Source organism: Nocardioides jiangsuensis (assembly GCF_019679455.1).
Classification (GTDB): domain Bacteria; phylum Actinomycetota; class Actinomycetes; order Propionibacteriales; family Nocardioidaceae; genus Nocardioides_C; species Nocardioides_C jiangsuensis.
On sequence record NZ_JAIEZQ010000001.1, the window covers coordinates 1199641 to 1253727 of the forward strand.

Consider the following 54087-nt stretch of genomic DNA (forward strand, 5'->3'; position numbering starts at 1 on the left):
CCCCGATCCCCGAGCCGTCGTACGGCATCTTCCGGATGTAGCCAGCGGGCGACCGCGAGCCCCGCGGATGCCCGGCACCGTCAGAACCGAGGAATGTCCATGATCTCCACCCTGCTCGTCGCGAACCGCGGGGAGATCGCGCTGCGCGTGATCCGGGCCGCGCACGCGGCCGGCCTGCGCACCGTCGCGGTCTACTCCGACGCCGACCGCACCGCGCCGCACGTGCGGGCCGCCGACACCGCGGTCCGGATCGGACCCACCCCGGCGTCCGAGTCCTACCTGAACATCGAGGCGCTGCTCGAGGCGGCCCGGAAGACCGGCGCGGACGCGGTCCACCCCGGCTACGGGTTCCTCTCCGAGCGGGCCGCGTTCGCCCGCGCCGTCACCGAGGCCGGGCTCACCTTCGTCGGGCCCACCGCCGAGGTGATGGAGCAGATGGGCCGCAAGGACACCGCCCGGGACATCGCGGTCGCGGCCGGCGTGCCCGTCGTCCCCTCCGCCGAGCTGCGCGGCAGTACCGTCGACGCGGACGCGATCGGCTACCCGCTGCTCGTCAAGGCCGCCGCCGGCGGTGGCGGCAAGGGGATGCGGATCGTGCGCGACCCGGCCGACTTCGCCGACGCCCTCGCGGCAGCGCGCCGGGAGGCGGCCTCCGCGTTCGGTGACGACACGATCCTGGTGGAGCGGTACGTCGAGCACGGCCGCCACGTCGAGGTGCAGGTGCTCGCCGACGAGCACGGCAACGTGGTGCACCTCTTCGAGCGCGACTGCTCCGCGCAGCGCCGGCACCAGAAGGTCCTCGAGGAGGCGCCTGCCCCGACGATCAGCGCCGATGTGCGCCGGGTCCTCACCGACTCGGCGGTGGCGCTGTGCCGCGAGGTCGGCTACACGAACGCCGGCACGGTGGAGTTCCTGGTGTCGGGGGAGGAGGTGTTCTTCCTGGAGATGAACACCCGGCTCCAGGTCGAGCACCCGGTCACCGAGCTCGCGGTGTCCGTCGCCGGCAGGCCCCTGGACCTGGTCCGGCTCCAGCTGCTGGTCGCCGCCGGTGAGCCGCTGCCGTTCAAGCAGGACGACGTCGCCCTCACCGGGCACGCGATCGAGGCACGGGTCTACGCCGAGGACGCCTTCAACGGGTTCCTGCCGCAGGCCGGGGTGGCCGAGCACGTCCGCTGGTCGCCGCGCGCCCGCGTGGACGCCGCCCTGGAGTCCGGGCAGGAGGTCAGCACGTCGTACGACCCGATGCTCGGCAAGGTGATCGCGCACGGCGCCACCCGGGAGGCCGCCCGCCGCTCCCTGGTCACCGCGCTCGACGACACCGCGATCCTCGGGCTCACCACCAACCTCGGCTTCCTCCGCGGGCTGGCCTCCTCCGACGCGTTCCGCGACAACACCATCGACACCGCCTGGCTCGACTCGCACCCGGACGCGATCCGGCCCGAGGGGCTCGAGGGTGCCTCGGTGCTCGCGGCCTGGGCCCTGGCCACGTCGCAGCCGGCCGACCTCGCGCACCCGTTCGGTGCCGGCGACGGCTGGCGGCTGTCCGGCCCCGCGGCGCCGACGCCGGTGGAGCTCGTCGTGGACGGTGAGCGCACGCTGTTCCGGGTGGACCCGGCCGGCCGGGTGAGCACGCACGACCGAAGCTGGCGGGTGCACGAGATCGCCGCCGACGCGGGCCTGCTCCGCCTGGAGGTCGACGACCTCGTGCACGAGGCGGCGGTCCGGGTCGGACCGCACCGGGTCGACGTCGCCCACCGCGGCAACACGCACCGCTTCGACCGGCCGGACGCGTTCGGCCCCGGCAGCAGCCACGCGGTCTCCGACGGCACCGTGGTCGCGCCGATGCCCGGCACCGTGCTCGCCGTCCAGGTCACCGCGGGGCAGCAGGTGGAGGAGGGGGCGATACTCGGCGTCATGGAGGCGATGAAGATGGAGCTCTCGCTGAAGGCGCCCGTGACCGGGACGGTGGCCACGGTGGCCGCCGCGGTGGGGCAGCAGGTGGCGCTCGGCGCGACCCTGTTCGTCGTCGACCCGTCGCATCCGGGTGGCCCCGGCGAGCAGGAGGTCTGACCGTGCGCACCCCCCAGGTCGTCCGCGACCCGTCGCTCCCGGAGCGGGTCACCATCTACGAGGTCGGTCCCCGCGACGGCCTCCAGAACGAGAGCGCCGTGGTCCCGCTCGAGACCAAGGCGGCGTTCCTGCGCCGGCTCGTCGAGGCGGGGCTGCCGGTCGTCGAGGCGACCAGCTTCGTGCACCCGAAGTGGGTTCCGCAGCTCGCCGACGCCGCCGACCTGGTCGACGCGATCGCCGAGCGCGGCCTGGACCGGGTCGACGGGCGGACCGTGCCGATGCCGGTGCTCGTGCCCAACGAGCGGGGCCTGGACCGTGCCCTGGAGCGGGGGGTGCGGCACATCGCGATCTTCGGCAGCGCGACCGAGACGTTCGCGCAGCGCAACCTCAACCGCAGCCTCGACGAGCAGTTCACGATGTTCGAGCCGACCGTACGACGGGCCCGCGAGGCGGGGATGGACGTCCGGGCCTACATCTCGATGTGCTTCGGCGACCCGTGGGAGGGCGACGTCCCGGTCGACCAGGTGGTGTCCGTGGGCAAGCGGCTCTTCGACCTCGGCGCCTCCCAGCTCTCGCTCGGCGACACGATCGGGGTCGGCACCCCGGGGCACGTCGCCGCGCTGCTCGCCGCGTTCAACGAGGCCGGGCTGCCGAACACCGACCTCGCGATGCACTTCCACGACACCTACGGCCAGGCGCTGTCGAACACCCAGGCCGCGCTCCGCGCCGGGGTCACCACCTTCGACGCCAGCGCCGGCGGCCTGGGCGGGTGCCCGTACGCGGAGAGCGCCACCGGGAACCTCGCCACCGAGGACCTGGTGTGGATGCTGCACGGCCTGGGCATCGACACCGGGGTCGACCTCGACCGGCTGGTCGCGACCAGCGTGTGGATGGCCGGGCAGCTCGGCCGGCCCAGCCCCTCGCGGGTCGTCAACGCGCTGGCGGGCGGCTGACGGGAGCCCGCCGCGCGTGGGGCAGAATGCGCGCATGAGCCGGACCGTCTACCTCCACATCGGTGCGCCGAAGACGGGCACCTCGTACCTCCAGGACCGGCTGCGGCTGAACAAGGCGGAGCTGCGCCGGCACGGCGTGCACTACCCGCTGGGCCGGCTGAACCTGCACTCCGACCACTTCAGGCCCGCGCTCGACCTGATCGAGAAGGACTGGGGCGGGGCGCTCGCCCAGGCGGAGGGGCAGTGGGACGCCCTGATGCGGCAGGTACGCCGGCTCGACGGCACCGTGATCATCAGCCACGAGATCCTCGCCGCCGCGACCCCGGAGCAGATCGCGCGGGCGATGGCCGACCTCGAGGGCGACGAGGTGCACGTCGTGTACTCCGCGCGCGACCTCGGCCGGCAGATCCCCGCGGAGTGGCAGGAGAGCATCAAGCAGCGCCGCAGGTGGACGTTCAAGAAGTACATCAAGAACGTGCAGACCGCCTCCCAGTCCGCACCGGACCTGTGGTTCTGGCGGGTGCAGGGACTGCCCAACGTGTTGGCCCGCTGGAGCGCGGTGCTGCCGCCGGAGCGTGTCCACCTGGTCACCGTCCCGCCGGCCGGCGCCCCCAAGGACCTGCTGTGGCAGCGGTTCTGCACGGTCTTCGGGATCGACCCGGCCTGGGCGCCGAAGGAGAGCGAGCGGCGCAACGAGTCGATGGGCGTCGAGGAGGCCGCGCTCGTGCGCCGGCTCAACGCCCGTCTCCGCAAGGCCGGGGTGACCGGCGCCGAGCACCGGGCGCTGGTCAAGGAGCTCCTGGTGCACCAGAACCTGGCCCGCCGGCGCCGGAAGACCCCGGTCACCCTGCCCCCGGCGGTCTACCCGTGGGCCGAGGAGGTCACCGAGGAGTGGCTGACCTGGGTCGCGGGCTCGGGCGTCGACGTGGTCGGCGACGTCACGGACCTGCGTCCGGTGGCACCGGCGCCGGGCACGCCGTGGGTCAACCCCGACCGGCCGAAGCAGAAGGTGCTGGCGCGGGCGGCCCTCGAGGGTCTCGCCGTGATGACGGCCGAGGCCGCCCGCCGCTCCGACCCCGAGCAACAGCTCTCCGGCAAGGTCACCCGCGCGGTCAAGCGCATGCGCGACCACTAGGCCGGCAACCCTGCCCGCTCCGGTCGGCGTCGAGAGGTCACTCGTTCGGCGTCGAGAGGTCACTCGTTCGGCGTCGAGAGGTCACTCGTGAGGCCTTGAGGCGTCAGTCGTTCGGCGGTCAGCGCATCGTGCGGCGGAGCAGCTCCCGGTCGGCGTACCGGCCGATCCTCCAGGTGGCGAACGCGTCCGCGCTCGCGCCGAAGAGCCCGCCGACCACCGGAACCCGGCGGCCCACGGTCACGGCCACCCGCTTGCCGGCCACCCGGGTGAGCAGCTCGGAGGTGACCTCGGCGGCCATCACCTGGTCCAGGTGCGGGTCGTGCGTGGGTGCCGTGGCGATCGCCATCGGCGGGGCCGGCAGCTTCTTCTTCCGGACCAGGGTCTGCACGGTCTCCTCGCCGAGCATGCAACCGAGCACCGCGTTGTGCACCCGCGGGTCCGCGAGGTCGTAGCCGCGCAGGTGCGCGATGCCCGCGACCATCCGGCACTGGAGCAGGGCGAGCCCGCTGATGTTCGCGGGGATCGTGATCGCGGCGGTGACCATGCCGCCGAGGTTGGTGGCGAAGCCCTGGGCGCCGGCGTACCGGACGTGGTTCTCGATCACCTCGTGGATCGCCTTCTCCACGTCGCCGTGCTGCTCCGCGAGCTGCTTGTCGGCCGCGCTCGCCGCACCGGGCAGCGGGCCGACGCCGTGGATCGCGCGGCGCAGCGCCTCGTGGACGAAGTTCGTGGTCAGCTCCGGGGCGAGCCGGTGCACGCTGGGGCCGAGGGCCTTGCCGATCGAACCGCCGATGCCCATGTTCTCTCCTGCACTGTCTTCGGGGTGCTGATGTGCACCCTACGTCGCTGTCGGGGGGCCCTGGTGGGACGGTGTTGGATGGGAGCGTGCCGATCGAACCACCCCCGACCGGATGGGTCTTCCCCGACCCGTCCGACGCCGATGACGACGTCGTGGGCATGGGGGCCGACCTCCAGCCGGGAACGCTCCTCGCTGCCTACCGCCACGGGTTGTTCCCCATGCCCGGGGGAGTGCCCGACGAGGAGCCGGACGAAACCGACCTGCCGATGTTGTGGTGGTCACCGGACCCGCGGGGCGTGCTGCCGCTCGACCGGCTCAGGGTGTCCCGGTCGCTGCGGACCTCGACGCGCCGGATGGAGGTACGCGTGGACACCGCCTTCGACCAGGTGGTCGCGGCCTGCGCGGACCCCGCGCGCGACTCGGGCTGGATCGACCACCAGATCGTCGAGGCCTACACCCGGCTGCACCTCCTCGGCTGGGCGCACTCGGTGGAGGCGTGGCAGGACGGCCGGCTGGTCGGCGGACTGTACGGCGTCGCGATCGGCGGCCTGTTCGCGGGGGAGTCGATGTTCCACCGGGTGACCGACGCGTCGAAGGTGGCGCTGGTCGGCCTGGTCGACCTGCTGTGCGACGAGCACGCGGACCAGCGGGTGCTCGACGTGCAGTGGCGCACCGACCACCTCGGGTCGCTGGGCGTGGTCGAGGTTCCGCGGAGGTCGTACCTGCGGATGCTCCGAACGGCGCTGGACCTCCCGCTCCCCGCCCCCTGGCGTTGAGACGTCAGTCGATCGGCGTCGAAACGTCAGTCGATCGGCGTCGAGACGTCAGTCGTACGGCGGTGGGCGGTCACACGACGTGCGGGGTCTGGTCGTTCTCGCTCACCATCGCGCGCCCCGCGGCGAACCAGTCGACCATCCCGCCCTCGAGATTGACCGCGTCGAGCCCGCGCGCCTGGAGGTAGCCGACGGCCTGCGCGGAGCGGCCGCCGATCTTGCAGACCACGAGCACCCGCGACTCCGGGATCTCCCCGAGCCGGCCGGGCAGCTCCATGAGCGGGATGTGCTGTGCGCCCTCGATGTGGCCGTGCTGCCACTCGAGGTCCTCGCGCACGTCGAGCACGTGCAGGGCCTGGGGCAGGGGGTCGGGCACGCCTGCGATGTCGACGGTGGGAATGGCGCCGTACGTCATGTACCGACCATACGCGAGATCGCTATTTCAGGAACTTGCTCGTCCGACGGTCGGCAAGGGGCTTGCCCCCGGTCTGGCAGGTGGGGCAGTACTGCAGGGACGAGTCCGCGAAGGACACCTCCCGGACCGTGTCGCCGCAGACCGGGCAGGGCTGGCCGGCGCGCCCGTGCACGGCGAGGTGGCTCTTCTTCTCGCCCTTGAGGTCGGCCGCGGCGAGCCCCCGGGAGCGCTCGACGGCCTCGCCGAGCACGGTGCGGATCGCGTCGTACAGAACCTGCAGGTCGTCGCCCTCGATGCTGGACGCCGGCTTGAACGGCGACATCCGCGCCGCGTGGAGCAGCTCGTCGGAGTAGGCGTTGCCGATGCCCGCGATCGTCCCCTGGTGTCGCAGCACGCCCTTGATCTGCGCCCGACCGGCGTCGGCGAGGATCTGCCCGAGCACGTCGATCGTGAAGTCCTCGGCGAGCGGGTCGGGCCCGAGCCGCTCGATCCCGGGCACGTCGGAGGGCTTGCGGACCACGTAGATCGCGAGCCGCTTCTGCGTGCCGGCCTCGGTGATGTCGAGCCCGGAGCCGTCGTCGAGCACCACCCGGGCCGCGAGCGGGGACTTGTGGCTCGGCTTCGGCGGCAGCTTTGGCACCTCGTCGCGCCAGCGGACCCACCCGGCGCGGGACAGGTGCGCCACGAGGTGCAGTCCGGAGGCGGTGATGTCGAGGAACTTGCCGTGCCGGGTGACGTCCTCGACCAGCGCGCCGTACAGCGCCGAGAGCGGAGGGTCGAAGGTCTTGAGCGCGCTGAAGGCGGCGATGTCGACGCGCGCGATGGCACGGTCGGTCAGCCGCCCGCGCAGGTCCAGCGCGAGGGCCTCCACCTCGGGTAGCTCCGGCACGCGGGCAAGCATAGGCGTGACCTCGGACACTTCGAAGTGATGACAAGCCCCCCGGCGTGCGCCATTCTGAGCAGATGCAGACGGTTCCTCCGATCCCCGCCGCCGGCGAGGTGTTCCTCGACGCCCGCGGTGGGCCGCGCGCGCTGCGGGTCTCGTGGCACGACGAGTCCGGGGTGGTCGTGCTGTCGATCTGGCGCGAGGGGACCTGCGCGGGGTCGTTCCGGCTCGACGTCGAGGACGTGCCGGCGCTGGTCGACTTCCTGCGCGAGGGCCTCGCTCGCGAGTACGACGCCGCCCGCGCCTCGCTCCTCCCGGGCATGCGTCCCGCGGACGGACTCGCGGTCTGACCCGCCGCGGCCGCGCCACCGGGGACGGAACCCGGCACCCCGGAGCTCCCCAAACTCCGGAGCTCCCGGCCCCCGCGACACTCCGCTAGGGCTCGCTAGCGAAATCTACGGTCTGACCTAGATTCACCGATACAGTCCCATCGTGGATCCCGTGCGCAACCCCTATGCCCCCGGCGCCGGCCAGCGCCCGCCCGAGCTCGCCGGTCGTGACCGCGAGCTGCGCCAGTTCGAGGTGACCCTGGAACGGGTCGCCGCCGGCCGGCCCGAGCGCTCGATGGTGCTCTCCGGTCTCCGCGGCGTCGGCAAGACGGTGCTGCTGAACGCGCTGCGCAGCCTCGCGGTCAAGCGGGCATGGGGGACCGGCAAGATCGAGGCCCGCCCCGACCAGTCGCTGCGCCTGCCGCTCGCGCAGGCGGTGCACGCCGCGGTCCGCGAGGTCTCGCACCGGCACCGGGACCCCGAGCGGGTCGATGCGGTGGCCGGCGTCCTCAAGTCCTTCGCGCTCCGGGCCCGCCTCGAGGACCGCAAGGGCGTCCGTTGGCACCCGCCCACCGACGTACCCGCCACCAAGGGCCGCGCCGACTCCGGCGACCTCGAGCTCGACATGATCGAGCTGTTCACGGACGTCGCCGAGCTCGCCGGGGACCTCGGGGTGGGCATCGGCATCTTCATCGACGAGATGCAGGACATCCCCGCGCCCGAGCTGGCCGCGCTGTGCGGCGCGGTGCACGAGATCAGCCAGCAGGGCGCGCCGCTGGTCGTGGTCGGCGCCGGCCTGCCGCACCTCCCGGTGGCGCTGTCGGCGAGCAAGTCGTACGCCGAGCGGCTGTTCCGGTACGTCGTCGTGGACCGGCTGCCGCGCGACATGGCCGACCGGGCCCTGCTCGTGCCGGCCTCCACCGAGGACGTCGACTACGCCTCGGACGCGCTCGACGAGCTGTACCGGCTCACCGACGGGTACCCGTACTTCGTGCAGGCCTACGGCAAGGTCACCTGGGACGTCGCGGTGGACACCCCGATCTCGGTCAGCGACGTGCACGAGGCCTCGCCGGAGGCGGAGGGGGAGCTCGCGGTCGGCTTCTTCGGCGCCCGCTACGACCGCGCCACCCCCGCCGAGCGCGACTACATGCGCACGATGGCCGAGCTCGGCGCGGACAACAACGACGCCTCGGTCACCACCGCCCAGGTCGCCGACGCGCTGGGCCGCAAGCCGCAGAGCCTCTCCCCGGCGCGTGACGGGCTGATCAAGAAGGGCCTCGTCTACTCCTCCGAACGGGGGACGGTGGCCTTCACAGTGCCGCACTTCGGCAAGTTCCTCCGCGCGCAGAAGGCCTGACGTGACGGTCCACGAGCTCGAGGGCGGCTGGGACAGCCGGGCGCGGATCGTCGACGGCCGCTGGCTCGAGCGCCGCCCCCGCCGGCCGGAGGTCGAGACCCGGCTGGTGCAGGAGACCCGGCTCCTCCCGTGGCTCGCGCCGCAGCTCCCCGCGCGGGTCCCGGTGCCGGTCGTGGTCACCCGCCACCCCCTCGTTGTACGCCACGAGCTGGTCCAGGGTGAGCCCGCCGCCGCGCTGACCGCGGCGCAGGCCGCGGCGTGCGGCCGGTTCCTCGCCGCGCTGCACACGGTCGACGTGGACGGCGCGGTCGCGCACGGTACGACGGACGCCGGCCCGGCGCACGACGAGCACCTCGCCGTCCTGGACCGGTTCCGGGCCGACGTGCTCCCGCGGCTCACCCCCACCGAGCGGACCGCCGGCGCCGCGCTGCTCGACCGGCTCTCGACCCCGCCGCCCGGGCCCGCGCTGGTCCACGCCGACGTCGGACCCGTCCACCTCCTGGTCGACGGTGACGCGCTGAGCGGGGTGATCGACTGGAGCGACGCACACGTGGGGGACCCGGCGAAGGACCTGGCCTGGCTCGTGCACGGTTCCGGCCAGGGCGAGGCGGTGGCCCGGGCGTACGGCGCCGACGCCGCGACGCTCTCGCGCTCCCACGACTGGCACCTGCTCGGCCCCTGGTACGAGGTGACCTACGGGCTCGACACCGACCAGCCGGATCTCGTAGCCAGCGGAATCGCCGGGGTCCGGACACGGCTCAACGCGCCCTAGACGGGCAGGGTGGTGCCACGATTGGCCCATGCAGTGGAACGTCGGCGAGGCGGGCAGGCCGCAGGTGGTCGCCCACCGCGGGGCGAGCGACGTCAACGCCGAGCACACCCTCGGGGCCTACGTCGCCGCGCTCGACGCCGGTGCGGACGCGCTGGAGTGCGACGTACGCCTGACCGCCGACGGGCACCTGGTCTGCGTCCACGACCGCCGGGTCGACCGGACGGCGAACGCGAAGGGCCTGGTCTCCACGATGGACCTCGCGCAGCTCGACGAGCTCGACTTCGCCTCCTGGAAGAACCCGTGGGCCGACCTCGACGAAGAAGCCCCGGACCTCGACCTCGAGACCCGCAAGGTGCTCACCCTCGAGCGCCTGATGCAGGCCGTCGCCGACTACGACCGCCCGGTGGACATCGCGATCGAGACCAAACACCCGACCCGGTACACCGGCCTCGTGGAGCGCCGCCTCGTGGACCTGCTCGACTCGTTCGGGTGGACGGGCAAGGACTCGCCCGCCCGGGTGATGAGCTTCTCGTGGATGGCGCTCAACCGGGTCAAGAAGCTCGCCCCCGAGGTGGAGACCGTGCTGCTCGTGGACCGGGCGTACACCTTCCCGGTGACCCGGAAGCTGGTGGGGGACACGTGGATCGCCGGACCGGACATCGATCTCATCCGGGACAACCCTCGCTTTGTGCGTAAACTGCGCCGCGCCGGACGACGAATCCACGTCTGGACGGTCAACACGAGCGAAGATCTCGACCTGTGCGTCGAGCTCGGCGTCGAGGCCGTGATCACCGACAAACCGGGGGCCGCCCTGGGGCACCTGCGTCGCGGGGTTTGATGCCACGACGCGTTGGGCATCATCGTCGCGGGAAGGTGATGGTTATCAGAGGGGTGAAGGCGTGGTGACACGCTCAGTGCGAGCAGGGCGTGCGCCGGTGACGATGCGCGTCCCCTTTGCCGCGTCCTCGGTGGCCACCGCCCGGCAGCAGCTCAAGAAGTGGATGGTCGAGAACGGCGGGAGCCGTGACCAGGTCGAGGACGGCCGGGTCGTCATCTCCGAGCTCGTGGCCAACTCCATCCGTCACGCAGAGCCCCTCTCCGACGGGACGCTGCTGATCACCTGGGTGTACGAGCGGCGCGGCGTCAGGCTCTCCGTCACCGACGGTGGCAGCCCGACCCGGCCCCGCAAGCTCAACGCCCCCTCCTCCGCGCTGGCCGGCCGTGGCATGGCCATCGTCGAGTCGCTCTGCCTGTCCTGGTGGGCCGAGCAGAACCGGTCGCAGTCGACCGTGCACGCCGTCCTCGCGATGAGCTGACGCCCTGCTTGGGTAGCCTTTCCCGTCATGGGAAAGCGGTCGCGAGTCAAAACCAGGTCCGAAGCCACCACCACCGCCGGTGAGGTCGGCCCCCGGCAGCCCTGCCCGTGCGGCTCCGGCCGCCGGTACAAGGCCTGCCACGGCAGCCCCTCCGGTGCGCCGCAGACCTTCGTCAGCCGCCCCTTCGAGGGACTCGCGGGGGAGTGTGACCTGATCGCGCTGCGCGAGATCGTCCCCGCCGCGACCGCGCCGCTGCCGCTGGCGGACTCGGTGAAGACCGACCGCGACGTGCTGCTCTGCTCGCTGCTGCCGGTGGCCGCCCCCGCGCTCGTCCGCCAGGACGGCACGGTGTGGCTCGCCCTCCAGGTGCAGCACAGCTTCGGCGACCCCAGCCGCGACCTCGCCGCCGTGCTCGAGCGCGCTCTGGAGGCCGCACCCGGTGAGGTCGTCGGGCTCACCGACCCGCCCGGCGAGGGCCCGCGCCTGCAGGACCTCGTGGCCGACAAGCCGCTCGAGGTCACCGTGCACGACGGCTTCGACTTCTGGATCTCCGACCTCGACGACGAGAGCGGTGCGATGGCCGCCTCGCTGGAGCGCGCGAACTCCGCGGCGATGCCCACCGTGCGGCTGACCTCGGTCGAGGCGGCGTACTGGACCGACGTCGGCACCAAGGAGCACCTGCGGTGGGTGATGCCGTACGACGAGGAGCAGCTGCTCTCCGCGCTCGCCCGGCTGCACGTGGCCGGCAAGGACGTCGTGGCCGAGGGCTCGCGCCTGGTCGGGATGTTCCGTGCGCACGGCCTGCTCGTCCCGGTGTGGGACCTGCCCGTCGGGACCGGCGCGGACGTGCTCGAGAAGCCCGCCGCCCAGTTCGCGAAGGACCTCGACGCCGCCCTCGCAGACGGGTCGCCGCTGACCGCGGAGGAGCGGGCGGCCCGCTCCGGGCTGGCGAACCGACAGCTCACGATTCGGTGACCTGACTAGACCGATGGGGTCCAATTGGCGGTGACGTGCCTCATATTCGCCGGATCCAGTTGAACGAGCGCGTCCCGGACCCGTACATTTACCAATGCCCGGTCGTTGTTGTATCCCCCGTCAGCAACGGCCGGGTTTTTTCATGCCCCGACCCAAAGCGGACAGCCACCACGTGCAGTGGCGGTCGCGCGGGGCGGATCCCCGCCGCGGCGACCCGCGGTGACGGCGCCGAGTGCACGTCCGGGTGGTCGGCGGCTAGTCGGGCGTCTGGGTGGACTCGTGGCGGGTCTCCTCCGGGTGCTCGGTGCGCTCGTCGGAGTCCTCCAGGATCACCCGCGCCTGCTCCTCGGGAGCCTCGCTGCCGGCCGCGGCCTCCTCCGGGAGCAGGTCCTCCGCGCGGCGTTCGATCCGGGCTTCATCGGCTGACTCGGTCATGCCTCGACCGTAGCAACCGCGTCCCGCCGGGCAGGGCCGGCCCAGGAGGCGAAGCCCGACCTCAGAGGACCCGGTGCAGCGGCAGCTCGCGCCGGCTGCCGACCGAGAACGCGACGTCGAGCTCGCGGTCCCACGCGACGGCCGCGCGGTGACGATGCGTCAGCCAGGCGGTCCCCAGCGCCGACATCAGGACACACAGAAGTAGGACGAACGACATGACAAACCCCTAGAACCCCTCGACGATCTCGAGCCCTCGCGCCGGTGGTGCGGTGACTCTCCCCGCTGTCGACGGTACGCCGGTGTTGTCCGGAACGAGACCGTTTTACCCAGATGACGGGCCGGCCGGGCAACCACCGCGGGAACGTCGTACGCCGGGGTGCCGGCCGGTCTAGGGTGCCTCCGGTGAGGACCCTCGAGGACATCTGGCCGCTGTTCGGGCTCCGGATCACCGCCGGGCCGCTGCAGCTTCGCCCCGTCGCCGACGCCGACATCCCCGGCCTGGTCGCGCTCGCGGTGGAGGGGATCCACCCCGCCGACCGGATGCCGTTCAGCTACCCGTGGACGAGCGCGCCGCGCGACGAGCTGCCGCGCGACATGGCGGCCTACTACTGGCGCACCCGCGCCGGGATCACGCCCGACCGCTGGACCGTCGACTTCGCGGTCCGGCGTGACGGCGAGCTCGTGGGTGTGCAGGGGTTCGGCACCGACGGCTACCTCGTCACGCACACCGGGGAGACCGGGTCCTGGCTCGGGCAGCGGCACCAGGGACGGGGGACGGGGACGCTGATGCGGCAGACGCTGTGCGCCTTCCTCTTCGACCACCTCGACGCGGAGGAGATCACCTCGGCCGCGTTCCTCGACAACCCGGCGTCCCTGGCGGTCAGCCGCAAGGTCGGCTACCTGCCCAACGGGGACTTCCGGGAGCGGCGTCGGCCCGGGGAGATGGCGCTCAACCGCAAGCTGCGGCTGACCGAGCCCGCGCTGGTCCGGCACGAGCACGAGCTCCGGGTCGAGGGCCTGGCACCGGTACGGCGCCTGCTCGGCCTCGACCGGGCGGACGGGTCCGACCGGACCACCTGAACCGCCATCCCGGTCAGAGCAGCTCGCGCGAGACCGGGCAGGACATGCAGCGCGGCCCGCCGCGGCCCGACCCGAGCTCGGAGCCGCTGATCGCGACGACCTCGATGCCGGCCTCCTCGAGGCGCGCGTTGGTCTCCACGTTCCGCTCGTAGGCCACGGCCACCCGCGGCGCGAGGGCCAGGGTGTTGTTGCCGTCGTCCCACTGCTCGCGCTCGGCGGTGACCGGGTCCAGGCCGGTGTCGATCTGGTGCAGGGTGTCGATGCTCATCGCCTTCGCCGCGGCCACCAGGAACGGCTCCGCCTCCGCGACCTGGAGCACGAGGTCGCGGTCGGAGTCGCCGTTGCGTTCGGTGACCGTGACGGCGTACGCCTGCAGCTTGTCGGCGACGTTGGGGTACATCACGATCTTGTCGACGTCGACCATGGTGCAGACGGTGTCGAGGTGCATCGTGGCGCGCTCCTGCGCGATCGGCACCGCGAGCACGGTGTGCGCGAGGTCCGCGGCGAAGACCTGCCGGGCCAGCCGCTCCGCGCCGGCGGGGGTGGTGCGCTCGCCGACGCCGACCGCGATGACGCCGGGGGCGAGCAGCAGTACGTCGCCGCCCTCGACGTTCTCGTGCTGCCAGCCGTGGATCGTCGGCGTGCCCGCGAACCTTGGGTGCTGGGTGTAGATCAGCTCGGTCAGCTGGGTCTCGCGCGCCCGCGCCGGCATGGTCAGCGAGGTGACTGCCACCCGGTCCTGGATCCACACGCTCGAGTCGCGGGTGAACAGCAGGTTCGGGAGCGGGTCGATGAGGAAGTCGTCGTGGGTGAGCAGGCTCGTGACCAGGCCGAACCCGCCGCGGACCTCGTCGTTGCGGACCCCCGCGGTCAGGAACGCGGCCAGCTCCTCGGGGCTCTGGTCGTGCAGCGCGACGGTCAGGTAGTCGCGCAGCGTGTCGCCGAGGTGCAGGCTCGACATGGCGCCGGCGATCGCCAGCTCGCGCGCCTGCTCGCTCTGCAGCGTCTCGGTGAGCAGCTCGGTCAGGTAGAGCACCTCGACGCCCCGGTCGCGCAGCGCCTGCGCGAACGCGTCGTGCTCGTCCTGGGCGCGGCTGACCCACGGGATGCCGTCGAACAGCAGCTTGTCGTTGTTGCGCGGGGTGAGCCGCTTGAGCTCCGGGCCGGGCCGGTGCAGCATCACCGTGCCGAGCCGTCCGACCTCGCTGTTCACGCCATGCTTCGTCATGGCCGACAGAGTATCTGTCGGATCAGCCCACGAGCTCGTACAGGGTGATCCCGGCGAGGACGACGCAGACCGCGGCGCCGATGTAGTGCAGCAGCGACAGCCGCATGTAGCGCAGCAGCACCCGGCCCGAGAGCACCGCGAGCCCGGACACGGCGAGGAGCGCGCCCCAGGCGCCGGCGAAGACGCTCAGCGGCTCGCCGTACTTCGCGACCAGGCTGATCGTGAGCAGCTGCGAGAGGTCGCCCCACTCGGCGGCGAACAGCACCAGGAACGACGCGACGACGGCCTTGAGGCCGGTGCGCTCCTCGGTGGCCTTCGCGGCGTACTCGTCCTCGGCCTCCTGCTCCTCGGCGTCGGCGCCGGGAGCGGACTTGAACAGCAGGAACGCACCGGCCAGGAAGATCGCCACGGCGACTCCCTTGACCAGGGTCTCCGGCAGCAGGGTGGCGAGCTGTCCGGCGGTGACCGCGATCAGCACCTGGAGGAAGAACGCGAGCCCGACCCCGAGCCAGACCAGCAACGGCCGGTAGCGGGTGGAGAGCACCAGCGCGGCGATGAAGGTCTTGTCCGGCAGCTCCACCACGAAGATGGCGGCGAAGGTCAGGGCGACGACGGCGAGGTCCATGCGGGGCTTTCCGGGTCAGCGGTCCAGGAGCGGGCGTGCGGCGGCGACGGCTTCGGCGAGGACGTCCTTGACCGGACGCCCGGTGGCCGCGGCGACGGCGGCGAGGTCCTCGTACTCCGGCTGAGCGTTGACGACCACGCCGTTGTGCAGTGCAAGTTTCACATGCACGGTGAAGCCGTCCACCGCCACGGTCCGCATGTCCCGGTCGAGCGCGTGCTTGCCGATCGGGATCTCCCGGACGCCGATCGTGGAGGTCTGCCGGAAGATCTCGGTGCGCACCGCCTCTGCCCGGTCCCCGGCGACCAGCACGTGCAGGGTGTGCGCGGGGCGGCCCTTCTTCATCAGGATCGGGGTCAGCCACGCGTCGGAGGCGCCGGCGGCGAGCAGCGACGCGATCACGTTCGGCCACAGCCGCGGGTCGAGGTCGTCGACGTTGGTCTCGACGAGCAGCGGGCTGTTCGTGCCGTGCGGCGCCGCGTCGCCCGTGGGGGACACCGCGTGCCCGACCAGGAGCCGCAGCACGTTCGCGTGCCCCTCGGGGTCCCGGCCGCCGGCGCCCACGCCGACCTCGGCGACGACCATCGCCGGCTGCGGCCCGAAGCCGGTGGCGTTGGCGGTGAGCAGCGCGGCGCCGGTCGGCGTGCACAGCTCCATCGCGGGCGCGGTCGGGGGACCGGCGTACGACGGGGTGCCCCGGAGCAGCTGCGCGACGGCCGGAGGCGGCACCGGCATCGAGCCGTGCGCGCCGCGGACCGTCCCGGAGCCGACCGCGACGGGGGAGACCACGAGGGTGTCGAGGCGCAGGTGCTCGAGCCCGGCGGCCACCCCGACCACGTCGGCGATCGCGTCGAGCGCCCCGACCTCGTGGAAGTGCACCTCGTCGGGGGTGGTGCCGTGCACCGCCGCCTCCGCGACCGCGAGCCGCTCGAAGGTCGCGCGGGCCCGGCGGCGGACCCCCTCGGTGAGCGGCGCGGCGTCGAGCAGCGCGGCCACGTCGTGCCAGGTCCGGTGGGTGACGCTGTCCGCGACCTCCACGTGGCAGCGGGTGGCGGCGAACCCGTTGCGGGTCACGGTCTCGGGGCGCAGGGCGACGTGCTCGGGCGCCACCGCGCGGACCGCGTCCTCGAGCACGTCGACCGGGACGCCCGCGCCGACGAGCGCGCCGAGGAGCATGTCCCCGCTGGCGCCGGAGGAGGCGTCGACCCAGCCGACCGCGCGTGCGGTCACCGGGCCGCCCTCGCGACCCGGGCGGCGAAGACGCCGGCGCCGAAGCCGTTGTCGATGTTGACGACCGTGACCCCCGGCGCGCAGGAGTTGAGCATGCCGAGGAGGGCGGCCACCCCGCCGAACGAGGCGCCGTAGCCGACGCTGGTGGGGACCGCGACGAGCGGGACGCCGGTCAGCCCGCCGACCACGCTGGGCAGCGCACCCTCCATGCCGGCGACGACGATGAGGCAGTTCGCGCTGGCGAGCTCCTCGCGCCGGGCCAGGACCCGGTGCAGGCCGGCCACGCCGACGTCGTTGACCAGGCGCACGCCGGCGCCGTACACCCGGGCGGTGAGGGCGGCCTCGGCGGCGACGGGTGCGTCGGAGGTGCCGGCCGAGACGATGGTGACCGTGCCCTGCGCCGACGGCAGCGGGCCGAGCGTGACCGCGCGGGCCACGTCGTCGACCTCCGCGTCGGGCAGCTCCGTGGTCACGGCCTCGACCGCCTCGGTGGTGAGCCGGGTGGCGAGCACCGCGCGTTCGGGGTGCGCGGCGTGCAGGGTGCGGAGGATCTCGACGACCTGCGCCGGTGACTTGCCGGCGCCGTAGACCACCTCGGGGTCGCCGGTCCTTGCGGCCCGGTCGGTGTCGAGCAGGGCGTACCCGAGGTCGGAGACGGGCTGGTGGTTCATGCGGGCGAATCTATCTCCCCTAGTCTGGGCGGGTGCCGCCACCGCCGCCCCCGCCGCCGGGTGTCCCGCCCGCCCGCTACGCCTACCTCGGCCCCGAGGGGACGTTCACCGAGCAGGCGCTGCGCTCGCTGCCCGCCGCCGCGCGCGCCGAGCTGGTGCCGTGCGCCACGGTCACGCTCGCGCTCGACGCGGTCCGCTCCGGCGAGGCCGACGGCGCCGTGGTGCCGATCGAGAACTCCGTCGAGGGGTCGGTGCCGGTCACCCTCGACGAGCTGGCCACCGGCGAGCCGCTGATGATCACCCGGGAGATGACGGTCCCGATCGCCTTCTCCCTGCTGGCCCGCCCCGGCGTCCGCCCCGAGGACGTCAAGGTCGTGGCGACCCACCCGCACGCCGCCGCGCAGACCCGGCGCTGGGTCGCGCTGAACCTGCCGTACACCGAGGTGGTGCACGCGCCCTCGACCGCCGCCGCGGCCGCCGCCGTCGCCGACCCGGAGTCGACCTGGGACGCCGCGATCGCCGCGCCGTTGGCCGCGGAGCACTACCGGCTGGCCGTGCTCGCGGCCGGGATCGGCGACAACCCCGACGCCGTGACGCGGTTCGTGCTCGTCTCGCGGCCGGGCCTGCCCGCCCCGCGGAGCGGACGCGACAAGACCTCGCTGGTCGCGTTCATGCGCGACGACCACCCCGGCGCGCTGCTGGAGATCCTCGAGCAGCTCACCATGCGCGGGGTGAACATGACCCGGATCGAGTCCCGCCCCACCGGCGCCGCGCTCGGCAACTACTGCTTCTCCATCGACTGCGAGGGGCACGTCGACGACGCCCGGGTCGGCGAGGCGCTGATGGGCCTGCGCCGGGTCTGCGCCGACGTACGCTTCCTCGGCTCCTACGAGCGGCACGACGGGGTCGCCCCCACGGTCCGCCCCGGGACGTCGGACGTGGAGTTCAACGACGCGGCGGCGTGGCTCGCGCGCCTTCGCGCCGGAGACTGACCCCTCCCGTTACGCTCGGCCCCGATGAACATCTCTGTGCTGCTCACGGTGCTGGTGCTGCTCCTGCTGGTGACCTCCGTCGTCGCGATCGCGCTCGCCGTGGTCGCGCTCAAGCGGTCCCAGCCCGGTCACGCCCGGCGTGCGTCGGCGATGAAGGGCGCCGCGAGCCTGCCCACCGACGTGGACGGCCTGCGCGCCGAGGTCCAGGCGCTCCGGGTCGAGGTCGCCGAGGCGCTGCGGCACCTCGCGGTGGTCCGCTACGACGCCTTCGGTGACATGGGCGGCCACCTGTCCTGGTCGATGGCGCTCCTCGACGACGGCGGCAACGGAGTCGTGCTCACCTCCATCCACGGGCGCAGCGAGGCACGCACGTACGCGAAGAACGTCGCCGCGTGGAGCTGTGACCAGGCCCTCTCCCCGGAGGAGGAAGAGGCGATCAAGTTCGCCAAGGCCTCCTGACCCGGAGACCCTCAGCGACCCCGGTCGTCCGTACCAGCGGGCGCTATCGGCCCCGCTCCTGCGGACGACCCGGATCCGCCGGCCCGTCCGAACGCCCCGGGCGCGCGCAGGGCCCGCCCGGCGTGACCGCGAGCCGCTGCCCGGTCGGTGCGGCGGTGTCGAGCGCGACCGTGGCCAGCGTGGCGTGCCACAGCGCCGGGTCCGTGCTCCGGTCCGGGTGCGCGCACACCCCGCCCACCTCGGCGTGGTCGTCCATCGCCGCGACGACCTGCTCCGCCGTCCTGGGCAGCCGCTCCTCGAACGCACCGAGCAGCGTGTCGCGCCGGATCCCGCTGCCGGGCCCGATCGAGGTGGAGAGGCAGCCGTCCCGGCCCTCCTCGGACACGAAGTGGTTGGTCCGCACGAGCAGGCCCCCCTCCGGCTCGAGCACCCCCGCCCCGCCGGGGAACAGCTCCACGGACGCCGTACGCCCGCCGTCGGGGCCGCCCTGCACCACGGTCAGCGAGGAGGAGGCGGAGGTCCGTACCGCGCGGGCCTGCGCCACCGCGTCGTCGAGGTCCTCGGCGGTGTCGAGCAGCTGCCGGCTGAGCAGGTGCACCGGGAAGCCGATCCCGTCGTCCGCGGCGCCCGCGTCGGAGGCGTGATGGAGCATGTTGAACAGCACGCCGACCCCCTCCGAGCTCACGCCGATCTTGCCGAGCAGGCCGTACTCCGTGACGGTCTCGACCACCCGGCCGCCGGGGTGCGGGATGGTCCAGCGCAGCCAGCCGTGGCGCATCGCGTCGTACCAGTCCCAGGTCTGCACGGCCACCGGCGCCCGGCCCGCCGGCAGCGCGACCACCGTCGAGCACTCGTCGACGCCGGTCGGGTTGGCCACCGCGAGCAGCTCGGTCCGGGCGTTCAGCGCGGCGATGTCGCGCACGCGCACGCCCGCGCCGGCCGCGATGCCGTCGATCTCCTCGGCCGCCGCGGGCGCGAGCTCCCGGATCCGCTGCCAGGCGTGGTCGGCCCAGTGGTCGACGTCGAAGGGGCCCAGGGCACGGGTGACGAAGAGCCGGCGGTACGACGCCACGGTGCGGGCGACCTCGGCGGCATGGTGCTCGCCGAACTCCACGCCCCGGTCGTGGGGCCCGAGCACGGACGAGGTGAAGGCGGGCACGCGCGTCATCGGGCCACGGTAGCCCGCGCGGGCCGGGTCAGCGAGGGACGCGCACCAGCAGCCGGCCGTGCACGCACTCGGCGCGCATCTCCTTGCCGGGGCCGATCGGGTCGCCGTCGAGCTGGCGCGGGATCTCGTGCGCGGTGCGCAGGACGACCTTCTTGCCGGTCATCCGGTTCAGCGCGTCGTCGGTGCGCTTGCCCTTGCTCATCACCCGCCACACCAGCGGCAGCCAGCTCAGGAACCGGCGGGGGGAGACCAGCACCACATCGAGCACGCCGTCGTCGATCGCGGCGTCGGGGAGCAGCGGGATGCCCGCGGTCAGGTAGCCGACGTTGCCGATCACGACCGTGCGCGCCCGGTGCCGCGTGAACGGTCCGTCGTCCATGGAGATCTCCACGCGCATCGCGGGGTAGCGCAGATGCTTGAAGCCGGCCACGAAGTAGGCCAGCCAGCCGATCCGCGCCTTGATCTCGTCGTTGGCGCCCTCCATGATCGCGGCGTCGAAGCCCATGCCGGCCATCACCATGAAGTGCTCGTCGGGGCCGAGGCCGTCGCCCTCCACTGCGACCAGGTCGATCGCCCGGTCCTGGCCGTTGAGCGCGACGTCGATCGCGGCCTGGAGGTAGAGCGGGATGCCGAGGTTGCGGGCCAGCAGGTTGCCGGTGCCGGCCGGGACGACCCCGACCGGGACGCCGGTGCCGGCCAGCTCCGCGCAGACCGTGCGCACGGTCCCGTCGCCGCCGCAGACCAGCACCAGGTCCGCGCCGCCGATCGCGGCCTGCTCGGCCATCGAGCGGCCCGGGTCCTCGACGGTGGTCTCGCGCCAGGTGATGTCGGTCCAGCCGGCGTCGGTGGCGACCTGGTTCACGAGGGTCTTGAACGCCTCGACGTTGTCGACCTTGATCGGGTTGAGCACGACGGCCAGCCGCTTCGACGTGGGGACCGGGCTGCTGAACTCCTCGACCACGCGGGAGCGGGGAGCCGGGTCGTAGAAGACCATGGCGCCGAACAGCCACAGGAACCCGACGGCGTACCCGGCGACGACGTCGGAGAAGTTGTGCACCCCGAGGAAGATCCGGTCCAGGCCGACGATGATGAACAGCAGCGTCCACAGGCCGGTCAGCCCGCGGCGCAGCGAGCGGCGGCGCACGAAGATCAGCGTGAGCACGACCGCGACGCCCATCGCCGACGCGATCCCCGAGGCGTGGCCGGACGGGAAGGAGAAGCTGTCGAGCGTGTGTACCGGGTCGTTCCACACCGGCCGGTTCCGCTGGAACCAGGGCTTGAGGAAGTAGATCGTCAGCGACGCCCCGAGCATCACCACGGCCACCCAGACGCCCGCCCGGAGGTGGCGGCGGACCAGCAGCAGCACCACCACGGCGACGCTGACGATCGTCATCGGGACGGTGCCGAAGGCGACCTCGACGGCGTGGAGGACGTCGTACGCGAGGGGGTTCTCCGAGGTCCAGGCATGAGGGGTGCGCCCGAAGTCGCGGTCGAGCGCGAAGAGCGGCCGGTACTTCAGCTTGACCATCACCGCCAGCGTGGAGAGGACGGCCAGGCACAGGAGCGCCCAGCCGAGCAGGCGGGTGCGGGTACGGTCGAGCACGGTTCTCCACGTCGTTCAGGGGGTGCGGGGGCGTCGTCAAGTATGACGGCTTGCCCCGTTGTGCCCGGACACGGCGTGTGCCATTCGTCGCACGTCCTCGATCTCGTCGTGGAAGGCCTCCACGAGGCGTTCCGGGTCGGGCAGAAGCCCGGCGTCGACCTTGAACCCGACCCGCACGGTGCCGGCGTAGGTGAAGATCGAGACGCCCACCGTCTGCCGCCCCGACCCGGGAACCCAGCCGAGCAGGCCGCTGATCGGGGTACCGGCGAGGTACCGCGGCATGGTCGGGCCCGGCACGTTGGTGGTCACGCCGATCGCCTTGTCGGCGAAGAAGTCGACCAGGAAGCGCTCGAGCTCCGGGCCGGTCCGGCCGATCGCCTTGATCAGCCCGAAGGTGAGCACCACCTCGGGGGAGTCCTTGATCACGTCCATCCGGCGTTTGGTCTCGGCGATGCGGGCCAGCGGCTCACGGGTCCCGGTCGGCAGCCGGAACAGCACGAGCGCGAACTGGTTGCCCAGCTCGGCCGGCAGGGGCCGGTCCAGCGGGCGCACGTTGACCGGGACCATCGTGGAGACGTCCACCCGCTCGCCGCCGTGCTCGGCCATGTACGTCGACAGCGCCCCCGCCACCGCCGCGACCAGGACGTCGTTCACGGTCGCGCCGCACGCCCGCCCGACCTCCATCACGTCGTCGAGCGGGAACGGCGCGGACCAGACCACCCGCTTCTCCGGGGAGGGCGCGCCGCTGAACGGGGTGTGCGGCCGCGGCCCGAGCAGCAGCTTGTCTGCGACCGCACCGGTGAGCCTGGCCCGGGTGAACGCGTCGCCGAGCAGGTGCGGGTCGAACAGCCGGGGGACCTCCCGCAGGGCGGCGGCCGCGCCGGCCAGGGCCGTGCCGGTCACGGCGCCCGCGGCGCTCCCGGCGGCGCCGGCCATCCGCAGCGCCCCCTCGAGCACCCCGAACGGCGCCTCGTCCCCCGGTCCGCGGGTAGTCGCGCCCGGTGCGGGGCGGGCGCCGTGGTGGCGGGGTCCCTCGGGCGTGGGGTCGGTCATCGAGAGCAGTACCCGGGTCAGCGCGACCCCGTCGGCGAGGGCGTGGTGCAGCCGGCAGAAGAGCACCGACCCGTCGCCGTAGCCGTCGACGAGGTGCAGCTCCCAGAGCGGGTGGTCCCGGTCCAGCGGGACGGGCACCCGCTCCTCGACGTACCGCTGCAGGTCGGCGTCGTCGCCGCGGTCCAGGGTCACCCGGACCAGGTGTCGCTCGAGGTCGAAGTCAGGGTCGTCCTCCCAGTGCGGCGTCCCGACGTGGGCGAGCGGCATCACCGGGCGCTGCGTGAACACCGGGTACCGGTCCAGCAGCCGCTCGCGGACGACCGCGACCACCCGGTCCCAGTCCGCCGGCCCGGCGAGGAACACCAGCGTGTCGATGACCATCAGGTTGTCGGGCCGGTCCATGTTCAGCCAGATGGTGTCCACCGGCCCGATCGGCCGTCGCGCCATGACGGTCCTCCTCCCACCCTCACCCGCAGGCTCGCACCTCGCGCGGCGTGGCGGCAGGGGCGCAGGTCCCGGGTCGGCCCGCCGTACGGCGCCCGCTCCTCCCGTCGTGGGGCGGCAGCCAGGACGTGAGCCGTTCATGTTCCTCGTCATGGGAAAAGGGTGTGAACCAGACCGATATCCTTGCCGGGTGATCGATCCGCGACTCCTCCGAGACGACCCTGACCGTGTGCGTGCAGGACAGGCCAAGCGCGGCCTCTCCGCGGACGTGGTCGACCACGCCCTGGCTGCCGACGAGCAGCGGCGGTCCTCCATCGCGGAGTACGAGCGGCTCCGGGCGGAGCAGAAGCAGCTCGGCAAGCAGATCCCGCAGGCGCAGGGCGAGGAGAAGCAGGCCCTGCTCGAGCGCACCAAGACCCTCTCCGCCGACGTGAAGAAGGCCGAGGCGGCGCAGGGCGAGGCCGAGCAGACCTACCGCGAGCTGCTGATGGCGATCCCGAACGTGGCCGCCGACGAGGCGCCCGCCGGCGGCGAGGACGATTACGCGGTGCTCGAGGAGGTCGGCACCCCGCGCGACTTCGCCGCGGAGGGCTTCGAGCCAAAGGACCACGTCGAGCTCGGCCGGATCCTCGGCGCGATCGACGTCGAGCGCGGCGCGAAGGTCTCCGGCGCCCGCTTCTACTACCTCACCGGCGTCGGCGCGGACCTGGAGCTCGCGCTGGTCAACATGGCGATGGACCAGGCGCGGGGCGCGGGGTTCACCACGATGATCCCGCCCGCGCTGGTGAAGCCGCGGGCCATGGAGGGCACCGGGTTCCTCGGCCAGGCCGCGGACGACGTGTACCGGATCGAGGGCGACGAGATGTACCTCGTGGGCACCTCGGAGGTCCCGCTGGCGGCGTACCACTCCGACGAGATCCTCGACGGCCGCTCGTTGCCGCTGCGCTACGCCGCGTTCAGCCCCTGCTTCCGCAAGGAGGCAGGCTCCTACGGCAAGGACACACGCGGCATCATCCGGGTGCACTGGTTCGACAAGGTGGAGATGTTCTCCTACACGACCGTCGAGGAGTCCGAGGCCGAGCACCAGCGCCTGCTGGGCTGGGAGAAGGAGTGGCTCGAGAAGCTCGAGCTGGCCTACCGCGTCATCGACACGGCGGCCGGTGACCTAGGCCTGTCGGCGCAGCGCAAGTTCGACTGCGAGGCGTGGATCCCGACCCAGGGCCGCTACCGCGAGCTCACCTCGACCTCGAACTGCACCGACTTCCAGGCCCGCCGGCTCGACATCCGCGGCCGCTTCGAGGACGGCGTGAAGCCGCTGGCCACGCTCAACGGCACGCTCGTGGCGATCCCGCGCACGATCGTGGCGATCCTCGAGACGCACCAGCAGGCGGACGGGTCGGTGCGGGTCCCCGCGGCGCTCCAGCCCTACCTGCAGGGACGCAAGATCCTGGAGCCGGTCGTTGGCTGAGCCGGTGCACTTCTCCGCGGACGGGCACGACCCCGCCTTCTCGCCCCGCCTGGTGGCGCTCGACATCGACGGCACGATCCTGGTCCCCGAGCCGGAGAACGGGTTCAGCGTCGAGGAGACCACCCCGGCCGTCCGGGACGCGATCGACCGGGCCCTCGAGGCCGGCTGCCACGTGGTGCTGGCCAGCGGCCGCGCGCCGCTGAGCATGAGCGTGGTGCTGCGCCACCTCGACATGCCCCGCGACAAGGCCACCAAGGTCCTCGCGGTCGCGTCGAACGGCGCGGTGACCTTCTCCTTCCCGCCGCTGAAGGTGGTCAGCGAGGTCACCTTCGACGCACGGGAGGCGGTGCGCACCGTCCTCGAGCACGTTCCGGAGGCCGCGGTCGCGGTCGAGGAGCACGGCGTCGGCTACCGGGTGAACCGGCACTTCCCCGAGGGCGAGCTCGACGGGGAGATGATCCTGACCCCGATCGAGGAGATGATCGCCAGCGAGGTCAGCCGTGTGATCATCCGCGACCCCGACTCGACGTCGGAGGACTTCGTGACCCTCGCGCACAAGCTCGGGCTCCAGGGCACCAACTACTTCATCGGCTGGACCGCCTGGCTCGACCTCGCGCCGGAGGGCGTCGACAAGGCCAGCGGCCTCGCGGAGGTCGCGGAGCGGCTCGGCGTGGAACCGAAGGACGTGCTCGCGATCGGCGACGGCCGCAACGACATCGAGATGCTGCGGTGGGCCGGCCGCGGCGTGGCGATGGGCCAGGCGCCCGAGGAGGTCAAGGCGATCGCCGACGGGGTCACCGCGACCGTCTGGGACGACGGGGCCGCGCTCGAGATCAGCCGCTGGTTCTGATGGTCAGGCTCGTCGCCACCGACCTCGACGGGACGCTGCTGCACACCGACGGCACGGTCACCGCGCGCACCCGTGAGGTGCTCACCGCGGTCGAGGCGCTCGGGGTCACGGTCGTCTTCGTGACGGGTCGGCCGATCCGCTGGATGGAGGACCTCTGGGAGCACGTCGGCGGGCACGGCCTGGCGATCTGCTCCAACGGCGGGATCGTGTACGACGTCCACGCCCGCGCCGTGCGCACCGCCCGGCCGATCCCCGTCGAGGTCGGCCTGCAGACCGCGGCGATTCTGCGCGACGCCGTCCCCGGGACCACGTTCGCGCTCGAGCGCACCCACGGGTTCGCCAAGGAGCCGGACTTCATGCCGCGGATCCCGCCGCCGGCCGACCTCGCGATCGGGCCGCTGGAGCAGATCCTCGACGACACGGCGGTGAAGTTGCTGGCCCGCCACGAGGACCTGGAGCCGGAGAAGTTCTGGGCCGAGGTGGAGAGCCACGTCGGGCACCTGGTCACCACCACCTGGTCCTCGACCGGGGCGCTGGTCGAGATCAGCGCCGCCGGCGTGAGCAAGGCGAGCACGCTGGAGCTGCTCTGCCTCGAGCGCGGGGTGGACGCCTCGGAGGTGGTGGCGTTCGGGGACATGCCCAACGACCTGCCGATGCTCGCGTGGGTCGGCACGTCGTACGCGATGGCCAACGCCCATCCGACCGTGCAGGAGCTCGCCGACCACGTCGCGCCCTCGAACGAGGAGGACGGCGTCGCCGCGGTCCTCGCCGAGATCTTCGACCTCTGAACCGAGCAGATCCGGGAACCGGAACGGCCCCGGCTGCGTCGGAACCTCATGAGCCTGTCCCGGACCCTCCGGAGCGTCCCAGTGCTCCGGCTCACCACCCCGCTCTGCAGCGGGTCCGGCCCTGCGGAGCCCCAGGACGTCGCACGCGTCGAGAAGCTCGCCGGCGGTCCCGCCCCGTCCGGTGAGAAGCCCGTCGGCGGTCGGCGGGTCGATCCGGGAACCGAGAGCTCGGCATCGGCCCCCACCGCCGGCGGGAACCCCGCGTCGGGCCCCGCGTCGGGCCCCGCGTCGGGCCCTGCGACCCGGCGGGCGTGAAGCCCCGGCGGCGGCCGGTTGGTCCGAGCACCGGGAGCTCGGCGACAGGACCGGCCGCCGGCGGTCACGCGTCCGACAGCCCCGGTTCGCGTGTTCCCCTTCCACAATCGGCCGATCCGCGCCAGACTCGACCATCGGTATGTGATCCACGTCACGGAGGTCATATGTCTTCGCAGGACGCAGTAGGCACGACTCGGGAGGCGCTGACGACGCTCGCCGCGGCGGTGCTCCGGGTCCGCAACGAGTACGGCGACACCCTCGGCGTACGGCGGCTCACGTCGGACGTCGACCGGCTCCAGGCCGACCTCGACGAGCTCGGGACCCCCGCGCCGGGCCACCGGCCCGACGTCGCCCCGCGCGAGCTGCTCGAGATCCCCGACGCCCCCTACGACGAGAGCATGTGGCAGGACGCCCAGTCCGAGGCTCAGCACGCCCCGTGAGGGGCGCACCGCCGATGAGCTCAGGAGTGCGCAGCCCGGGACGGGCCGAGATCCAGGGTCGGACCCTGCGCCAGGACACGTGGTGGCTCCAGCCCCTGGTCACCTTCGTGGTGCTGCTCGCCTTCGTCGTCTACGCGACGTGGCGCGCCTTCGCCGGCGAGCACTACTACGCGTCGCCGTACCTCTCGCCGTTCTACTCGCCGTGCATGGGCGCCCAGTGCGTCGAGGGGTCCGCGGACTTCGGCCGGCCCTTCGACTGGTTCCCGTGGTCGCCGGCGCTGATCATCCTGGTCATCCCGCTCGGGTTCCGGATGACCTGCTACTACTACCGCAAGGCCTACTACCGGGCGTTCTGGCTCTCCCCGCCGGCCTGCGCGGTCGCCGAGCCGCACGGCCGCTACACCGGCGAGCGGCGGTTCCCGCTCATCCTGCAGAACCTGCACCGGTGGTTCCTGATCGTCTCCGCGCTGGTCGCCCTCGTGCTCAGCTACGACGTGGTGCTCGCCTTCCGCGACGCCGACCACGAGTGGGGGCACATGGGCCTCGGCACGCTGGTGCTGCTGGTCAACGTGCTGCTGATCTGGGGCTACACCCTGTCCTGCCACTCCTGCCGCCACCTGATCGGCGGCCGGCTGCGGCACTTCTCCAAGCATCCCGTCCGCTACCGGGCGTGGACCCTGGTCTCGCGGCTCAACGGCCACCACGCGAAGTTCGCCTGGCTGTCGCTGTTCTCGGTCGCGCTCGCCGACCTGTACGTCTACCTGCTCGCCACCGGCGCGATCACCGACCCGAGGTTCTTCTGAGATGACCGGCCCCGACACAGGACCGAGCAGCCGGCACCCCATGACCGGCAACCGGATGGACCCCGGTGACGAGACCGAGCCCTCGTACGGCACCGGCTTCGAGACCCACGCGTACGACGTCGTGGTGATCGGCGCGGGCGGGGCCGGGCTCCGGGCGGCGATCGCCGCCCACGACGCAGGGGCCCGGGTCGCGGTGGTGTGCAAGTCCCTGCTGGGCAAGGCGCACACCGTGATGGCCGAGGGCGGGATCGCCGCCGCGATGGGCAACGTCTACGCCGAGGACGGCTGGCAGGTGCACTTCCGCGACACCATGCGCGGCGGCAAGATGCTCAACAACTGGCGGATGGCCCAGCTGCACGCGCAGGAGGCGCCCGAGCGGGTGATGGAGCTCGAGGAGTGGGGGGCGCTGTTCGACCGGACCCCCGACGGGCTGATCTCCCAACGCGACTTCGGCGGCCACCGCTTCGCCCGGCTCGCCCACGTCGGCGACCGCACCGGCCTGGAGATGATCCGCACCCTGCAGCAGCGGACCGTCGCGCTCGGGATCGACGTGTTCATGGAGTGCACGGTCACCGAGATCTTCACCGACCGCTCCGGGCCGGCCCCGACGGTGACCGGCGCCTTCGGCTACTGGCGCGAGACGGGCCGGTTCGTGGTGTTCGAGGCGCCCTCGGTGGTGCTCGCCACCGGCGGGATCGGGAAGTCCTACCAGGTGACCTCGAACTCCTGGGAGTACACCGGCGACGGGCACGCGCTCGCGCTGCGGGCCGGGGCCAGCCTGATCAACATGGAGTTCGTGCAGTTCCACCCGACCGGGATGGTCTGGCCGCCGTCGGTGCGCGGGATCCTCGTCACCGAGTCGGTGCGCGGCGACGGCGGCGTGCTGCGCAACTCCGAGGGCGAGCGGTTCATGTTCGACTACATCCCGGAGTACTTCAAGGCCGAGACCGCCGACACGGTCGAGGAAGCCGAGGGCTGGTACGCCGACAAGAAGAACAACCGGCGCCCGCCCGAGCTGCTGCCGCGCGACGAGGTGGCGCGCGCCATCAACTCCGAGATCAAGGCCGGCCGCGGGTCACCGCACGGCGGGGTCTTCCTCGACATCGCCTCCCGCCGCGACGCCGACTTCATCCGGCGCCGGCTGCCGTCGATGTACCACCAGTTCAAGGAGCTCGCCGACGTCGACATCACCGCCGAGCCGATGGAGGTCGGCCCGACCTGCCACTACGTGATGGGCGGGGTCGAGGTCGACGCGGACACCGAGCGCAGCAAGGTGGTCGGGCTGTACGCCGCGGGCGAGGTGGCCGGCGGCATGCACGGCTCCAACCGGCTCGGTGGCAACTCGCTGTCGGACCTGCTGGTGTTCGGCCGCCGCGCCGGCCACAACGCCGCCTACCACGCGTACGGCGCCGCGCAGGACCGTCCACGGATACGCGACGAGGAGGTCCGCGCCGCGGCCGACGCCGCCCTGGCGCCGTTCCGGCTCGAGGAGGACGGTGGCGCGGAGAACCCGTACACCGTGCAGAAGGACCTTCAGGACGTGATGCAGCGGCTCGTCGGGATCATCCGCAAGGCCGACGAGCTGACCGAGTCGCTCGCGGAGATCGGCCGGCTCAAGGAACGCGCCCGGCACCTGCTCGTCGAGGGCCACCGGCAGTACAACCCCGGCTGGCACCTCGCGCTCGACCTCGCCAACATGCTGCTGGTGTCCGAGTGCGTGGCGACCGCGGCGCTCGCGCGCGAGGAGTCCCGGGGAGGCCACACGCGCGACGACTTCCCGGGTCCCGACCCGGAGTGGGGCGCCCGGAACCTGGTGCTGACGCTCGAGGGCGACGCCGTACGCCTGGAGCAGCAGCCGCTGCCGGTGATGCCCGACCAGCTCAAGACGCTGTTCGAGGACGCGTGAGCGTGACGGAGCCGGGCGGCCGGCGGGACGGGGATGCGTGATGGGGTACGACCTTCACCTGCGGGTCTGGCGCGGTGACGCGGCCGGAGGGGACCTCGGCGACTACACGGTCCAGGTCGAGGAGGGCGAGGTGGTGCTCGACGCGATCCACCGGCTCCAGGCGACCCAGACCGGCGACCTCGCCGTCCGGTGGAACTGCAAGGCCGGCAAGTGCGGCTCGTGCAGCGCGGAGGTCAACGGCCGGCCGCGGCTGATGTGCATGACGCGGCTCGCGGACTTCGACCCCGCCGAGACGGTCACGGTCACCCCGATGCGCGGCTTCCCGGTGATCCGCGACCTGGTGACCGACGTGTCGTTCAACTACGCGAAGGCGCAGGAGGTGCCGGCGTTCGCGCCGACCCCGCGGGACGCCGACGGCAAGCGCCGGATGATGCAGGAGGACGTCGAGCGCGGCCAGGAGTTCCGCAAGTGCATCGAGTGCTTCCTGTGCCAGGACACCTGCCACGTGGTCCGCGACCACGAGGAGAACAAGGAGGCCTTCGCCGGTCCCCGGTTCTTCCTCAGGTACGCCGAGCTCGACATGCACCCGCTGGACACCCACGACCGCCGGCAGCTCGCCCAGGACGCCGCCGGGCTCGGGATGTGCAACATCACCAAGTGCTGCACCGAGGTGTGCCCCGAGGGCATCAAGATCACCGACAACGCGATCATCCCGATGAAGGAGCGCGTGGTGGACCGCAAGTACGACCCGGTGGTGTGGTTGGGGTCGAAGATCTTCCGCCGCGACCGGCGCGACGAGGTCGAGCGGGGCTAGGGGGTACGGCGCCATGGCAGAGCTGCTCACGCAGGAGGAGATCGACCGCGCGCTCGCGGGGGAGCTGACGCACTGGACCCAGCAGGGCGACACGATCACCCGCTCGGTGAAGGCGCCCACGTTCATGGACGGGATCCACTTCGTGCAGCGGGTGGCGGAGGTCGCCGAGGACCTCGACCACCACCCCGACATCGACATCCGGTGGCGGACGGTCACCTTCACCCTCACGACGCACGCCGCGCACGGGCTGACCGCGCGGGACCTCCGGCTCGCGGGGGACATCGACCGCCTGGTCGACTAGCCCCACCGCGTCCCCGTCAGAGGTACATGCCCCCGCCGCGGCCCTGGTGCTCGTCGGGCCGGCCGGCCTGCGTCTCGGCCGCGCGCTCGGCGGCCTGCTGCGCGGCCTGGACCGCCTCCTCGGGGATCATCCCCGGCGGCAGCGCCCGGCGCATCTGCTCGAGCTGGGCCCGGGCCGCCACCTGCTGGGCGTAGATCGCGGTCTGGATGCCGTGGAAGAGCCCCTCGAGCCACCCCACGAGCTGGGCCTGCGCGATCCGCAGCTCCGCCTCGGACGGCGTCTCGTTCGTGAAGGGGAGCGCGAGCCGCTCCAGCTCCTCGACCAGCTCGGGCGCGAGCCCCTGCTCGAGCTCCTTGATCGAGGACTCGTGGATCTCCTTGAGCCGCTGGCGGCTGGCCTCGTCGAGCGGCGCCGCCTTCACCTCCTCGAGGAGCTGGCGGATCATGCTGCCGATCCGCATCACCTTGGCCGGCTGCTCCACCAGGTCGGTGATGTGGCGCTCGCCGTCCTCGCCCTCCGAGCCGGGCTGGCCGGTCACGGACATCCCGTCGGGGCCGATGATGACGACCTTCGGGTCGTCGTCGTTCCCGTTGGTCTCGGGGCTCTGGTCAGTCATGCCTTCACCTTACGTAGTGAGAACGATCTTGCCGGTGTGCTGTCCGCTCTCCATCAGGCGGTGCGCCTCGGCCGCCTGCTCGAGCGGGAAGGAGGTGTGCACCAGCGTCCGCACGCTGCCGTCCGAGACCAGCGGCCACACGTGCTCGACCACCGACGCGCAGATCGCGGCCTTCTCCTCGACCGGCCGCGAGCGCAGCGACGTGGCGATCACCGCGCCGCGCTTGACGAGCAGCTTGCCGATGTTCAGCTCCGCCTTGGACCCGCCCTGCATGCCGATGATCACCAGGCGGCCCTGGGTGGCCAGCGCCGAGACGTTGCGGTCGAGGTACTTCGCCCCCATGTTGTCGAGGATGACGTCGGCGCCGCGGCCGTCGGTGGCGGCCCGGACCTCCTCGACGAAGTCCTGGTCGCGGTAGCTCACGGCCACGTCGGCGCCGAGCGAGCGGCACAGCTCCAGCTTCTCATCCGACCCCGCGGTGGTGACCACCGTCGAGCCGAGCGCCTTGGCGAGCTGGATCGCGACGCTGCCGATGCCGCCGGCGCCGCCGTGCACGAGCAGGGTCTCGCCGGGCTGGAGCCCGGCCACCATGAACACGTTGGACCACACGGTGCAGGCCACCTCGGGCAGCGCGCCGGCGGTCACCAGGTCGACGCCCTTGGGGACGGGCATCAGCTGCCCGGCCGGTACGGCGACCTTCTCGGCGTACCCGCCTCCGGCGAGCAGCGCGCAGACCTCGTCGCCGACGGCCCAGTCCGTCACGTCGGGGGCCACCGCGCTCACCACGCCGGAGCACTCGAGGCCGAGCACGTCGGAGGCGCCGGGCGGCGGCGGGTAGTGCCCCTGTCGCTGCAGGGTGTCGGCGCGGTTCACCGCGGTCGCGGTCACGTCGAGGACGACCTCGCCGGGCCCCGGCTCGGGGTCGGGCAGGTCGGTGACGGTGAGGACCTCGGGCCCTCCGGGTGCGGAGGCGATGACGGCGCGCATGAGCCCCAGGCTATTGCGCCGCGACAAGCGGGGTCACTCGGTGCCGACGAGGTCGTCCTCGTTGAAGTCGTCGGGGCTCACGTCCTCGCCGCCCCACTTCTCGGCCAGCGCCTGGGCACGGCCGGCCAGCTCCTCGACGTCGGCGACGCTCCCGCCGCGCAGCCCGGCGGCGTAGCCGACCAGGAACGTGGTGATGGGGGCGGCCGGACGCTCGACGGAGTGCGCGGCGTCGCGGGCCAGGTCCAGGATCAGTCCCTCGTCGACCTCGGCGTCCACCTCGAGGGCGTCGCAGAGCTCGTCGATCCAGTCGTGCAGAGTCACGGTTCCCAGAGTTCTACGTGGACCGGGTTCTCGCAACCCCTGGGCGGATTCTCGCCGACTTGGACCGATCCGTCCGACCGACTGGACGGGCGGATCGCCCGAAATGACCAGCCTCCGACCCATCAGCCGCGCAGGTCGCGCAGGTCGTCCCAGGTGTCGACGTCCCGCGCCTCCTCGCCGACGGCGTCCACCGAGGCCAGGCGCAGCGGCAGGAGCAGCCGGCGCATCGGCAGGCCGTGCTCGTCCTCGTGCCGCGGGGGACGGGCGGACGTGAGGCCGTCGTACCGGTAGACCGCGGCGAGGTACTGCCGGTGGCCGTCCGGGTCGACCAGCACCGCCCCGTCCGCGTCCGGCTCGGCGCGTACGGCGTCCACCAGGCGGGCCAGCGTCGCCGGCGTCACGCGGGGCATGTCCACCGCGAGCACGCACACCAGGTCCGCTCGGCGGCCCAGCGCGTCCAGGCCCGCGAGGAGTCCGGCGGCCGGACCACCGCCGACGGGGTCCTCCCGGGTCCACGTGACCGGCCGTGACGTCGGCACCCGCGGGCCCACCACGACGACCTCGTCCGAGGCGATGGTGGCCCGGAGGGCGTGCTCCAGCAGGGTCTCCCCGCCGATCTCGATGCCGGCCTTGTCCGCGCCACCGAGCCGCACTCCGCCGCCGCCGGTGAGGAGGACGCATGCCAGGCGGGGGGAGGAGGGGGACTCGGGGCTGCTCACGCTCGCAGTCTCGCACCTCGGGTGGCAGGCTGGCCGGGTGCGCACCCTCACCGTGACCCTCGTGCAGAAGGCCTCCGGCCTGGACCCGGCCGAGAACCTCGCCGCCCTCGACGACGTCGTGGCCGAGGCCTTCTCCGGGTCCTCGCCGCGTCCCGACCTCGTCGTGCTCCCCGAGGTGTTCATGCGCGACTTCGGCAAGCCCGGGTCGGAGATCGGCGCCTTCGCCGAGGACCTCGACGGCCCGTTCGTGCGGCGGCTGCGGCAGAAGGCCCAGGAGTATGACGTCACGCTCGTCGCCGGGATGTTCGAGCGCAGCGAGGACCCCGCCCGTCCGTACAACACGCTCGTGGTCGTCGACGGGGGCGGCCTCCGGGCGACGTACCGGAAGATCCATCTCTACGACTCCTTCGGCTACAAGGAGTCCGACCGGCTGCTCGCCGGCGCCCTCGAACCGGTCACCGTCGACCTCGACGGGATCCGCCTCGGGCTGATGACCTGCTACGACCTGCGCTTCCCCGAGCTCGCCCGGGCGCTCGTCACCGCGGGCGCCGAGCTGCTCGTCGTGCCCGCCGCGTGGGTGGCCGGGCCCGGCAAGGCCGACCACTGGACCACGCTGGCGCGGGCGCGCGCGATCGAGAACACCGTGTACGTCGCCGCGGCCGGCCAGCCCGGACCGCGCTACACCGGCCACTCGATGGTGGTGTCGCCGCGCGGTGAGGTGCTCACGGCGGCGGGCGAGGAGGAGGCCCTGGTCACCGCGGTGGTGGACGGCGACGAGCTGGAGGCCGCGCGCGCGGAGAACCCGTCGCTGCTCAACCGGCGCCTCTGACGTGGGTCCGGCCGCGTTGGTATCCTCGCGGGGTCAGGTGGGGTCTGACGCCATCGTCGTCGTCGTGAGGGTTTGACCGTGGTGCGTGCTGACCAGAAGCCTGGTCGCCGGCGTGCGGTGCCGGAGCCGAAGCCCCGACGCAGCCGTTCGGACCGGCAGGACCGGACCGGCGTCGACGCCCGGGACCAGCAGGACCCGCAGGAACCTGCCGGCTCCCCGGCCCCCGAGGCCGTTCCCGAGCCGCCGACGCTGATCGCGCCCCAGGTCACCCCCCGCGTCCAGGGCGTCCCTCCCGCGGAGCCGAAGCGGTCCCTGGCCGCCCGGCTCACCGTCAGGGCGATGAAGGGGCTGTGGCTGCTCACCGTCCTCGCCGGTGCCGCGGCGGTCGCCACCCACTGGATACCGGACCTGTCCGTGCCCGACGTCGTCGCGACCGCGGGCGCGGTCACGCTGACCACCGCCTACGCCTTCGGCCTGGCCGCCCGCACCGGTGGCCGGCCGCTGCTCAGCGGCGGGTTGGCCCTCGCACTCGCCCTGGCCGCCGTCCTGTCGCAGGTGCCGATCCTGCTCGCCGGCGCCGCCGTCGGCACCGCCGTGCTCGCCGCCGTGCTCGGCGTGATGTCCACGGTCCCGGCGGCGCGTTTCGTCGGCGTGGTCCGTGAGGTCCTCGTCGCGGTCGCGGTCGCGGTCGTCGGCGGGTTCGCCGCGGAGGCCTACGAGGCCGAGCTGTCTCTCGAGCGCACCGGCTACCTGGTCCTCGGCCTCTCCCTGCTCTGCGCGCTCGGGCTGGTCTACCGGCTCGGCGCCGGTCTGCACGGCCTCGGCAAGCGTGGACTGGTGATGATCGTCGGCGGCGTCGGCCTGCTCACGGTCACCCTCGCCTACACCGAGGCGCTCGGACAGTGGGGCTCCCCGGCGCTGATCGAGGGCATCGAGAGCAGTGTCGACGTGGTCCGCGACACCCTCGGCGCCGTACCGCGGCCGATCGAGGTGCTGCTCGGCTTCCCGGCGCTGGCCTGGGGGATCTCCACCCGCGCCCGTCGGCGCCAGGGCTGGTGGGTCTGCGCGTTCGGTGCGGCCGGCCTCGCCGCGGTGACGGTCTCCATGCTCGACCCCGACGTCTCGGTGCTCGAGTCGGGGCTGACCCTGCTGTACGGCGTCGTGCTGGGGCTGCTCCTCGGGTACGTCGTGATCCGCGCCGACCTGTTCCTCACCGGCCCCCGTGGCCGCCGGGCCCGCCGGCTCGAGGAGGCCCGGGCCCACCGTCCCGAGCCGGGCCGGATGCAGCCCCTGCTGTGAGACGGACGGGCCCGTCCCGCGCGGCCCCGACCGTTCCCCGTCGTACCTGCGGGTAATCGGGCGGCGCGTGTACCGTCCGGCTCATGGCCCGTGACCCGAAGACCGCAGAGATCGTCGCCGAGATGGTGGCCAACGTGATGCGGGTGGTCGTCGCCCCCGGCGACAGGCTCGAGGCCGGCGACACCGTGGTGCTGCTGGAGTCGATGAAGATGGAGATCCCCGTCCTCGTGGAGGCGCCCGGGACCGTCACCGCGGTCAAGGTCGGCGAGGGCGACGTGGTCCAGGAGGGCGACGTCCTGGTCACGCTCGACCTCTGAGCCCGTCCCCTAGACTGCTGCACCGTGCGGGTCCTCGCGGGCTCGTCCAGGAGGGGTGCCGGAGCGGCCGATCGGAACCGCCTTGAAAGCGGTCGCTGGCAGAGATGTCAGCCGCGGGTTCGAATCCCGCCCCCTCTGCCAGGCAGACGCCGGCCCACCGTTCGCGGGAGGGCCGGCGTCACCGCGTTCGCGCGACGGAGCGGGGACGCTTCAGACCCACGGAGGGTCCGGGCGTTCCCCCTGGTCGGCAGTGGGCTACTCCGAGCCGCCGATCTCGAGCGAGACGGTGTCGTAGACCAGGTCGCTGAGCCGCTGCCGGTGGTGCTCGAGGTCGGCGACGAGCCGCTTGAGGTCGCGGCGCACCGGCTCCACGTCCGGCGCCTCGAGCACCGTCGGGCCGAGCACGCCGAGCTTGCGCAGCAGGGCGTCGCGCTCACGGAGCAGGGCGGCCTGGCGTGCGGCGAGCCAGGCGTCCCCGCCACGGCTGTACTCGCGCGCCAGCGCTTCCTTGACGCCTGCCATCCGGTGCCGCACCAGCCATCGCCACATGTGGTGGCGGCGGGGTGAGTCGAGGGCTTGCTGGAGCCCGATGATCGCGTGTTCCAAACCGGTCACGGGAACCACCTCCGGCCACGGGGGAAGATGAGGGGTGGATCTTGAGTGTGACCCCGGCCACAGTCTTGTGACAAGGGCCATGACCCCGCCATTTGGCCGCGGTCGGCGGTATTGGGTCTAATCGACGACGTGGCCTCCGACTATCGATTCTCCCAGCCCCTGATCGCCCGCTTGCTGGGGTTCTTCCTGGCCGGCCTCGGCGTGCTGGTCTTCCTGCTCACCGCCGCGGTCGGGCTGTTCGCGCTGCCCGTGGTCGTGCTGACCGTGGGCGTCGTCCTCGCGGTCGTCGCGGTGTTCGTCGGGGGCGCCCTGCTGACCCGCAACGGCACCGTGGTCCGGCTCGACGACGAGGGCTACCAGGTGCGCTTCGTGCGCGGCGCGGGGGTGAAGCAGGCGCGGTGGAAGGACGTCGAGGACGTGGTCGCCACCACCGTGGCCGACGAGCGGTGCGTGGTGCTCCGGCTGCGCGACGGCCGGACGACGACGATCCCGGTGCGGGCCCTCGCCGGCAGCCCCGACGCCTTCGTCAAGGACCTCCAGGTCCACCTGAACAAGGGGCACGGGTACCGCCGGCTGAACTGAGCCGGGTCCCGATTGGCCCCGGCGAGGCGCGCGCAGGTAGCCTGTGCCTCGCTGTCTGGAGGTGTCGCCTAGTGGCCTATGGCGCCCGCCTGCTAAGCGGGTTGAGGGTTACCCCCTCTCGCGGGTTCAAATCCCGCCACCTCCGCCAGACCCGAACGGCCCCTTACGGAGACTCGTCTCCGGAGGGGTCGTTCGTCGTCTCCGGGCCGGGCAGGGCCTCCGCGGCCTCGTCGCCCAGGTCGAGCTCGGTGTACGGACCCACCACGAAGTCGCCCACGGTGCGCACGGTGACCGGTTGCAGGCCCACCGGCCGTCCCGCCCGGTAGGTCACCAGGGTCACCTGCGCGTCGCGGCGCAGCTTGCTGCCGATGGCCACCGCGTACGCCGCGCCGCCGGTGGTGCCGTTCGTGTAGGTGTAGCCGGCCCTGCCGTTCTCACCGACCACCCGGGTCGGCCCGAGCTGCGCGTGGATGTGCCCGCCGACGACGAGGTCGACGCAGCCGCGCGCGAGGGCGTCGCGGCCGGTGTTCGCGTCGTGCACCAGGAGGGTGGAGACCCGCTCCCCGTCCTCGTCGTACGCGCAGGCATCGTCGGCCACCCGCTCGGCGTGATCGCCGAAGGACAGCCCGACCTCGTCGCGCCAGCTGCCGAGCCCGCTGCTGCGCGGGTCGTCGGAGCCCAGGAGCCGGATGTCGTCGGGACCGTCGACGAGCTCGCCCTCGAACGTGGTGAAGCCGAGGTCGTCGAGGTAGGTGGGCACGAAGTCGCCGTTGTCGTGGTTGCCGGCGACGGCGAAGAGATGGTCGTAGTCACGGAACGCCTGGTGGAGCGAGTCCAGGCTGAACGCCTCCCACGGGCTGCCGGTCGAGGTGTCGTCCCCGGCGTCGAGGAGCATGGTCGCGCCACCCTGGTCGGCGATCGCGCGGGCGACGGCATCCATACCGATGTTGTCGTGCCGGTCGCTGACGAGCAGCGCCACGGTCTCGTCGTCGCCGGGCCGGTGCAGCTGGTCGGCGAGCTCGGGGGTGGCGGCCACGACCTTCTCGTAGAAGGCGACGCTACGGCGGTAGCTGTCGAAGGCGCTCTCGGCGAGCCGCTTGGTGCCGGTGGTCATCAGGCCGCTCTCGATCTCGAGCCGCTCGGCCTCCTCGGGCACGGGCACGTCCGGCAGCTCGTCGGCGACCGAGACCCAGTCCTCGCCCTGCAGCCGGGACTCGTCTCCGCGCCGGCTCCAGGGCTGGAGCACCGCGACGGCGACCACGACGCCGGCCAGGCCGACGTACCCGACCCGGCGGGGGGTGAGGTGGTGGAACAGCTCCTCGCGACGGCGCCGGCCGAGGGCGACCAGGGCGGCGGGGCCGAGGAGGCCGATCAGGGCGCCGGTGACCGCACTGTCCACGGCCATCGCGGAGAGCGCGGAGCGGAGCTTGGCGATCTCGCCCTCGGGCTGGCTGCCGATCACCGCGTAGCGCTGGATCAGTGCCTCGTAGCTGCTGAGGTTGGTCTTTCCGAGCCGGACATCGGCGCCGAGCGCATAGCCGGTGGGGTAGCGCAGGTTCGGCAGGTACGGGCCGAGGTCGAGCGTGGCGTACCCGTCGAACGTGGGGGAGACGACCGCGTCGTGGCTGGCGATGTTGGTCGACTCGGAGCTGTTGGCGAAGGCGAGCAGGCTCACCGGGACCGCGAGAAACGCCCAGGCCAGGCCGAGGATCAGGATCCGTCCGAGTCGTTGCCGCATCCACAGCAGGATAGGTGTTGCAAGTTTGTGCAACCTGGGCGGCTCATGCGGGGTGGCCTGACCGGGTTCCTCATGATCTGTCCCGGCATGGCCTTGTCATCTGCGAAAACCGGGCTGAATGGGTGGTTGCACCGCCGGTTTGGGTGCGTAAGTATGTGGCGTCGGATCAAGCCTCTTTGTCCGCGTCGAGATCGAGTCTCTGGGGCTCGACACCGCTCCCTGCCCTGCCGTGCGGGTGGCTTGCGCTGCAGCTGCGGCATGCGCCGAGACATTGTCCTCCCCCGCACTGGGTTTCGCAGGAAAACGCCGGTTCTGCAGAAAAATGCAGTGCACACTCATGAGGGTTCGTTTGGTGGCCGAAGTGGCGTGCGTGCCTGACACTAGATACAGGCCACAGTCCTCGTGGCTCCGCACCAACTACCCAAGAGGTTGACCGATGAAGAAGACGCGGTTCGCAGCCAGGATCATTGCAGGCGCTCTGGCCTCGGCTGTCATCCTGACCGGATCGCTTGCCGGTCCTGCTCAGGCTAAGAACGACACCGGCTGGCCGACGGGCGCCAAGAGCGGTGACACCTCGGTCCTGAAGGACACGGGCTGGCCGACCGGCTGACCGTGACGTGTAGCGCTCGATCTCGGGCGAGCGGCACAAAGATGCGCCGGCCAAGGCCGTGCGCCACATAGTTTGAGACAGGGACGACGGAGTCATCCCCCCCGACTCCTCGATCCCAGTGCCATCCCCCCGGCCTGTCTCAACCTCGCGAGGGCAGACATGTATTGCACATGATCTGCCCTCGCTTATTTATGCCCTATGTGTCGCTGGACGCATTCTCTTCGGCAGCCTCGGACTCGACGCCTGCCGTCGGGTCTACGGCATCTGCGTCGGTAGCGGCAGCGCCCATGGCGTGCCCGAGCTGGAAGCGTGTCTGCACGCCGTACTCGTCCTTGAGGGCCGCGATGTACCCGGCGTAGGTGCGTGTGCTGACTCCGAGGCGCTTGGCGCTGGCCGGGTCGCTGTGACCCTCGACGAGGAGACGGATGGTCATCGCGCGGACATCCGAGGCGATGCTCCGCTCGTTCTTGGCGTCATGAGCCGTGAATGGGCGTGCCCGCTCCCATGAGCGTTCGAAGATGTCGACCAGGTAGTCGATCAGGGACCGATCGTGGATCGCGATCGCGACGTGGTCGCCGGCTGCCCCAGGGATGATCGCGACGTAGCGGTCGACGACGATGAGCCGGTTGAAGAATTCGTCGAGGGTGCGCACCTCGGCACCGTGCTGGGTGACCTCTCCGACGTACTCACGCGTCGCGGGGCTCTGGCGCGCAGAGTGCTGGTAGAGCGTGCGCATCTTGATACCGCGGTTCAGGGCCTGGATGTCCCGGTTGACCGCCAGAGCCAGCTGCGGAGCCGGACGTCGGCCGTGCGGCTGGGCGGTCAGCAGCTCCTTGCGGCAGTCGCTGACTGCGGCCTGGATGTAGCTGTTGATGTTGGCGAAGCCCCGGACCTCGGTGATGGGCCGAGAGGACAGATGCGGGGACTTTCGGTACGTCTGACCGAGGTTCGTAAAGACGCCTGCCCATCGGGCTGACTCGGTGAGGAGGTCCGCACCCTGCTGTCCGAGGGGGACCACCACCCGTGACTGCACCTCAGCAGGGTCAACGGGGTAATACTGAGTCGCTTCATCGTCGAAGCGAAGCAAGCCGATATCGATCAGAAGCTCGAGGGCCGGACGAAGTTCCGACCCCTCTTGCAGCCTGGGATCTTCGGCGTCGAGGTGCCCGTGAGCCACTGCGTTGGCATAGATACGGCTCGCGTGCGTCTCCAAGAGCTCTCGCTCCTCAGGGCCGTACCGTGCAGCCACGCATCCTCCCTCGTCCTTTACCCGCGCAAGTATGCCTCAGATGAGCCCAGGTCGTGGGTGAGGCGCGAAGAAGGCCCCGTCCACAGGGGACGGGGCCTTCCGTGTCTCCGATGACAGCGTCGCTGTCAGACTCCGAGTCGCGCCTTGAGGCCGTCGAGCTCGGTCCAGAGAACGGCCGGCAGGTTGTCGCCGAACTTCTCGAACCACTCCGTGATCTGCGGGATCTCGGCCTTCCACTCCTCGACGTCGACCTCCAGGGCCTGGGCCAGGTCCGCCTCGGTCATGTCCAGACCGTCGGTGTCGAGCGCCTCCGGGGTCGGCACGTGGCCGATCGGGGTCTCGGTCGCCTCGGCCTGGCCGTCGATGCGCTGGAGGATCCACTTGAGGACCCGGCTGTTCTCTCCGAAGCCGGGCCACAGGAAGCCGCCGTCCTCGTCGCGACGGAACCAGTTGACGTAGAAGATCTTCGGCAGCTTGGCGGCGTCGTTGTCCTTGCCGACGGTGATCCAGTGGTTGAAGTAGTCGCCGGCGTTGTAGCCGATGAACGGCAGCATCGCCATCGGGTCACGGCGGACCACGCCGACCGCGCCGGTGGCGGCGGCCGTCGTCTCGCTGGACAGCGTCGCGCCCATGAAGGTGCCGTGGGTCCAGTCGCGGGCCTCGGTCACGAGCGGGATGGTCGTCTTGCGGCGGCCACCGAAGAGGATGGCGTCGATCGGGACACCGTTGGGGTCGTCGTACTCCGGTGCCAGGATCGGGCACTGCTTGATCGGGGTGCAGTACCGGCTGTTCGGGTGGCTGGAGAGCTCCTCGGAGTCGGGCGTCCAGTCCTGGCCCTTCCAGGAGGTGGCGTGGGCCGGGGTGTTCCCCATGCCCTCCCACCAGACGTCGCCGTCGTCGGTCAGCGCGACGTTGGTGAAGACTGAGTTGCCGCGCTCGATGGTGCGCATGGCGTTGGGGTTGGTCTTCTCGTTGGTGCCCGGCGCGACCCCGAAGAAGCCGAACTCCGGGTTGACCGCGTAGAGCCGGCCGTCCTCGCCGATACGCATCCAGGCGATGTCGTCGCCGAGGGTCTCGACCTTCCAGCCCGGGATGGTCGGTGCCAGCATGGCGAGGTTGGTCTTGCCGCAGGCGCTCGGGAACGCGGCGGCGACGTACTTCACGACGCCCTCGGGGCTGGTCAGCTTGAGGATCAGCATGTGCTCGGCGAGCCAGCCCTCGTCGCGGGCCATGACGGACGCGATGCGCAGGGCGTAGCACTTCTTGCCGAGGAGGGCATTGCCGCCGTACCCGGAGCCGTAGGACCAGATCGCGCGCTCCTCGGGGAACTGCACGATGTACTTGGTGTCGTTGCACGGCCAGGCGACGTCCTGCTGGCCCGGCTCGAGCGGCATGCCGACGGAGTGGAGGGCGGGGACGAACTTGGCGTCGACCTCCTCCATGCGGCGCAGCACGTTGGTGCCCATGCGGGCCATGACGCGCATGGAGGCGACGACGTACGCCGAGTCGGTGATCTCGACGCCGAACATCGGCGACTCGGCCTCGAGGTGGCCCATGACGAAGGGGATGACGTACATCGTCCGGCCCTTCATCGACCCCCGGTAGAGGTCGGTCATGATGGCCTTCATCTCGTTCGGGTCCATCCAGTTGTTGGTGGGCCCGGAGTCCTTCTCGTCGACCGAACAGATGTAGGTGCGGTCCTCGACGCGCGCCACATCCGTCGGGTCGGAGGCGGCCCAGAACGAGTTGGGCTTCTTCTCCGCGTTCAGGCGCACGAAGGTCCCGGTCTCCACGAGGGCGTCGGTCAGCTCGACCCACTCCTCGTCGGACCCGGTGCACCAGTGAACGGTGTCTGGCTGGGTGAGCTCGGCGACCTCGTTGACCCAGTTGAGGATGCCCTCATGGGTCGTGGGCGCACTCTGGTTGTCCTGGCTGCTGATCGACGCAGTGTCGGCGGTCATGGCCTACCGTTCCCTCTCGCGCATCGCGGTGGCGTGTGAAGCGCCGCCCGGCCATCGAGCGTGTCGATGGGGTGTCGTGGAGTTCTTCTCTTGGATCGCCGCTTCGTTGCAGCGATTTTTGGTGCCCTCAACGTACGCCGCAGGTTCCTGCGGCGCAGTAGGAGTGCTAGTGAATGTACTCACAGGCTTTCGGGGCCTGCCATTGGAACGTTCAAGGGTGTGACGGGCGTCTCTCGAACGGGGGGCATTGGCCCTCTGACCTGCACTTTTGTCCAGTGAGTGTGGTGCTTTCGCACCCAAAAGACCTATCCCCGTACGGCACTCGCGGGGGGTGCCGTTCGAGGCGGTCCGTGGTCTCCGCGGCGGGTGTTCGCGACCGCCCGATTTCATCATCGGCGCCCCTTCGCGCTAGAGTTCACACGCCCAATCGGCCGGCGCTCGTAGCTCAACGGATAGAGCATCTGACTACGGATCAGAAGGTTGGGGGTTCGAATCCCTCCGAGCGCGCGCAGCAAGAAGCCCAGGTCTATCCCCCGTGACCTGGGCTTCTTGCTTTCCCAGGGCTGCCCGGCGCGGACTTCGACCACGAGGTGTCGGCTGACACCAACGCGTGACGCCAACGCGCTCATTCCGCCTCCTCCTCGAAGAGGTCCGAGCTTGTCGTCGAGCGACACGTGCGCGTAGACGTTCATCGTCATCTCGATCGTCGAGTGGCCAACGATGTCCATCGTGGTGCGCGGGGGCACCCCGAGGCTCAGCAACACGCTATCCAGGCCACGCTCCTAGCCCGGCTTCCGCTGTCGCCGACCCTGGCCGCGTTGCCTTGCGCAACGGACACCTCGACTAAAGCCTCGAACGGTTCACGACGTCCGGTTCATCCTCGCGGCGCGCGTGCGGCGACCCAGGGGCCCCGGCCGTCGATGGTGGCGTGGAGCAACCCCACCAGCGAGCCCGGCCAGGCGAACCAGTGTCGAGCGAGCCAGTCACCGCTGTTGGGGTCGTACGTCTCCGGGAGCATGCCGTCGGCGCTCACCCTCTGCATGAGACGACTGAAGTTCTCTGCGTCCGCTGTCGGACCGCTGGCCCTGTGCAGTGCGTCGCGAAGGCGTCGGTACTCCTCCACCTCGATCTCGCCACGAGCCAACCGCTCGGCCAGGATCCGCTCGGCCGGTGTCTCGTTCGGGGCGCCCGAACTACCGTGCCGCATCATGCTGGCCATCATCGCCGCGCAGGGCAGCTCTAACGCGGCTGGATTTTCTCCCGCACTACGACAGAGCCCTCGATCCTTGGCGTAACACTTCACTGCGCCGGGTGAACTCTTCCTCGTCGATCTCGCCGCGTGCGTACCGCTCAGCCAGAATCTGGTCGGCGCTAGACCGAGGCGTCGAGCGTGCGGTTTGGCCCGGGTGGAAGTTACCGAGGATCAGCCACACCACGAGCGCAATCGGAACGCCCCAGACGACGAGCATCATCAGGCTCATTCCCAGCCAGCCACCAACCCCCCAGCCACCATCCCAACCCATCATCAGAGTCATCTCCAAACTGGATTGAGGTCTCCAGGGAAGGTCCCTGAAAGGATGACTCAACAGTCGACGTCGAACAGCCCCCTTGGTAGGGCGAGAAGTCACCCAACGCGGGGGACCTTCGCCCCGATCCTGCCCCCCACCGACGTCAGTGAGAGTCGGCCACTCGACGGCGGGCTTTGCCGGCGTCCCCATCCCGAACTTCCCGGTCGACCGGTCGACCCATTCACGTCCTCTCAGCGGAGACCGAGCACCTCACTTCCGTCTCGGCGGTGCTCGCAGGCGCACGGCTCGGCGCCCTGAAGGGGCTGCAGGCGGAGGTGGAGATCGAGGCCTTCGGCCGGCCCGTCAGCGGATAAGAGTCACAGTCCGAGAACCGAGAAGTCGTGCGCAGATGGCTGCTGGATCTCGCCGTTTTTTGGGCGGGCATGGAGCTTCTGTCGGAATCTCCGGGAATTCGCCGAAGTCTGAGACGGCCCGGCGACGCATTAGTGAATGCGAACTAGTCAGCGAAGCGACATAGCGGATGAGTTGCCGGGATTTGTGGTGTTCCTCGCCGGGTTCGGATGATGACATCTGGTCGTTCAGCAACAGTTACCCCCCTTTGTGTGAAGCCGCATCGGCCCTCAATAGAGGCCATGTTTTCGCCCTCGGGTCCGCCTTTACGTTTTGGCGGTCCGCTTGCAGTACGGGTCCACCAGGACCGGCAGCAGCGTGACGCACTGAAGGTCAGAACAGGCGTCTCGGGGGGTGAGAACTTTGGCGCACCGTAATCCAGACCGTATCCACGCTGGTTGTCGCGAGCCGCCTTCGCCGTGACGACCCATGCCGAGCGAAGAACTGGCGCTTCCCAGCTCCGACGCACCCTTTTCAGAGCTCAGGCAACTGCGGTTGTCGAATCCACGCCACAAGCACAGCATTCGATTCCTTCCGACACACGAATCATCATCAACCCAAGAAACGGGGACTCATCTCATGAAGCGATTTCTAGGCATCACCATCGTGGCCCTGGCGGTGGCCCTGGGATTTCCCACGGCCGCGCTTGCGCAAAGCGGCCACTTCGTCCAGACCCAGACCTGTCGAGACACCGGGACCACGGTGCAGTGCAGCGGCAAGGTAGCCGGCCTCGGCGGGACCACGTTTGAGATCACCGTCGAGGCAGACGGAGTCGCCTCGGTCGAATGCACCAACCCCGGCGGGAACGTCGCGCCCGGGCAGGACTTCGACTTCACGGCGGAAGGCTCTTCAGACGAACTGCCCACACCGCGAAACGGGCAGTTCAAGTACTCGGTGGAGACGAACGAGACGGATGCGCCAGCTGGCTCGTGCCCGAACGACTCGTGGACGGCCAACGTGATCGACGTGGAGTTCACCAGCGCCACGATCACGCTCACCGAGGACGGGGTCGTCTCCGACACGGTGACCGTTCCTGTCAGCTAGGCAGTCAGACGCCGCACCCCTAGCAGCAACAGGCCCCGGCCCAGAGCCGGGGCCCGTTGCTGTTCAGAGCGTCACCCGACGCGCAGCGTGCCCAAGACCCGGTGTCAGCCAAAGTTCGAGCGCGTGGTGTCACGCGACCCGCTCTAGGAGAGGTCGGGCACACCGAGTGCCACGAGAGCGATGTCGTCACGAGGGCTGCAGCTCTGGAAGGCGAGCACGTCGGCGAGGACCGCCTCGACGACCGCCGAGGGCCTTTCGTCGTGGGCCTCGGCCGTGGCTCGCAGCCGTGCGTCGCCATACAGCTCGTCGCCATGACGCCCCTCCGTGACGCCGTCGGTGTACAGCACGACGGTCGAGCCGGGGGCGAGCTCGAGATGCGTATCGCGGAAGTCCGGAGCGCTGAGGACCCCGACCAGGCTGCCCGGCTCGCCGACGGTCCTCGAGGGTCCTCCGGGGCAGAGGAGCAGCGGCTGCGGATGCCCGCCCAGGCTCATGGACAGCCACCAGGTCCCCTCCACTCGTCGGAGGCGCAGCAGGGCGACAGTGCAGAACCGGTCCGTGTGGTGGGTCAGCAGGGTCTGGTTCAAGGCCATGAGCGCGTCGGCCGGCCGTGGGAGTCGTACCGTGACCGCGCGCAGCGTGTGCCGGACCAGCGACGTCAGAATCGCGGCGTCGACGCCCTTGCCGCACACGTCGCCGAGGACGACGACCCAGTCCACCTCGCCGATCTGGAACACGTCGTAGAAGTCACCGCCCACCTCCTCGCCGGTGCCCGCGGGCCGGTAGGCCGCAGCCACGTCCAGTCCGGGGATCTCTGGCGGGTGGGGTGGGATCAGGGTCTGCTGCAGCGTGCGTGCCAGGGTGCGAGCCCGGGCCTCTGACTCCTCGGCTCGCTGCTTCTCCCGCAGCAGCTCGCGCTCGTACTCCCGCCGCTCCGTGGCGTCGAGCAGCACGACGCGGACGACGGCGGGCTGCCCCTCGGCATCTCGATCCAGAACGGCGTTGACCAGGACGGGGAGCCGCCCTCCGTCCGCGGTGACCACCTCGAACGCGATCTCCCGCACGTTCTCCTGCATCCGCAGCATCGGTGCGTAGTGGGTGTCGTGGTAGATCCGTCCACCCGCGCTGAGCAGGCTCGCGAACGTTCGCTGCCCGATGAGGGTCTCGGCGGTGTAGTGGGTCCACGACAGGAAGGTCCGGTTGACGCTGACGATGGTTCCGTCGGGCGTGGTGGAGAGGTACCCACACGGCGCGCGGTCGTACAGCGTCTGCGGGTCGTTCTCCCGGAGGGCCCTGAAGAACGCCTCGCGGTCGGCCTGGGGACGGTTCACCACGGTCATCCGGTCACGAGTTCACGAAGGCTGCGATCGCCGACGTGGTCTCCGCCGGTGCGCTGAGGTTGGGGCAGTGGCCCACCGCGTCGAGCATCACCATGGTGCTGCCCGGAATGGCGTCGTGGACGTACTGCCCGACCTCCACCGGAGCGATGGCGTCCTGCGAACACTGCAGGACCAGGGTGGGTACGTCGACCCGCCCGAGGTCTGCTCGGTTGTCGGAGAGGAACGTCACGGCGGCGAAACGGCGGGCGATGTCGGGGTCCGTGCGACAGAAGCTCGCGGTGAGCTCCTCGCCGAGCTCCGGGCGGTCGGGGTTGCCCATGATCACCGGCGCCATCGCACTCGACCAGCCGAGGTAGTTGCTGTCCAGCGACTCGAGCAGCCCGTCGATGTCCTCGCGCGAGAAGCCGCCGACGTAGGAGTCGTCGTCGATGTAGCGCGGGGACGGGCCGACCATGACGAGCTGGGCGTAGCGGCCGGGATCCTGCAGCGCGGCCAGCATGCCGATCATCGCCGAGACCGAGTGGCCGACGAACACCACGTCCTCCAGGTCGAGCTCCTGGCAGATCTCGTTCACGTCGGCGGCGTACCCGTCGAGCGAGGAGTAGCGACCGACGTCGTACGCCGAGATGTCCGACTCGCCTGCTCCCACATGGTCGAAGAGCACGACCTTGAAGCGGTCCTCGAAGTGGGGGGCGACGAGCCGCCACATGTGCTGGTCGCAGCCGAACCCGTGGGCGAACACGAGGGGCCGGCCTGTCGGACGCCCGGAAACCCTGACGTTGTTGCGGCCGATCGGGTCCATGGGCCCAACATAACCCGAACCGGGCCTGTCCCCGACGTGCCGCTCTGACCCGACTCGTCCGGAGACCGCGGGGGTGTCCTGGCTGCGGGCGCCGTTCGCGGACTCGGTGCCGGGACACGATTCCCGTGTCCCGGTGGTGACCGGGATGTGAGCCCACACCGCCTTGCCGCGTCGGCCCTCGTCGAGTTGCGCTCCCCACTCGCTCGAGCACTGTCCCACGATGAAGAGACCACGACCTCCCAACGCCAGCGGTCCGCTGTCCGTAGGGCGCAGCATCACCTCGGACCGGTCATGGACGGTCACCGTCAGCGTGCAGTTCGCGTAGGCCACCTCGACCGAGAACGTCGTCCGCGCATGGACGACCGCGTTCGTGGCCAGCTCACTCACGACCATGAGGGTCTCGACCTCGACCCGACCCAGCCCGTGGGCTCGCAGCAGGTCCGAGACGAACCTCCGGGCCTGCCGGACGCTGCCCGGCTCGGGGGGCCAGGCGTGCTCGTGGTGCCACCTGGTCTGGTTCAGCATGGCGGATCCTTGCATCGGTTCCGGCCGGGACGCGGACCGTGGGTCGACGGCAGTCGTCCCGGTCGCTTAACGAAACGAGTTCCCCTCGATGAGACCCGTAAACATGCGGATCGCTCCTGGCTAGTCAGGTGGAGAACGGTGCCCGCGAGCCCGCGCCGCGCGGCGCAGAGGGTCGGGCCGCGCCACCCGGCGTCAGTCCCGCGGCGCGAAGCGATCGTTGGCCATGTCCACCACGTTCTGCGCGACGTCGCGGAGCTTCATGTTGCTGGTCTGCGACGCACGGACGAGGAAGAGGAAGGCCCTGTCCTCGGTGATCTGGTAGTGCTCCATGGTGAGCCCGATCGCCTGTCCGATCACCTTCCTCGTGACCAGCGCGTCGTTGAGCTGCTCCTCGCGACGGGCACGCCCCAGCGCGATGGCGGCGTGCGAGGCGAAGAGCTCCGCGACCCGGACCGCGTCGGGCTCCACCGTGGGGGACCGGGTCGAGTACAGGTTCAGGCCGCCGATGGTGCCCTCGTCGTTGTACAGCTGGAGCGCGAGCTGGGCCCGGAGCCCGATCGGCGCGGCCCGCGGCATGTAGCGCGGCCACCGCTGGTCGTGCTCCGCGTGCTCGACGATCACGACGGGCGCCTCCCGGATGGCGTCCAGACAGGGCCCCTCGCCCAGCTCGTACTGCAGCTCGTCGAGCCGCAGCACCATGGGGTCGGTCGCCGCCAGGGTCTCGATCTTGCCGTCGCGATGCGTGATGGAGATGCCGACGTGGTCGAAGCCCGGCACGGAGCGCTGCGCCGCGCGCACGATCGCCGCGAGAGTCTCCTCGAGCGTCTGGGGCTTGTTGATGTCGCGTGCCGCCTCGGCCAGCGCCTCGGCGATATCGGCGGGATGTTCGTTCATCGCCGGTCCCCCTAGTCATCGCGAAGCAGGCACGACGCCCAGCAGGTCACGACCGTGTGACCCGGCGGCCAGCCATGCCGATGCTCTCGAGTCTCGTGACTTCACGCTACTCCGGCCGCCGCCGCCTTTGCCGCCGGCGGCGGAACTCACGCGGCGGGAGGTCAGCGCTTCGAGGCGCTGTGCAGCGGGTGGGAGCTGTCGTAGGTCAGCTCCTTCACCATGTGGACCACGGCGCCGACCTGCGGCTCGTTGGCGAAGTTCACGTTGTCCACCAGCGCCCGCATCAGCGAGATGCCGCGGCCGTGCTCGGCGTCGTCGTCCTCCTGGTCCTGCACCACGGTCGCGTCGAAGCCGCCGCCCCGGTCGATCACGGTGAGCGCGCAGCGGTCCGCGGCGAGCTCGATGTCCACCTCGTAGCTGTCGCTCTCCACGGCGTGGTCGACCACGTTCGCGCAGGCCTCGGTGATCGCCAGCTCGACGTCGGAGATGTCCTCGTCGGTGACCCCGAAGGCTCGTAGCGCCTGCGCCGCGAGCCGGCGTACGACGGGCACGCTGTGGCTCTCCCGCGGCAGCGACACGGTCAGCTCCAGCCGCGGAGCGGGGTCGTCGTCGAACGCCGCGGTCCCCGCCGGCGGCCAGTGGTAGGTGTTGCCGGCGACGTCGTCCGGGGCCGGGCCCAGCATCACCTGGAGCCGACAGGCGGGGTCACCCTGCGCGATGGTCTCGTCGAGTACGACGGTCGCCTCGCCCTGCACGCGGGAGGCCAGCCGGCCCGCCATGGTCTGCGTGACGCGGCACAGCGACGGGGCGTGGTCCACGTTGGAGCCGAAGGGGCACCGCTCGATGACGAGCTCGGCCCGGTCCTCGGACCGCGAGACCACGGTCGGCGTACCGCCCAGCGCCGCGTGGGCCCGGACGAACGCGTCGGTGACCTCCCGCAGGTCCGCGGGTTCGTGGTCGAGGGAGGCGTCGGAGAGCACCGCCCCCGCGACCGAGGCCACCTGCTCCGGGGAGCCGACGGGGTGGGCCTCGCCGGCCGCCGCGAGGGCTACCGCCACCGCGGCCGCGCCGTCGCGCTCCGGGTCGATGTCGAGCCCGGCCAGCACCCCCACCTCCGGGTCGAACTGGAGTCCCACACGCCGGGGCACGTCGAGGTCGAGGGACGCGAGGGCAGTACCGGCCCCCTCGTCGAGCTGCGCGCGGTGCGCGCCGCTCACCGGCCGCAGCCCCTCGGGCGCGTCGTCGGTGCTGCCCGGGAACGCGTCCGGAGCGACGTCGACCGGCCGCAGGGTCAGCCGGGGTCGCGACGCGGTCCAGTCGAGGTGCAGCCACACGGTCTGCTCGCCCTCGGGCAGCGCGGCGACCGCCTTCGCGACCTCCTCGTCGGCACCCGTGGCGTCCGCGTGCTCGTCGGCATGGCGGGCCAGGTGGTCCGCCACCGCGGACGCGGCGGCTTCGGGGGCACCGGGGTGCCGAGGGTCGAGCAGCCAGTCCATGGCCTGCCTCTCGGGTGCGTCGGGCGATCGGTCGGTCTCGTCCCAGGGGTATACCCAGGCGGGGCTCCGGACACACGCCGTCGGTCGGGTGGTGCCTGCCATAGTGACGGCATGGTGGACGTGGTGGTCGTCGGTGCCGGGATCGCGGGCCTGACCTGCGCCCGCGAGCTGGAGCGCTCCGGGCTCGAGGTGGAGGTGCTCGAGGCCTCCGACGCGGTCGGCGGCCGAGTCCGCACCGACGTCGTGGACGGCTTCCGCTGCGACCGCGGCTTCCAGCTGGTCAACCCCGCCTACCCGGCGCTACGCGACCTGGTCGACGTCGGGGCGCTCGAGCTTCGGCAGTTCGCCGCGGGTGCCGCGCTCGCCGGGCCGGACGGCTTCGGTGTCGTCGAGGACCCGCGACGCTCGCCGGGCCACATGCTGCAGACCCTGCGCAGCGGGTACGCCCGCCCCGCCGAGCTCGTCCGCCTCGCGGCCTGGGCCGCGCCCGCCCTCGGCAGTGTCCCGCGGCTGCTCGCCGGGGAGGACGAGCCGCTCGCCGCGTCGCTGGACCGGCACGGCGTGCACGGCCGGGTCCGTGACGAGCTGTTCGAGCCGTTCATCACCGGCGTCGTGGCCGAGGACCGCGGCGAGACCTCCGCGACCTTCGTGCGGCTGCTGGTCCGGTCGTTCCTGCGCGGCACGCCCGGTGTCCCGGCGCTCGGCATGTCCGCGCTGCCGGGGCAGATCGCGGCCGAGCTGAAGAGCAAGGTCACCACCGGCGCGGCGGTGCAGGCGGTACGACGCACCTCCGGAGGCGTCGCCGTACGGGCCGGTGACGTCGAGCGCGACGCACGGACGGTCGTGGTCGCGGCCGACCCGGTCACCGCTGGGGACCTCGCCGGCCTTCCCCCGGTGGCGATGAAGGGGCTCGTGACCTGGTGGTTCGCCTGCGACACGCCGCCGACCTCGCTCGACCTGCTGGTGCTCGACCCGGCGCGCAGCGGCCCCGTGGTGAACACCGCCGTGATGAGCAACGTCGCGCCGTCGTACGCGCCGCCCGGCCGTCACCTCGTGCAGGCGACCACGCTCGCCGGCCGCGGCCCGGACGGCATCCCCGACGAGGCCGCGGTGCGGGCCCACCTGGCCCGGATGTACCGCCAGCCGACCAGGGCCTGGGACCTCGTCGTCCGGCACCACGTCGCCCACGCGCTGCCCGAGCAGCGGCCCGGTGTCCCGCTGCGGCAGCGGGTCGACCTCGGCGGCGGGGTGTACGTCGCGGGCGACCACCGCGACACCGCCTCGCTCCAGGGCGCGCTGGTGTCGGGGCGCCGGGCGGCGCACGCCGTGCGGAGGTCGTTCGGGCTCTAGAGGAGCGTCAGCAGCAGCGCGGCCACGAGCGGGATCGCCACCACGCCGGCGGCGAGGAGCGTCGTGGAACGGGCGGTGTGCATCTCGGCGCCGGCCCGGATCGACCGCTCGTTGTCGCGGAACCGCAGGTACCCCGTCAGCGCGACGTACGACCCGATCCCCACCAGCAGCACGCCGAGCACGACCCGCAGCCCGCCGCGCGCCTGGGTGAGGAACTGCAGCACGCCGAGCCCCGCCACCTGAAGCGCCAGGGCGGTGCGGACGTAGGCCAGGAAGGTGCGCTCGTTGGCCAGCAGGAAGCGGTAGTCCACGGGACCTTCGGGCGCCATGGAGCCGAGGCTAGCGTGGACGCATGCGGATGTTCGTCGCGCTGATCCCGCCGGAGGACGCGCTGGAGGACCTCGCGGAGTTCCTTGTGCCGCGGCAGGAGGTCGACTCCGGGCTGCGCTGGACCGTCCGGGAGCATTGGCACGTCACGCTCGCGTTCATGGGCCAGGTCCAGGACCGCTCGCTCGACGACCTGCTCGAACGGCTGACCCGGGCCGCCGCGCGGCGTACCCCCTTCCGGGTCACCGTCACCGGCGGCGGGGCCTTCCCCCACCCCGGCCGGGCGAAGGTGCTCTACGCCGGGCTCGACCTCCCGGAGGAGGGGAAGGAGATGCGGCGGCTGGCGACCGGCGCGCGGGCGGCGGCGAACAAGGCCGGTGCCGAGGCCGGGGGAGGACGCTTCCACCCGCACGTGACGCTCGCCCGGATCGGCCGGCCCTTCGACGTCACGAAGTGGGTGCGGGTGCTCGACGCCTACCGGGGCCCCACCTGGACCGCCGACACGGTGTCGCTGGTGCAGTCGCACCTGGGGGAGGGGCCGCGGAACCGCCCACGCTACGAGGTGGTGGGCCGGTTCCCGATGGGCCGACCGGTGGCGCGCGAGGAGTCGGGGTGAACACCTCGTGGACGGGGAGACAGCGAGGAAACCGGCTCGTGGCATCGTGAAGCCATGCGCATCGAGAGGATCGGGTTCACCCCGCTCAAGGGCGGCCGGCACCGCAGCCACGGCACCGCCGAGCTGACCGCGACCGGGCCCGTGGGCGACCGCGTCTTCTGTCTCGTCGACCCCGCCCGCGGGCGCGTGCTGCGCACGGTCGAGAACCCGTCCCTGCTCCGGACGGCGGCGCGGTGGGACGCCGGCGTCCTCTCGGTGCACCTCCCCGACCGCACGCTCGAGGGCAGCCCCGAGCCGACCGGCGAGACCCTCAAGGTCGACTACTGGGGGCGTGGCGCCGAGACCGAGGTGGTCGGCGGCCCGTGGTCCGAGGCGTTCTCGGACTTCCTCGGGTACGACGTCGTCCTGGCTCGCTCGGTCAACGCCGGGGAGATCGTGTACGGCGCCTCGGTGACCGTGCTGACCACCGCCTCGATGCGCCTGCTCGGCGAGAGGCTCGGCGCCGGGGGAGTCGTGGACAGCGCACGGTTCCGGTCGACGCTCCTGCTCGACGCCGGGGACGACCCCCACGTAGAGGACACCTGGGTCGGCCGCGAGCTGCGCGTGGGCGAGGCGACCGTGCTCGTGCGCGGGATCGTGCCGCGCTGCGCGGTGGTGGACCTGAACCCGGAAACCGGTCGGCGTGACGCGGACGTTCTCGGCACCCTCGCGGGATATCGTCGTGGCGACGGCGAGATCACCTTCGGGGTGGACGCCGTGGTCGTGAACGCCGGGACCGTCCGGACCGGGGACGCGGCCGACCTCGAGAGGGGCTGACCCCATGCCGTACCTGCTGCGCGTCGAGCTGCCCGACGTCCCCGGGTCACTGGGTCGCGTCGCGACCGCGATCGGTGAGGCCGGCGGCGACATCGAGGCGATCGAGATCGTCGAGAAGCGCCCCGCCGGGACGGCCGTCGACGACGTGCTGCTCGAGACCGCGCCCGGCGTGATGCCGGACTCGATCATCTCCGCCTGCCAGCAGCTCGAGGGGGTCGAGGTGATCTGGATCTCCCGGTACGCCGCCGGGGGAAACCTGTTCCTCGACCTCGAGGCCGTGGAGGCGCTCACCGCGAACCCGGTTGCCGCGCTCGACGAGCTGATCGACCTGCTGCCGATCACGTTCCGCGCCGACTGGGGGATCCGGGTGCGCCGCACCGACGGCGGCGTGAAGATCCTGCACGGCACCTCCGCCGCCCCCGACCTGGTCGAGGGCGCGGCCTGGTTCCCGTTGACCCGGCCGGCGACCCTCGAGGTTCCCGAGGAGTGGGAGCGGTGGACCTCCACGCTGGTCGCCGCCGCGCCCCTCGGCGACCACGACGAGCTGGTCGTCTTCGGCCGCCGCGGCGGGCCCGAGATCCTCGACTCCGAGCTGGCCCGGCTCGGACACCTCGCGGCACTGGCGGTCTCCATCGCGAAGGCCGGCTGACGTGACGGCCGGGGGG

General features: G+C 71.7%; 60 protein-coding genes and 3 tRNA genes (2 of these 63 cut by a window edge). 36 read left to right on the top strand and 27 right to left on the bottom strand.

Going from position 1 to position 54087, the window contains the following annotated elements; genetic code table 11:
- The 4 genes in view from K1X13_RS05540 to K1X13_RS05555 are tightly spaced (at most 58 nt apart) and all read left to right on the top strand, a layout consistent with a single transcriptional unit that may run on beyond the window.
- Positions 1 to 41: the 3' end of a carboxyl transferase domain-containing protein gene (locus K1X13_RS05540; RefSeq protein WP_221024595.1), read on the top strand. Its footprint begins 1522 nt before the window's first position; 41 of the gene's 1563 nt are visible here — the last part of the coding sequence; its start codon lies beyond the left edge, outside the window; its stop codon occupies positions 39 to 41.
- A 58-nt stretch (positions 42 to 99) separates the two neighbouring features.
- Positions 100 to 2070, top strand: a complete 1971-nt coding sequence (locus tag K1X13_RS05545) for an ATP-binding protein (RefSeq protein ID WP_221023981.1) — start codon at positions 100 to 102, stop codon at positions 2068 to 2070.
- Positions 2071 to 2072: 2 nt separating this feature from the next.
- Entirely contained in the window at positions 2073 to 3023 is a 951-nt protein-coding gene (locus K1X13_RS05550) for a hydroxymethylglutaryl-CoA lyase (RefSeq protein WP_221023982.1), read from the top strand.
- 34 nt (positions 3024 to 3057) lie between these two features.
- The gene (locus K1X13_RS05555; RefSeq protein WP_221023983.1) at positions 3058 to 4158 is read left to right on the top strand and encodes a hypothetical protein; all 1101 of its coding nucleotides are present in this window, start codon (positions 3058 to 3060) and stop codon (positions 4156 to 4158) included.
- A 118-nt stretch (positions 4159 to 4276) separates the two neighbouring features.
- Here K1X13_RS05555 and K1X13_RS05560 read toward each other — a convergent pair whose 3' ends face one another.
- On the bottom strand, positions 4277 to 4957 hold the full coding sequence (locus K1X13_RS05560; RefSeq protein WP_221023984.1) for an EcsC family protein: 681 nt from the start codon (positions 4955 to 4957) through the stop codon (positions 4277 to 4279).
- Positions 4958 to 5043: 86 nt separating this feature from the next.
- Between K1X13_RS05560 and aat the strand changes: the two genes are divergently transcribed.
- Positions 5044 to 5733, top strand: coding sequence for a leucyl/phenylalanyl-tRNA--protein transferase (aat, locus tag K1X13_RS05565; RefSeq protein WP_308249407.1), 690 nt, complete (start codon positions 5044 to 5046; stop codon positions 5731 to 5733).
- 70 nt (positions 5734 to 5803) lie between these two features.
- On the opposite strand, the gene K1X13_RS05570 is transcribed toward aat, so the two are convergent.
- Together K1X13_RS05570 and K1X13_RS05575 are read right to left on the bottom strand one after the other, a co-directional pair.
- A complete protein-coding gene (locus tag K1X13_RS05570; protein WP_221023985.1) occupies positions 5804 to 6145 on the bottom strand; it encodes a rhodanese-like domain-containing protein in 342 nt (113 codons plus the stop codon).
- 22 nt (positions 6146 to 6167) lie between these two features.
- A complete protein-coding gene (locus tag K1X13_RS05575) occupies positions 6168 to 7034 on the bottom strand; it encodes an Fpg/Nei family DNA glycosylase (protein ID WP_221023986.1) in 867 nt (288 codons plus the stop codon).
- Between the two features lie 74 nt (positions 7035 to 7108).
- Here K1X13_RS05575 and K1X13_RS05580 point away from each other — a divergent pair, with 74 nt between their 5' ends.
- The 6 genes from K1X13_RS05580 (at position 7109) to K1X13_RS05605 (ending at position 11780) form a co-directional block, all read left to right on the top strand.
- Positions 7109 to 7381 carry a hypothetical protein gene (locus K1X13_RS05580; protein WP_221023987.1) on the top strand — a complete coding sequence of 91 codons (273 nt, stop codon included), beginning with the start codon at positions 7109 to 7111 and terminating at the stop codon, positions 7379 to 7381.
- 142 nt (positions 7382 to 7523) lie between these two features.
- Positions 7524 to 8717, top strand: coding sequence for an ATP-binding protein (locus K1X13_RS05585; protein ID WP_221023988.1), 1194 nt, complete (start codon positions 7524 to 7526; stop codon positions 8715 to 8717).
- 1 nt (position 8718) lies between these two features.
- The gene (locus tag K1X13_RS05590) at positions 8719 to 9489 is read left to right on the top strand and encodes a phosphotransferase (protein WP_221023989.1); all 771 of its coding nucleotides are present in this window, start codon (positions 8719 to 8721) and stop codon (positions 9487 to 9489) included.
- Between the two features lie 28 nt (positions 9490 to 9517).
- Positions 9518 to 10327, top strand: a complete 810-nt coding sequence (locus K1X13_RS05595) for a glycerophosphodiester phosphodiesterase family protein (RefSeq protein ID WP_221023990.1) — start codon at positions 9518 to 9520, stop codon at positions 10325 to 10327.
- 103 nt (positions 10328 to 10430) lie between these two features.
- Complete coding sequence (locus tag K1X13_RS05600; RefSeq protein WP_225914804.1) at positions 10431 to 10805, top strand: ATP-binding protein; 375 nt, start codon at positions 10431 to 10433, stop codon at positions 10803 to 10805.
- 27 nt (positions 10806 to 10832) lie between these two features.
- Positions 10833 to 11780 carry a DUF5926 family protein gene (locus tag K1X13_RS05605; RefSeq protein ID WP_221023992.1) on the top strand — a complete coding sequence of 316 codons (948 nt, stop codon included), beginning with the start codon at positions 10833 to 10835 and terminating at the stop codon, positions 11778 to 11780.
- A gap of 255 nt (positions 11781 to 12035) precedes the next feature.
- Here K1X13_RS05605 and K1X13_RS05610 read toward each other — a convergent pair whose 3' ends face one another.
- Positions 12036 to 12215 carry a hypothetical protein gene (locus tag K1X13_RS05610; protein WP_221023993.1) on the bottom strand — a complete coding sequence of 60 codons (180 nt, stop codon included), beginning with the start codon at positions 12213 to 12215 and terminating at the stop codon, positions 12036 to 12038.
- 61 nt (positions 12216 to 12276) lie between these two features.
- Complete coding sequence (locus K1X13_RS05615; protein WP_221023994.1) at positions 12277 to 12432, bottom strand: hypothetical protein; 156 nt, start codon at positions 12430 to 12432, stop codon at positions 12277 to 12279.
- Positions 12433 to 12617: 185 nt separating this feature from the next.
- Between K1X13_RS05615 and K1X13_RS05620 the strand changes: the two genes are divergently transcribed.
- Complete coding sequence (locus K1X13_RS05620; protein WP_308249408.1) at positions 12618 to 13295, top strand: GNAT family N-acetyltransferase; 678 nt, start codon at positions 12618 to 12620, stop codon at positions 13293 to 13295.
- A 13-nt stretch (positions 13296 to 13308) separates the two neighbouring features.
- Here K1X13_RS05620 and K1X13_RS05625 read toward each other — a convergent pair whose 3' ends face one another.
- The 4 genes from K1X13_RS05625 to larB are packed head-to-tail and all read right to left on the bottom strand — an operon-like array spanning position 13309 to position 17046.
- Positions 13309 to 14523 carry an arginine deiminase gene (locus tag K1X13_RS05625; protein WP_221023996.1) on the bottom strand — a complete coding sequence of 405 codons (1215 nt, stop codon included), beginning with the start codon at positions 14521 to 14523 and terminating at the stop codon, positions 13309 to 13311.
- 22 nt (positions 14524 to 14545) lie between these two features.
- The gene (locus tag K1X13_RS05630) at positions 14546 to 15148 is read right to left on the bottom strand and encodes a TMEM165/GDT1 family protein (protein ID WP_221023997.1); all 603 of its coding nucleotides are present in this window, start codon (positions 15146 to 15148) and stop codon (positions 14546 to 14548) included.
- Between the two features lie 15 nt (positions 15149 to 15163).
- Positions 15164 to 16375 carry a nickel pincer cofactor biosynthesis protein LarC gene (gene larC, locus K1X13_RS05635; RefSeq protein ID WP_308249409.1) on the bottom strand — a complete coding sequence of 404 codons (1212 nt, stop codon included), beginning with the start codon at positions 16373 to 16375 and terminating at the stop codon, positions 15164 to 15166.
- The gene (gene larB, locus K1X13_RS05640) at positions 16372 to 17046 is read right to left on the bottom strand and encodes a nickel pincer cofactor biosynthesis protein LarB (protein WP_221023998.1); all 675 of its coding nucleotides are present in this window, start codon (positions 17044 to 17046) and stop codon (positions 16372 to 16374) included. Before larB ends, larC begins: the two co-directional genes overlap by 4 nt.
- 32 nt (positions 17047 to 17078) lie before the next feature.
- Between larB and pheA the strand changes: the two genes are divergently transcribed.
- Both pheA and K1X13_RS05650 read left to right on the top strand, forming a co-directional pair.
- Entirely contained in the window at positions 17079 to 18038 is a 960-nt protein-coding gene (gene pheA / locus K1X13_RS05645; RefSeq protein ID WP_221023999.1) for a prephenate dehydratase, read from the top strand.
- Positions 18039 to 18062: 24 nt separating this feature from the next.
- On the top strand, positions 18063 to 18497 hold the full coding sequence (locus K1X13_RS05650; protein ID WP_221024000.1) for a DUF4446 family protein: 435 nt from the start codon (positions 18063 to 18065) through the stop codon (positions 18495 to 18497).
- A 43-nt stretch (positions 18498 to 18540) separates the two neighbouring features.
- Here the strand turns inward: K1X13_RS05650 and K1X13_RS05655 are convergent, their stop codons facing one another.
- Genes K1X13_RS05655 through K1X13_RS05665 form a run of 3 tightly spaced genes read right to left on the bottom strand, consistent with a single transcriptional unit; the run spans position 18541 to position 22768 of the window.
- Complete coding sequence (locus K1X13_RS05655) at positions 18541 to 19665, bottom strand: C45 family autoproteolytic acyltransferase/hydrolase (protein ID WP_221024001.1); 1125 nt, start codon at positions 19663 to 19665, stop codon at positions 18541 to 18543.
- A 28-nt stretch (positions 19666 to 19693) separates the two neighbouring features.
- Entirely contained in the window at positions 19694 to 21268 is a 1575-nt protein-coding gene (locus K1X13_RS05660) for a bifunctional phosphatase PAP2/diacylglycerol kinase family protein (RefSeq protein ID WP_221024002.1), read from the bottom strand.
- Positions 21269 to 21304: 36 nt separating this feature from the next.
- On the bottom strand, positions 21305 to 22768 hold the full coding sequence (locus K1X13_RS05665) for a wax ester/triacylglycerol synthase family O-acyltransferase (RefSeq protein WP_221024003.1): 1464 nt from the start codon (positions 22766 to 22768) through the stop codon (positions 21305 to 21307).
- Between the two features lie 187 nt (positions 22769 to 22955).
- Here K1X13_RS05665 and serS point away from each other — a divergent pair, with 187 nt between their 5' ends.
- The 8 genes from serS to K1X13_RS05705 all read left to right on the top strand — a co-directional run bounded on the left by serS (position 22956) and on the right by K1X13_RS05705 (position 30450).
- A complete protein-coding gene (gene serS / locus K1X13_RS05670) occupies positions 22956 to 24233 on the top strand; it encodes a serine--tRNA ligase (protein ID WP_221024004.1) in 1278 nt (425 codons plus the stop codon).
- A 49-nt stretch (positions 24234 to 24282) separates the two neighbouring features.
- Positions 24283 to 25083: an HAD family hydrolase gene (locus tag K1X13_RS05675; protein ID WP_372450683.1), complete on the top strand. Its 801-nt coding sequence runs from the start codon at positions 24283 to 24285 to the stop codon at positions 25081 to 25083.
- Positions 25083 to 25871: a Cof-type HAD-IIB family hydrolase gene (locus K1X13_RS05680; RefSeq protein ID WP_221024005.1), complete on the top strand. Its 789-nt coding sequence runs from the start codon at positions 25083 to 25085 to the stop codon at positions 25869 to 25871. The genes K1X13_RS05675 and K1X13_RS05680 overlap by 1 nt, the downstream gene beginning before the upstream one ends.
- Positions 25872 to 26350: 479 nt before the next feature.
- Positions 26351 to 26626: an Rv0250c family protein gene (locus K1X13_RS05685; RefSeq protein ID WP_221024006.1), complete on the top strand. Its 276-nt coding sequence runs from the start codon at positions 26351 to 26353 to the stop codon at positions 26624 to 26626.
- A gap of 14 nt (positions 26627 to 26640) precedes the next feature.
- The gene (gene sdhC, locus K1X13_RS05690) at positions 26641 to 27429 is read left to right on the top strand and encodes a succinate dehydrogenase subunit SdhC (protein ID WP_221024007.1); all 789 of its coding nucleotides are present in this window, start codon (positions 26641 to 26643) and stop codon (positions 27427 to 27429) included.
- A gap of 40 nt (positions 27430 to 27469) precedes the next feature.
- Entirely contained in the window at positions 27470 to 29335 is a 1866-nt protein-coding gene (locus K1X13_RS05695) for a fumarate reductase/succinate dehydrogenase flavoprotein subunit (protein ID WP_225914526.1), read from the top strand.
- A gap of 40 nt (positions 29336 to 29375) precedes the next feature.
- A complete protein-coding gene (locus K1X13_RS05700) occupies positions 29376 to 30149 on the top strand; it encodes a succinate dehydrogenase/fumarate reductase iron-sulfur subunit (RefSeq protein ID WP_221024008.1) in 774 nt (257 codons plus the stop codon).
- A gap of 13 nt (positions 30150 to 30162) precedes the next feature.
- Entirely contained in the window at positions 30163 to 30450 is a 288-nt protein-coding gene (locus tag K1X13_RS05705; RefSeq protein ID WP_221024009.1) for a 4a-hydroxytetrahydrobiopterin dehydratase, read from the top strand.
- 16 nt (positions 30451 to 30466) lie between these two features.
- Here the strand turns inward: K1X13_RS05705 and K1X13_RS05710 are convergent, their stop codons facing one another.
- The 4 genes from K1X13_RS05710 to mobA form a co-directional block, all read right to left on the bottom strand.
- On the bottom strand, positions 30467 to 31066 hold the full coding sequence (locus K1X13_RS05710; protein WP_308249410.1) for a bacterial proteasome activator family protein: 600 nt from the start codon (positions 31064 to 31066) through the stop codon (positions 30467 to 30469).
- A gap of 9 nt (positions 31067 to 31075) precedes the next feature.
- Complete coding sequence (locus K1X13_RS05715) at positions 31076 to 32053, bottom strand: NAD(P)H-quinone oxidoreductase (RefSeq protein ID WP_221024010.1); 978 nt, start codon at positions 32051 to 32053, stop codon at positions 31076 to 31078.
- A gap of 33 nt (positions 32054 to 32086) precedes the next feature.
- Entirely contained in the window at positions 32087 to 32374 is a 288-nt protein-coding gene (locus K1X13_RS05720) for a DUF6457 domain-containing protein (protein ID WP_221024011.1), read from the bottom strand.
- Positions 32375 to 32496: 122 nt separating this feature from the next.
- The gene (gene mobA / locus K1X13_RS05725; protein ID WP_308249411.1) at positions 32497 to 33093 is read right to left on the bottom strand and encodes a molybdenum cofactor guanylyltransferase; all 597 of its coding nucleotides are present in this window, start codon (positions 33091 to 33093) and stop codon (positions 32497 to 32499) included.
- A gap of 37 nt (positions 33094 to 33130) precedes the next feature.
- Here mobA and K1X13_RS05730 point away from each other — a divergent pair, with 37 nt between their 5' ends.
- The 4 genes from K1X13_RS05730 (at position 33131) to K1X13_RS05745 (ending at position 35679) form a co-directional block, all read left to right on the top strand.
- Positions 33131 to 33922 (top strand): carbon-nitrogen hydrolase family protein, encoded by a 792-nt coding sequence (locus tag K1X13_RS05730; RefSeq protein ID WP_308249412.1) that lies wholly within the window; start codon positions 33131 to 33133, stop codon positions 33920 to 33922.
- A gap of 78 nt (positions 33923 to 34000) precedes the next feature.
- A complete protein-coding gene (locus K1X13_RS05735; RefSeq protein ID WP_221024013.1) occupies positions 34001 to 35221 on the top strand; it encodes a hypothetical protein in 1221 nt (406 codons plus the stop codon).
- A gap of 83 nt (positions 35222 to 35304) precedes the next feature.
- Complete coding sequence (locus K1X13_RS05740) at positions 35305 to 35538, top strand: biotin/lipoyl-binding carrier protein (protein WP_221024014.1); 234 nt, start codon at positions 35305 to 35307, stop codon at positions 35536 to 35538.
- A 49-nt stretch (positions 35539 to 35587) separates the two neighbouring features.
- Positions 35588 to 35679 (top strand) — tRNA-Ser (locus tag K1X13_RS05745).
- 114 nt (positions 35680 to 35793) lie between these two features.
- Here K1X13_RS05745 and K1X13_RS05750 read toward each other — a convergent pair.
- Positions 35794 to 36153 (bottom strand): hypothetical protein, encoded by a 360-nt coding sequence (locus tag K1X13_RS05750; protein WP_308249413.1) that lies wholly within the window; start codon positions 36151 to 36153, stop codon positions 35794 to 35796.
- 129 nt (positions 36154 to 36282) lie between these two features.
- On the opposite strand from K1X13_RS05750, the gene K1X13_RS05755 reads away from it, so the two are divergent.
- Together K1X13_RS05755 and K1X13_RS05760 are read left to right on the top strand one after the other, a co-directional pair.
- On the top strand, positions 36283 to 36735 hold the full coding sequence (locus K1X13_RS05755) for a hypothetical protein (protein ID WP_221024016.1): 453 nt from the start codon (positions 36283 to 36285) through the stop codon (positions 36733 to 36735).
- 57 nt (positions 36736 to 36792) lie between these two features.
- Positions 36793 to 36883, top strand: a tRNA-Ser gene (locus K1X13_RS05760).
- 15 nt (positions 36884 to 36898) lie between these two features.
- Here K1X13_RS05760 and K1X13_RS05765 read toward each other — a convergent pair.
- On the bottom strand, positions 36899 to 38473 hold the full coding sequence (locus K1X13_RS05765) for a metallophosphoesterase (protein WP_221024017.1): 1575 nt from the start codon (positions 38471 to 38473) through the stop codon (positions 36899 to 36901).
- A 436-nt stretch (positions 38474 to 38909) separates the two neighbouring features.
- Between K1X13_RS05765 and K1X13_RS05770 the strand changes: the two genes are divergently transcribed.
- Positions 38910 to 39083 (top strand): hypothetical protein, encoded by a 174-nt coding sequence (locus tag K1X13_RS05770; protein WP_221024018.1) that lies wholly within the window; start codon positions 38910 to 38912, stop codon positions 39081 to 39083.
- Between the two features lie 196 nt (positions 39084 to 39279).
- Here K1X13_RS05770 and K1X13_RS05775 read toward each other — a convergent pair whose 3' ends face one another.
- Both K1X13_RS05775 and K1X13_RS05780 read right to left on the bottom strand, forming a co-directional pair.
- Entirely contained in the window at positions 39280 to 40332 is a 1053-nt protein-coding gene (locus tag K1X13_RS05775; protein WP_221024019.1) for a phospholipase D-like domain-containing protein, read from the bottom strand.
- A 125-nt stretch (positions 40333 to 40457) separates the two neighbouring features.
- A complete protein-coding gene (locus K1X13_RS05780; RefSeq protein ID WP_221024020.1) occupies positions 40458 to 42293 on the bottom strand; it encodes a phosphoenolpyruvate carboxykinase (GTP) in 1836 nt (611 codons plus the stop codon).
- Positions 42294 to 42727: 434 nt separating this feature from the next.
- Between K1X13_RS05780 and K1X13_RS05785 the strand changes: the two genes are divergently transcribed.
- A tRNA-Arg gene (locus K1X13_RS05785) sits at positions 42728 to 42800 on the top strand.
- A 367-nt stretch (positions 42801 to 43167) separates the two neighbouring features.
- Here the strand turns inward: K1X13_RS05785 and K1X13_RS05790 are convergent.
- Positions 43168 to 43335 carry a hypothetical protein gene (locus K1X13_RS05790; protein ID WP_221024021.1) on the bottom strand — a complete coding sequence of 56 codons (168 nt, stop codon included), beginning with the start codon at positions 43333 to 43335 and terminating at the stop codon, positions 43168 to 43170.
- A 223-nt stretch (positions 43336 to 43558) separates the two neighbouring features.
- The gene (locus tag K1X13_RS05795; RefSeq protein ID WP_221024022.1) at positions 43559 to 43828 is read right to left on the bottom strand and encodes an SHOCT domain-containing protein; all 270 of its coding nucleotides are present in this window, start codon (positions 43826 to 43828) and stop codon (positions 43559 to 43561) included.
- Between the two features lie 963 nt (positions 43829 to 44791).
- Here K1X13_RS05795 and K1X13_RS05800 point away from each other — a divergent pair.
- The gene (locus tag K1X13_RS05800) at positions 44792 to 45256 is read left to right on the top strand and encodes a hypothetical protein (protein ID WP_221024023.1); all 465 of its coding nucleotides are present in this window, start codon (positions 44792 to 44794) and stop codon (positions 45254 to 45256) included.
- Positions 45257 to 45399: 143 nt separating this feature from the next.
- Here K1X13_RS05800 and K1X13_RS05805 read toward each other — a convergent pair whose 3' ends face one another.
- The 4 genes from K1X13_RS05805 to K1X13_RS05820 all read right to left on the bottom strand — a co-directional run bounded on the left by K1X13_RS05805 (position 45400) and on the right by K1X13_RS05820 (position 50313).
- A complete protein-coding gene (locus tag K1X13_RS05805) occupies positions 45400 to 46587 on the bottom strand; it encodes a SpoIIE family protein phosphatase (RefSeq protein WP_221024024.1) in 1188 nt (395 codons plus the stop codon).
- A gap of 13 nt (positions 46588 to 46600) precedes the next feature.
- Positions 46601 to 47923, bottom strand: coding sequence for an alpha/beta fold hydrolase (locus K1X13_RS05810; RefSeq protein ID WP_221024025.1), 1323 nt, complete (start codon positions 47921 to 47923; stop codon positions 46601 to 46603).
- Between the two features lie 192 nt (positions 47924 to 48115).
- A complete protein-coding gene (locus K1X13_RS05815; RefSeq protein WP_221024026.1) occupies positions 48116 to 48817 on the bottom strand; it encodes a GAF and ANTAR domain-containing protein in 702 nt (233 codons plus the stop codon).
- A gap of 161 nt (positions 48818 to 48978) precedes the next feature.
- Entirely contained in the window at positions 48979 to 50313 is a 1335-nt protein-coding gene (locus K1X13_RS05820; protein ID WP_221024027.1) for an ATP-binding protein, read from the bottom strand.
- Positions 50314 to 50424: 111 nt separating this feature from the next.
- Here K1X13_RS05820 and K1X13_RS05825 point away from each other — a divergent pair, with 111 nt between their 5' ends.
- Positions 50425 to 51663, top strand: a complete 1239-nt coding sequence (locus K1X13_RS05825; RefSeq protein ID WP_221024028.1) for a flavin monoamine oxidase family protein — start codon at positions 50425 to 50427, stop codon at positions 51661 to 51663.
- Here the strand turns inward: K1X13_RS05825 and K1X13_RS05830 are convergent.
- On the bottom strand, positions 51660 to 51992 hold the full coding sequence (locus K1X13_RS05830; protein WP_221024029.1) for a YidH family protein: 333 nt from the start codon (positions 51990 to 51992) through the stop codon (positions 51660 to 51662). The two genes, K1X13_RS05825 and K1X13_RS05830, sit on opposite strands and share 4 nt — an antisense overlap.
- A gap of 23 nt (positions 51993 to 52015) precedes the next feature.
- On the opposite strand from K1X13_RS05830, the gene thpR reads away from it, so the two are divergent.
- The 4 genes in view from thpR to K1X13_RS05850 are tightly spaced (at most 54 nt apart) and all read left to right on the top strand, a layout consistent with a single transcriptional unit that may run on beyond the window.
- Positions 52016 to 52606 carry an RNA 2',3'-cyclic phosphodiesterase gene (thpR, locus tag K1X13_RS05835; protein WP_221024030.1) on the top strand — a complete coding sequence of 197 codons (591 nt, stop codon included), beginning with the start codon at positions 52016 to 52018 and terminating at the stop codon, positions 52604 to 52606.
- 54 nt (positions 52607 to 52660) lie between these two features.
- Positions 52661 to 53422, top strand: coding sequence for an MOSC domain-containing protein (locus K1X13_RS05840; RefSeq protein ID WP_221024031.1), 762 nt, complete (start codon positions 52661 to 52663; stop codon positions 53420 to 53422).
- Positions 53423 to 53426: 4 nt separating this feature from the next.
- Positions 53427 to 54071, top strand: a complete 645-nt coding sequence (locus K1X13_RS05845; protein WP_221024032.1) for an ACT domain-containing protein — start codon at positions 53427 to 53429, stop codon at positions 54069 to 54071.
- A gap of 1 nt (position 54072) precedes the next feature.
- Positions 54073 to 54087 carry the start of a glutathione S-transferase family protein gene (locus K1X13_RS05850; RefSeq protein WP_221024033.1) on the top strand. The gene runs 933 nt beyond the window's last position, so the window shows 15 of its 948 coding nt (coding positions 1-15); it begins with the start codon at positions 54073 to 54075; its stop codon lies off the right edge, out of view.

Excerpts from the sequence above, each read along its gene's own strand:
- K1X13_RS05545 (WP_221023981.1), top strand. The coding sequence starts at position 100 with ATGATCTCCACCCTGCTCGTCGCGAACCGCGGGGAGATCGCGCTGCGC.
- K1X13_RS05555 (WP_221023983.1), top strand. The coding sequence starts at position 3,058 with ATGAGCCGGACCGTCTACCTCCACATCGGTGCGCCGAAGACGGGCACC.
- K1X13_RS05560 (WP_221023984.1), bottom strand. The coding sequence starts at position 4,957 with ATGGGCATCGGCGGTTCGATCGGCAAGGCCCTCGGCCCCAGCGTGCAC.
- K1X13_RS05570 (WP_221023985.1), bottom strand. The coding sequence starts at position 6,145 with ATGACGTACGGCGCCATTCCCACCGTCGACATCGCAGGCGTGCCCGAC.
- K1X13_RS05580 (WP_221023987.1), top strand. The coding sequence starts at position 7,109 with ATGCAGACGGTTCCTCCGATCCCCGCCGCCGGCGAGGTGTTCCTCGAC.
- K1X13_RS05595 (WP_221023990.1), top strand. The coding sequence starts at position 9,518 with ATGCAGTGGAACGTCGGCGAGGCGGGCAGGCCGCAGGTGGTCGCCCAC.
- K1X13_RS05600 (WP_225914804.1), top strand. The coding sequence starts at position 10,431 with ATGCGCGTCCCCTTTGCCGCGTCCTCGGTGGCCACCGCCCGGCAGCAG.
- K1X13_RS05605 (WP_221023992.1), top strand. The coding sequence starts at position 10,833 with ATGGGAAAGCGGTCGCGAGTCAAAACCAGGTCCGAAGCCACCACCACC.
- K1X13_RS05610 (WP_221023993.1), bottom strand. The coding sequence starts at position 12,215 with ATGACCGAGTCAGCCGATGAAGCCCGGATCGAACGCCGCGCGGAGGAC.
- K1X13_RS05615 (WP_221023994.1), bottom strand. The coding sequence starts at position 12,432 with ATGTCGTTCGTCCTACTTCTGTGTGTCCTGATGTCGGCGCTGGGGACC.
- K1X13_RS05625 (WP_221023996.1), bottom strand. The coding sequence starts at position 14,523 with ATGACGAAGCATGGCGTGAACAGCGAGGTCGGACGGCTCGGCACGGTG.
- K1X13_RS05630 (WP_221023997.1), bottom strand. The coding sequence starts at position 15,148 with ATGGACCTCGCCGTCGTCGCCCTGACCTTCGCCGCCATCTTCGTGGTG.
- larB (WP_221023998.1), bottom strand. The coding sequence starts at position 17,046 with ATGAACCACCAGCCCGTCTCCGACCTCGGGTACGCCCTGCTCGACACC.
- K1X13_RS05650 (WP_221024000.1), top strand. The coding sequence starts at position 18,063 with ATGAACATCTCTGTGCTGCTCACGGTGCTGGTGCTGCTCCTGCTGGTG.
- K1X13_RS05655 (WP_221024001.1), bottom strand. The coding sequence starts at position 19,665 with ATGACGCGCGTGCCCGCCTTCACCTCGTCCGTGCTCGGGCCCCACGAC.
- K1X13_RS05665 (WP_221024003.1), bottom strand. The coding sequence starts at position 22,768 with ATGGCGCGACGGCCGATCGGGCCGGTGGACACCATCTGGCTGAACATG.
- K1X13_RS05680 (WP_221024005.1), top strand. The coding sequence starts at position 25,083 with ATGGTCAGGCTCGTCGCCACCGACCTCGACGGGACGCTGCTGCACACC.
- K1X13_RS05685 (WP_221024006.1), top strand. The coding sequence starts at position 26,351 with ATGTCTTCGCAGGACGCAGTAGGCACGACTCGGGAGGCGCTGACGACG.
- sdhC (WP_221024007.1), top strand. The coding sequence starts at position 26,641 with ATGAGCTCAGGAGTGCGCAGCCCGGGACGGGCCGAGATCCAGGGTCGG.
- K1X13_RS05695 (WP_225914526.1), top strand. The coding sequence starts at position 27,470 with ATGACCGGCAACCGGATGGACCCCGGTGACGAGACCGAGCCCTCGTAC.
- K1X13_RS05700 (WP_221024008.1), top strand. The coding sequence starts at position 29,376 with ATGGGGTACGACCTTCACCTGCGGGTCTGGCGCGGTGACGCGGCCGGA.
- K1X13_RS05705 (WP_221024009.1), top strand. The coding sequence starts at position 30,163 with ATGGCAGAGCTGCTCACGCAGGAGGAGATCGACCGCGCGCTCGCGGGG.
- K1X13_RS05710 (WP_308249410.1), bottom strand. The coding sequence starts at position 31,066 with ATGACTGACCAGAGCCCCGAGACCAACGGGAACGACGACGACCCGAAG.
- K1X13_RS05715 (WP_221024010.1), bottom strand. The coding sequence starts at position 32,053 with ATGCGCGCCGTCATCGCCTCCGCACCCGGAGGGCCCGAGGTCCTCACC.
- K1X13_RS05740 (WP_221024014.1), top strand. The coding sequence starts at position 35,305 with ATGGCCCGTGACCCGAAGACCGCAGAGATCGTCGCCGAGATGGTGGCC.
- K1X13_RS05765 (WP_221024017.1), bottom strand. The coding sequence starts at position 38,473 with ATGCGGCAACGACTCGGACGGATCCTGATCCTCGGCCTGGCCTGGGCG.
- K1X13_RS05770 (WP_221024018.1), top strand. The coding sequence starts at position 38,910 with ATGAAGAAGACGCGGTTCGCAGCCAGGATCATTGCAGGCGCTCTGGCC.
- K1X13_RS05780 (WP_221024020.1), bottom strand. The coding sequence starts at position 42,293 with ATGACCGCCGACACTGCGTCGATCAGCAGCCAGGACAACCAGAGTGCG.
- K1X13_RS05790 (WP_221024021.1), bottom strand. The coding sequence starts at position 43,335 with ATGCAGAGGGTGAGCGCCGACGGCATGCTCCCGGAGACGTACGACCCC.
- K1X13_RS05795 (WP_221024022.1), bottom strand. The coding sequence starts at position 43,828 with ATGACTCTGATGATGGGTTGGGATGGTGGCTGGGGGGTTGGTGGCTGG.
- K1X13_RS05800 (WP_221024023.1), top strand. The coding sequence starts at position 44,792 with ATGAAGCGATTTCTAGGCATCACCATCGTGGCCCTGGCGGTGGCCCTG.
- K1X13_RS05810 (WP_221024025.1), bottom strand. The coding sequence starts at position 47,923 with ATGCTGAACCAGACCAGGTGGCACCACGAGCACGCCTGGCCCCCCGAG.
- K1X13_RS05815 (WP_221024026.1), bottom strand. The coding sequence starts at position 48,817 with ATGAACGAACATCCCGCCGATATCGCCGAGGCGCTGGCCGAGGCGGCA.
- K1X13_RS05820 (WP_221024027.1), bottom strand. The coding sequence starts at position 50,313 with ATGGACTGGCTGCTCGACCCTCGGCACCCCGGTGCCCCCGAAGCCGCC.
- K1X13_RS05825 (WP_221024028.1), top strand. The coding sequence starts at position 50,425 with ATGGTGGACGTGGTGGTCGTCGGTGCCGGGATCGCGGGCCTGACCTGC.
- K1X13_RS05830 (WP_221024029.1), bottom strand. The coding sequence starts at position 51,992 with ATGGCGCCCGAAGGTCCCGTGGACTACCGCTTCCTGCTGGCCAACGAG.
- thpR (WP_221024030.1), top strand. The coding sequence starts at position 52,016 with ATGCGGATGTTCGTCGCGCTGATCCCGCCGGAGGACGCGCTGGAGGAC.
- K1X13_RS05840 (WP_221024031.1), top strand. The coding sequence starts at position 52,661 with ATGCGCATCGAGAGGATCGGGTTCACCCCGCTCAAGGGCGGCCGGCAC.
- K1X13_RS05845 (WP_221024032.1), top strand. The coding sequence starts at position 53,427 with ATGCCGTACCTGCTGCGCGTCGAGCTGCCCGACGTCCCCGGGTCACTG.